The organism is Stenomitos frigidus ULC18 (assembly GCF_003003795.1).
In the GTDB taxonomy this organism is placed as follows: domain Bacteria; phylum Cyanobacteriota; class Cyanobacteriia; order Leptolyngbyales; family Leptolyngbyaceae; genus Stenomitos; species Stenomitos frigidus_A.
In genome coordinates this window covers 1-49,108 of the sequence record NZ_PVWK01000118.1, presented here as the reverse complement: position 1 = coordinate 49,108, position 49,108 = coordinate 1, and the positions used below count along the sequence as shown (strand labels likewise).

Sequence of the window (49,108 nt, the reverse complement as noted above, 5' to 3'; positions counted from 1 at the left end):
TCGCCTGGCAAAACTGTCCAACTCTCGAGGACCTGCGCCAACTGCTCTCCTCAAAACTCGATGCGATCTCCTCTGAAACGATTGCGTCGTTGACCGCCTACAATTTCATTCTCGAAGCCCTATTTGGCGCAGCTTCATATTAAAACGGTATGAGCAACACGAGCGGTTTCTTCAGGCACTGGAGGGATCGATTGGGGTTGAAGCGACATGGCAATGGCTCCTCGTTTTGAAGCTCTTTTATTCATGCTCGCTAAACCCAGCACCCAGGTCCAACCAGTTCAGTTTTTCTACAGATTTCACTGGTGCCTCTCCCCTTGTTGCCAATGAGCATCGGTGACATTGTCCTTGTGGTGTTAAGCAATGTTTCGCCAACGGTATCCTAAAGGGGGGGACTTAAGCCCACGACTACTAGGATGATGAAAGAGGGATAGTGACTATGAGTCTCCTTTACATCTGTGCGATACTCTCCATGATTCCCAGGGCTTGTAAGTACTACCCCACTTGTTGTTCTACAGAGCACCACTGTTAAACAACAAACAGACTTCAAAGCTGAATTAGCAGGCTTTGTAGATTGACAGGTTTTGTAGCGTGGTTACGAGCCCAGATCCCAATCAGGTCGGGGGGTCTGGGCAGAAGATGAAGTGCGGTTAGCGCTCCAACCGATTGTCAGAGGGCTGGGCATTCGTGAGTCAACGTCCAATGTCGATGCATTGTCCATCAACCCTTGCTGTGAGACCAGCGTGCTAACGTTTCCTTGTAGAAGTCTATCGACTGTTGGGCAACTACGACTGGTGAAAACCGCGCAGCGCAGGACTCAGCCGCTTGATGACCAAGCTTAGCCGCTAACTCTGGGTCTTTCAGCAGGTGGCGCAACTGCACTGCTAGATCGTCTACATCACCCGTTTGAAACAGTAGTCCAGTCACTTCATCGGTGATAATTTCGGGAATGCCCCCCGCACGTGCCGCCACGATCGGGCAACCTAGGCTCAACGCCTCCAGTGCCGTGTAGGGAAAATTATCGTAACGGGAGGCTACTACCGTAATTTGAGCTCGCCGACGCAATGCTGTTAACGCGGAGGGTGGTTGCTGCCCCAACAGCTCAACCGTTCCTGTTTCAAGCGCTCCAGGCAAGCGATCGCGCACATATTCCTCAAGCTGCCACGTGCGACCCGCTGCATCCGTATAGCCACGATCTGGCCCTAGAAAGACGAGTCGGGTATTGGGACAGTCTTGTAACACTTGAGCGAAGGCATCAATGATGAGATCACCACCTTTGTGACGATCAAAGCGACCGATAAAGCCAATGACATTTGGCTCGCAGGACTGAGCCTGCCAGCGCTGCTCTGGTGGCGTCGGAGCAATGGGACAGGGAATCACAACTGCCTGTTCCAGCGGGAGTTTGTAATATTCACGCGTCTGTTCCAAAACATCCTGCGAATCGGCTGTAATTGAAAATGCGTTAGCGATCGCCGTCCCCTCATCCCGCACCCGGCGCAAGAAATTATCCTGTTGCGACGCTTCTACTTCCCTACCATTGAGAAACCAGGGACCGTGGAGGCGCATCACGATTGGAATAGGCAGACGATTGCGCAAAACTTCAGCCAAGCCAAAGCTTTCTTCAATTTCGAGCAAATCCAAGCCTGGACCAGCCGTTAAGGTTTCAATGCCCCTACATACCCCACGAACAAAACAATCCCTGAAAACCCTTTCTCGGTCTATGCGTGCGACGACAGTATCACTCAAACGGCCTATGATATCACTTGGGCGACGACGGGACGATAGTTCAAGCACGTTCGGACTATCGCTTGTAGCCGAGTGTTCCAGGTGATAGGTCAGGACGTGTGGCTGGTGGCCGAGTTCACGCATGCCTTTGGAGATCGCTGCGACGTAGGTGATAATCCCATTGGCAAACGTTTCGGTTGGCCAGCCTGGGGTAAAATAGCCGACAGAAAGTTCATCACTGTTACGCTTTTGTGGAGATACAGGCGCAGTGCTTCTGTAGTTAAATGGACGTTCTTGCATATGCTTGACAGGGGTTTAAATCGAAATTTTTTCAAATTGATTTTTTTGAAAGCGACGATCGCTCAAGTATCCGTGATCAAGCGCCAGCACCAAAGCTACCAAACGGTGAACCAGAGCCTATGCTAATACGAATCGCAATCACTAAGCCTAAAAGAGCTAAAAATAAGGCTGTCATCGATAGATCTTGTCGCAGTGCCAGGAGCTTTTCGCGCCAAAGCCCATACATCACTACAACCCAAATGGGAACATTGCTGACAGCAACCGCTAAAACTGCCCCCACTTCGTGCAGGGGAGAGTGAAAGCCAAAAGGAATACCAATGGCATAGCAGAGGAAGCTTAGGAACGAGCCAAACGTCCAGTAGTTTGGTTTTCCCAGTGCCCACAAGCCTTGATCGATAGTTTGGATCAACACCAAAGGCCACATCCCTATGGCTAGCATCGGAAACATCCAGCTTGCTGCCGTATAGCGATCGTCATACAAAGAGCTGATGATTAAATCTCCTAACCCGACGATGAGGGCATTAGCGACTGCTAATGCAATCAACATGGGTCGACGGTGCTCAACAATCTTGGCACGAAATTCTGATCGGGGGAGATCAACAAATTTTGAGTACGCGGGGTAAATCACCTTGGTAGCCACTGCGAAGACGATAGAGCGTGGAACCTCGGCCAATGTAAGGGCGATACCATAAACTCCCAGTTGTTGCAGTGTGAAAAGTTTCCCAAGAATCAATCGATCAGTCGAAGACGATAGGAAAAAAATAGCTGTAGAAAGAAAAATCCATTTACCAAACGAAAGCAATTCTTTGACCGCACTAGGGTCCCAGGTAAAACGGTTACGTATTTCCCCATTGAGCCGATGGCTCAGAATTGTCTGAATTACTGATGCAACCAGACCGCCAGCAATCAGTGATAGCACTGATGGACTGAGCCAAGCCCAAACTAATGTCACGATCAGCGCTATTAGCTGCCCACCCAACTCAAACAAAGTAATGTACTTCAGGGCTAAGTGGCGATTCAGCGTTGAGAGAGCCGTTGAACCAAAGCCCCCAATTAAGGTACTGACTCCGACTAAAGGGATCAGCCATAAGAGCCGTGGCTCATGGTAAAACTGGGCAGACGGATAAGCAATACCGAGACAACATAACCATAGGACTACTCCCCGCAGAACCTGTAACGTCCAGGCTGTGTTGAGAAAAGTCGGATCGTCTCCACGCTTACTTTGAATGATGCTAGCGTTCAGGCCCAAATCAGAGAACAAGTGTAACCCGGCAATCAGGATACCGACCAACGCCATCAAGCCAAACAGTTCGGGAAAGAGTAGCCGTGTAAGTATAAGGTTGCTACCGAAACGCAAAATTTGACTGCTTCCATAGCCGAAGATCGTCCAAACTGCACCTCGAATGGCTAGCTTCTTAACGGATGGAGTACTGGTGGATGACATGAATACCTATGCTTGTGGTTCAACGGACATGAGGCTATGGGTGACTGACTGGGGTCGTTTGCCTAAGGTTGACACGCTTTAAGGGTTCAACAGCTTGGTCTTGCGGTAATTGTTCAATATTGAGCCGAAACAGGGCCGCTAATTTGCTGGCTTCGATCGTTGCGCTATGACAACTTGCAACCCGTTCAGCACCAATATTCCCCATTTCCTCTAGTTTTTCGACAGGTGTTTGAAGTGCTTTTTGCATAGCGATGACGAGATCTTCAACAGAACCAGGAGGAACCAACCAGCCACAGGCTTCGGGCTCAATTAGTTCTGGAATGCCAGCTACATAGGTGCTAATGACGGGACGCCCCAGAGCCAGTGCTTCCATGATCACGACTGGTAAACCTTCGGCAAAACTAGGAAGTACGAGTGCCCGAGCTGCCAGGATCGCCTGACGTACCTGGGTGCCACTAGCCCAGCCCGTAATTTTTACCCGATCGTGCAAAGCCAGGTGCTTGATTAAGATTTCGAGTTCGCCCCGTAAAGGTCCATCCCCGACGAGAACCAGTTTGAAGGCCACGCCCTGCTGCATCAACTGACTGGCCGCTTCAAGTAACAGCAGTTGCCCCTTTTCAGCGCAAAGACGACCAACGCAAACCAAACTGGGCTCTGAAGCGGGAGCTAAAGGAGCGGGGGCGGACGCAAGAAACTCAGAATCCACCCCACAGTGAACAAGATGGATTTTTGACCAGTCTGTTAATGGGCACCAGCGATAGAGTTGGCTTCTCCCAAAGTTACTGATCGCGACAACGAAGGCAGCTCGTGCGACTTTTTGGACTAGCGAGATGGCTTTAACTTTGTCAAACTCTTCTGGCCCATGCACCGTAAAGCTGTAAGGTGGCCCACCCAACGCATTGCAGAGCAGCGCTACAGTCGTGGAATTGGTGCCAAAATGAGCGTGAACATGAGCAATGTTAGCTTGATCAAACCAGCCTAAGAGGACACAGGCTTCAGCTAAGTAAGCGAGGTGATGGAGTAGCCCCCGCTCAGCTGCCCGGCTTAGCGTTAGAGTCAGCCCTAACGTTTGCAGAAAGCGAACTGGACGGGTGCTGGCAACCCGGAACAAACTCGTCAGCAAGCCAATGCCCCCAACACCGAGTACGAATCGAGTCCGGCTTAGCTCTTGCTGATCAGCTGGATCGATCAACTCAGCGCTACAGGAACGGATGGAAAACCGCTCGACTTGCAGACCATGTGCTTCAACAGCAGCAATTTCTCGCCGAATAAAACTATGGCTGACTTTAGGATATTGGTTAATCAGGTACGCGATCGTTTGCGGCATTTGGAACTGGAGCACCGTTCAGGGCAAGAGGGTAAATCTAATATGAATGAATGGTTCGCGAACCGGGTTGATCGAGCAGTGCCTTTACTAATTCTTATTTGTTAATTCTGAATTATCCAAGCAGGAGTGAAGATTAAATGAACTTCGCTGAAATACTCTACGAAACTACGCACAATCGTGTTTAAGCAAACAGTTGCCTACTGAGCCTGGCCTACTACTACCTCATACAACAGGCTTTAACCGGAACAGTAACATTCCCTCGCATGCCTGAATTTCGTTACGGAACGCCGATCGGCACCAACGCATTTTCCGGCAAATAGCTGCGGTAGCGCCCGCCATCTGATAGCACCAGCGCTAATTGCAGCGACCAGTCGGGCTGAATTTGCAAATCGGCCCAAGGCACAGCTAACTCTACACAAGTATCCAAACCAATCTGAGCGCGCGTCATGCGTGATTGCCAACGACAGTCTGCTTCGGCTTCTTGGAACCAGAGCGTCTTAGTGAACAAATTAACGCCTAAATGGTGATGGAACAGATAGTTGAGTGGTGCTTCGTCAGGCAATTCCACTAGCGGTACGGGGCTATTATGCATTGTCTGGTTTGGGTAAAACCAAAGTAGATTTAGTTCTGGCGGGAAGTCAGTGCCCGGTTTAGCGCCAGCCTTAAAGTCCAGCCGCAGGTAAAAGTTCAGGTGATCAACCCCATACCAAAGGCGCTGAATGGCACTACTGCGATGCATGGTGCCTCGTGCCCCGCCAATCTCAATCCGGCCTGCCTTGTCCCAATCTTGTTCATCGCCACGTCCGTCAATAAACGGATGGATGAAGCTTTGGGGCGCATGATCGCCACTACCTGTGTGTGCTTCTAGGGGACGATGCACACTGTCAGGCACTGGTTCATTCAACGCTTGATAGATGGCCGCGACATGTTCTCGAAACAGTTGATCGAAAATGGCGTCCTGGTTCGACGAGTGTCCTTCGCCAAACCACCAGAACCAGTCTGAACCTTCAGCGGCGTAGAGCGCTTCCCACACAGCTGGGTTAGCCTCTTCGGTTGCTTCAGGATGGTTCGCCAGAACCTGTCGCGCTTCTGTGAGTAGATTCCAGGCACGATTTTTAGCCGGATCGCCAATCCAGGTTGTGAAGTTGCCATCAACCCACGAGCCGCTGTGCAGCTGGGCGGCAGGGATGGTTTCAGTGGGCGGGAACTCGTCCAAAAATTCGGAAACTGTCACGAGTTTAATGTCGGACGTATGGCTGAGGGTTTCATAGAGCGATCGCAAAAACGGCATGCCATCTTGCGGGTAGTATTCCCAGCAGTTTTCGCCATCCAGTGCGATCGTTACTAGCCAGGGATCATCCAGAGCGGTGCTGCCGCTTGTTTGGTGGGCTTTCAGTGAACGCGCGATCGCTTCCATGTGACCGATTAAATCGCTGGCCGCCTGTTTGGGTTCCATCGTGCCGTAGGTGAAGCCAATGAGATCCGACAGTCGGTGATCGCGGAAGACGATCGACAGATCGCCAGCCGCTGTCTCCAAGCGATAGGGGCGATACAGCAGGTGCGGTTCAGACACATTGCCCGATCCATCCCGATGGAAGAAATGCTTGATACTCCAGCCCAGCACTGCTTCATCTGAACAAAGCCACTGAAAGCCTTCCTTGGCGATCGGGTTGAGCACCGCCGGACTGACGGATTGTTCTGAAGGCCACAAGCCACGGGGCGATCGACCGAAGCGCTCCAAATACATTGCCCAGGCTTTCTGCAAGTGACGTGGTATATCTTCTGCCCACTGAAAGCGCTGCTGTGGCAATATCATGTTGGGTACTGCCACCCGCCCAGCATCGGTATCTGCTAGCAGCGGCAAGATGGGATGAGTGTAGGGCGACGTGATGACTTCTAACTGCCCGCTATCCTGCATTCGGCGATGTTGCGGCAGAATGCGGCTGAGAATCTCTCGTTGTTTGGCATAAATACGCTGGCGATCGGCCAAGGTAAACCCTTTACCTTGCTCTAGCCAGCGAGCGATTTCTGGATCATCCCAAAAGAGCGGATCAATCCAGGCGAGATTGTGCCATGCGAGTAAATCGCTAAAGTCTTGTAAAGACCAGTTCTCCAGGCACCAGGCTCGTCCTTGATCTTGCCGTTGGTAATAAAGCTCGGCGTAACGGGCGTGAGGATCAATGAGCGTGTGGTGATTGCCGTCAAAGAAATGCTCAACGACAAACTCTTTTTGCTCTGGTTGCAGTTGCTCTGTAGGCAACAGCGCTGCTGTTAGATAGGGATCAAAAGCAGTGCCAGCGACATAATCCTCAATTTGTAGGATCAATGACGGCACTAAATTAACCGTTTGATGCAGCTTGGGGTACTGTTCGAGCAGCAGCACCAGGTCAAGGTAGTCTTTTGTGCCATGTAAACGAACCCACGGCAAGCGATACTGCCCAGCCAGCAACGTTTTGTGTTCAACTCGGCTTTTGTAGAGGGGCTGATGCTGGTGCCAGACGAACGCAACGTAAAGGGGATGGGGCATAACAAAGTTATGAGTTTTAAGTGATGAGTTTTGAGTTACGAGTCAATTCAAAACTTAAAGCTCATAACTCATAGCTTTTACATAACTTGCTCAATTTCGGCAATTTCAGGGATGAATTCGCGCAGGCGGCGCTCAATGCCCATTCTCAACGTCATGGCAGAACTAGGGCAAGAGCCACACGCACCTTGCAGGCGTAGTTTGACGATCGGACCATCAATTTCCACTAGCTCGACATTGCCTCCATCTGCCATCAGGTAAGGGCGCATTTCATCCAAGACTGTTTCGACATTCACTGTAGTCAGTTCTAACGTTTGAGACATAATTCACCTGTTTGATTCTGCTGCTTGATGATCTAGTTTGATCCTAGCGGGAATTGGTTAAGGAGTGCGGGATGAAAAGACAGCCTCCGCGTAACGATTCATCCCTTAGACCCATTCCTGCTGCGTTTATACGGCGACAGGTTCCAACAATTTAATGTGGGAGAAGCCATACTCCGTCACGATCAATGCACCTTGTTGATCTTCTTTAATGACGCGACGAGTCAGGATGTAATATTTGCCAATTTTCTCGTAGGTGTCTTCAGACTGGCTGGAGCCCTTCAGTTCACCCGTTTTCGCATCGTGGTAAACGGAGTCGTAACGCTCAGCAAGGTAGCCTTCGCCCGTGCCGATCGTGCTGAATGTGTTGATCGTGACGACGACACCATGAATGTGGCGATGCACCAGGGAAACTTCATTGTTACGAACTTTGTAGCCATCGCCCATCGCCTTGCCACTGACTGAAATCGCGATCGCTCCCGTTTCATCGGTTTCGCCCAGTTCAAAGACATTCTTACCGTGGGTTTCTTCAAACGGCTTGCGAACGCGGTGAACCGCAATTTCCCACACCTGACCTTTGATGAGTTCGTTGGCTTTCTCATCTGAGACATCAGTAATCTCATAGGTGAGATCGTGGTCAATGTGAGCTTTGCCTGTGTAGAGCTGGTCGCCCTGCTTAACAGTAATGTCGGTGCTATAGCCGGGAAAACTGGAGTCCCAGGTGTAGCGATTTTCGTAGGCAGCCCGGAATAACTCACGAGCGGACAGTGTTTCTGTCATGCAATTCTCCTTGCTTCGACATCCACTCTCTAGTGTAGGAGTTTTAGGGGCGATGTTGTTGCGTGGACCGAATTAGAGCTTTGGAAGTAGAGATTGGGGAGGAGGGAGCATGGGATGAGAGGATGGGAGTAGTGCAGAGGACGTTTTGAGGTTTGCATTGCTATTGACTGCTGACGTCTGGATTCTGATCCCTCACCCCTCACCCCTTACCTCTCACCCACTATGCCCTTTGTTTATCAGCGGACGGTTCGGTTTAGCGATACGGATGCGGCTGGAGTTGTTTACTTTGCGAATGTCTTAAGCATTTGCCATGAGGCGTATGAGGCTTCCCTTGCCGCAACTGGGATTGATGTGAAGGTCTTTTTTGGGGGTGTTGCGGTGGCGATACCGATCGCTCATACCAGCGGCAATTTTTTTCGTCCCATGGCGTGTGGCGATCGCCTGGAGATTCATCTGATCCCAAAATTATTGCAAGACAGTGAGTTTGAGATAGCTTACGAGGTGTTTTTGGAAAATCAGCTTGAGCGATCTGTGAGCAATGCTTCTACACGCCACGTTTGCATTGATCCCGCGACCCGCAAGCGTCGATCGCTGCCAGCAGAGGTCAGTCAATGGTTGCTGCAGTGGACAACCAGGCTTTAGCGATCGCCTCTACATGTGGTCGATTCACTTTGCCTTGAGCATTGCGGGGCAGCTGGTCAACCGTAATCCAGTGTTTAGGACACTTGAACTTGCTCAGTTTATCGTTTAACGCAGCCTGGATCGTGACGGTTGGGGTCGCAGCATTGATGGGGACATAAACGGCTGTGATGGCTTGCCCCCATTGGCGATCGCTGACCCCAATCACGCAGATATCTTGCACGAGAGCCGTCGATCGAATCGCTGCTTCGACCTCCGCAGGAAACACATTCTCGCCACCTGTGATGATTTTGTCGCTTTGCCGTCCGACGATGTGCAGGTAGCCGTTGGTGTCGAGGTAACCGAGATCGTCGGGTTGGAAGCTTGGGGGTGGGGGGGGGGTGGCTTCGACGGGAGCGCTCAGCCGAACGGTATGGTGTGTGAGGGATAGGGGGGGGAAGTAGCCCCAAGATAGTGATGCTGCCTGGATAGTGACGTTGCCAATTTGGTCAGCCTTGAGAATTTCGCCGGAGGTGTCTCGAATGGTGATTTGGGCGTGAGGTAAAACCTGTCCAGAGTTTGTATACCCATTGAGAAAGTCGTCTGGTTTGAGGGTCGCAATTTGGGACGCAGTTTCGGTCATGCCATAGGTGGGAGCAAGTCGGATGCGATGGTTACGAGCGCGATCGAGTAAGTCTGACCAGGCTGGTGCGCCGCCAAGTAGGACGGTGTGGAAACGGGATAACCAGGTAGGAGAGTTTTGAGTAGCTCTTCGTGCCAACAAGCTAGAGAGCTTTGAGTTTTGACTTCTGGTGCCTACCTTCTGACTCTTAACTTCTGACTCCCGATCATCCCCTAATCCGTCATGATTCAGCAGTCGCTGAAGCTGCGTAGGCACTAGGGATAGAAAAAACGTTTCGGGGTCGATGAGACCACGATCGCCTGCTTCAACTGCTTTGAACGGCAATATGACTAAGTGACCGCCTGTAGTGAACGATCGCAGAAACTGCATCAACCCGCTGACGTGGTAGAGCGGCAAGACACAAAACGAATTGATTTGATCGACTCCGAAATACTCACGAAAACCCTGAACAGAGGCCATCAATGTTTCCCAGGTATGAATGACAAAGCGGATTTTGCCTGATGTGCCGCCAGTGGGGATCAGGATATGGGGTGTCGGGTGTCGGGTGTCGGGTGTCGGGTGTCGGGTGTCGGGTCTTTTGAGTTCAGAACAAGCGGCGGCTCCCCCTGCTCCCCTCTCCCCTCTCCCTGCTGCTGCTTCTCCCCAAAGCAAATCTGGCTGCATTAACTTCCACACTTGATGCCATTCAGCGTCTACCCAGTCGGGGTTGGCGAGAACAATGTTGCAGTTGCCAACATAGGCAGCGACAAAGTAAACAAGAAACGCCAGGGGATCGCGTTCTGCTAGGAGGATGGTGAGGGGTGTATCGCTGTTAGGGCGCGATCGCAACTCCCCCAAGAGGCGCTCTACCAAAGCAAAAAACTCCTGACTGTCGTAGCCAACGAGCCAATCATCTCCAGATCGTTGCCTGAGGTGGGTTAAAAGGTCTGCCATAGCTGTTCAAAGTCGGTGGTGGCGGCATCATCAAACCAGTGCGTGGTACCGTAGCCCATTGCCCGATCGGGATTGCCTAATGTCTCCGCCAGTCGTAGCCCTGCTTGTCGCCCGATCGCAGTTTCCAGTGCTGACGAAAAAACGGCATCGATCGCGCAAGTCTGACAAAACTGGCGCAGACGGAAAGGTGAACCGACGATCGCGGGCTTGATCACAAAAATGCCTCGCCAACCATTGTCATAGCAAGCTTTTAGCTGGTCGAGCCTTGCTACAGATTCATCCAGGGCGATCGACGTGCGATAGTGCTGGCTCAAGTCCTGCATGGCTTGAAACTGCGCTATGGCTAACGGTTGCTCGATATATTCGATCGTTACCGGTACGTCTGGATTCGCCGTGATGGTATCGCACTGTTGTAGCCATGCAGCTGCGTCATCAGTGCTAAGTCCAGCATTGGCGTCTAAACGTAATTTTGCTGTTGTAGGCAGGTTTCGAGTCAGGATATGAAGGATCTCAAGCTCAATGGCGATCGCCTCAACCCCAATTTTCCACTTAAAGGTGCGAAACCCTTGTTCCCAAAGTGGCCTCCAGGTGTGTAGCGCGGCTTCTCCTGCTGGTAGGAGGGCGCTGTAGGTAAGAGAACGGGAGTGGGGAGTGTTTAATGAGGAATCTTGATTCCCTGTGTTTTGCTGCTTAAGCCATTCCGTAGGGCGACTGAACTGAGATGCGATCGCTTCCCAAGCTGATTCAAAGGCAAATTGACAGCAGGGTAGTCTGTCAGGAATCGAGAGAATGCGATCGTTGGAAAGCTCTGATGGCAGTTGCTGGCAAAATTCCAGGGCTTGCTCGATCGTTTCGGAGCCAAACCAGGGAATAGGTGCTATTTCGCCCCAACCGACGTTTCCGGCTTCATCAGTCAACCGCAGAATGATGCCATCTCGCACGGCCCAGGCACCATGATTGGTTTGGAGTGCTTGCTTGAAGTGCCGTCGGTAGGGGCGAAATTGCCACTGGTAGAGCATTTAAGCTGGCAGGACGGTTCCCAGACCCAGAAGTTGCGGGAGAACGAAGCCAAGACCCAGAAAGATGCCGCTCCAGAAGTGCATCGCGACGGCAATAAACTTGCAATTACTCACCTTTTCGGGCTTGTTGTGGGTTGCACCGACGTGTTTACAGAGTTTGAAGGCGATCGGCAAACTGGCAAACACCAGTAGCGTCGTTACCGGAAAAACGCCCAGCCACACGCATACTGCCGTCAACGCAAAAATGCTACCCGTCAGCCAGGGCAGCAGTTGAGCCGCACGCTGAGTACCGAGACGGACGATCGGCGATCGTTTGCCTACTGCCGCATCATCCGCTTCCTGGTGAAAGTGGGAACAAAACAGAATCAGGCTGGTGGACATGCCCACGATCGTAGAAGCCGCAAAGTTTGTGCCCGACCACGCTTGAGTTTGGCTGTAGTAAGCGGCTGCAAATGCCAGTGGCCCAAACGCGAAGAAACAGAGGATCTCACCCCATCCCTGGTAGCTGAGACGGAAGGGTGGCCCCTGATAGATATAGCCCAGGATGCAGCACAGGAGGATAATGCCGACAACGGTCAAATCTTTTTGCATCGCTGCGATCGCGCCGATGCCAAAGAGCCCCGTGGCAAGGCATAAATTCCCCAGCCAAAAAATCAGTGACTTGTTGTGCGTCAAGTGCACTAGCGAGTGGGATTTGTGGATGTCGACGCCCGTTTCTGAGTCGAACACATCATTTGCCAGATTTTCCCAGGCGAGGATAAGAATGGCAGCAAAGACGAAAATCGCGAAGATACCCGTCTGCAAGGTTTTAGTTTCGGCAACGGCGATCGCGGTACCCACTACAATTGGCATAATTGCCACACTGTACATCGGTGGTTTAATCGCTGCCAGCCACAGCTTTTTTTGCGTTCCTGGAGTTTTTGCCAAAACATTCGCTGAGGCACCAGCCGCTTTTGTTGTCATTTTTCAAGCGTTGAAAATTACATTCGGTTCTGAGAAGCTTACTCATTCTACGATCCAGTGGATCGAGCACCGATTTTCACCGTCCAGACTTCAAATTTCGCAACATTTCAGCAAGGGGTTAAGGAGTGTAGATTGCTTCCGTTCTGCGGTCGGTTGAGATGTCAGAATCAAGAAGTCGTCCGTCAGGAGCCAGGAGTCAGAAGTCAGGAGTCAGAAGTCAGTTTCATCCCTTAACCCTCCTCCTTTATCCCTATAGCCTTTCCATGACCGTTACACCTCGTCGCACTCATCTGTTTCAAAATCGTAGAGAACTACACCAATTTTTACGTCCTTATAAACAGGTTGCACAGGAGAAAAAACAGTCACAGATTGTTAGCATTTCTGTAGAGGTTAATGCTATTGATCCACTCGTTTTTTTACAGGCATTTGCAAAAGCCAATCAGCTTAGTTTTTATATTGAAAAGCGAGAATTTGGACAAGAAATTTATCCTGAGAATGGCATTGCGATCGCAGCGATCGGTGCTGTTTCGCAATTAACGGTGAGTGGTGAAACCCGCTTCGCAGCGGCCAAGCAATTTGTGCAATCGACGCTTGCCAAGACGACCGTCTGTGGCAATGCCCATCTGCCCTTGGCTGGGCCACATTTTTTCTGTAGCTTTACCTTTTTTGAGCATTCTGAGCCGCAATCGTCGTTTCCGGCTGCTACCGTCTTTTTACCGCAGTGGCAGGTTGCTTGTGATCAACAGTCTCATGGAGAACAGCGCTGCCTGGTGGTTGCCAATGTGATGCTACATGCAACTACAAAGCTCGAAACAACCGTTGATGAGTTGTATCAGACATGGGAAAAAATACAGTCAATTCACCACACTTTGCTGATGCCTGCGATCGATCAGCGAGAATTGCTAAAAGTTTGTGATGTCGTCGCAACTCAGCACTTTAAGCAGTCGGTGCGATCGGCGTTGGCATCGATTCAGCAAGAGACCTTCAACAAAATTGTGTTAGCTCACGCGGTGGATGTGGTGTCGCCGCTCCCCTTCGATCGTGTTGCGTCCCTGCATAAGCTCCGCCAACTGTATCCAGGCTGCTACGTTGTTTCAACCAGCAATGGCAGAGGGCAACAGTTCATCAGTGCAAGTCCAGAACGCTTGGTGAGCTTGCGAAACGGTCATCTAGAAACGGATGCGCTAGCCGGTTCAGCCCCGCGCGGGCAAACCACCTGTGACGATGCCAGACTGGCAAATCGACTGCTGACTAGCGCGAAGGAACTGCACGAACATCGGGTTGTCAGTCAGTTTATTCATCAACAGTTGGCTCAATTGGGCTTAAAGCCGCAGTATTCACCGCTGCGTCTCTTGCAGTTGTCAAACATTCAGCATCTGCAAACACCCATTTGTGCCGCCGTTACACCCGGCATTCACCTCTTAGACGTTGTAGCCGCACTCCATCCCACACCAGCCGTGGCTGGGATGCCTCGCGAAATTGCCTGTCACCAGATCCGCCACTACGAAACCTTTGAGCGATTGCTCTACGCGGCCCCGATCGGCTGGGTCGATCACAACGGAAACGGTGAGTTTGCGGTAGGCATTCGCTCCGCATTAATTGATGGACGCCGTGCCAGACTTTACGCAGGTGCAGGTATTGTGGCAGGATCAGACCCCGATCGGGAATTGGCAGAGGTGCAGTTAAAGCTCCAGGCGTTGTTGCAAGCACTTGTGTAAGACAGAGACGTGGGGAAATGTTGGATTTGTACTAATGCTCACGCCTCACGGCCCACCCCCGCCAAAGACTAGACTGAAGTAAGACGCGATCGCCCCTAACGACCATGACTTCTTTCGCTGAACTGCCAAACTCGGCTACGAAACTGCCTGACCATACCCAACTGCCAGAGTCGGACGGTACGTTTGTAAAAAATTTTCAGGAGCATCCGCAAAGCCTTTTGCTTACCGACTCCATTACGTCAAAGCTAGACGCACTGCATCCCGACGCACAATACTGCATTGGTCGAGATAGCGGTATCTATTGGCGCATCACGGAGCCACCGGAACGAGGAGCCGAATCGCCTAACTGGTTTTATGTGCCTAACGTGCCACCAACTTTAAACGGTACGTTTCGGCGATCGTATGTACTCTGGCAAGAATATATTGCGCCCTTAATTGTGCTGGAATTTGTTTCTGAAAGCGGTCCCGAAGAGCGTGGCAGAACGCCGTGGACAGGCAAATTTTGGATCTACGAGCAGGTGATTCGTCCTGCATTTTACGGCATTTATGAAGTGACAAAAGCCAAGGTTGAGGTTTATCACCTGGTCGAAAGGCATTACCATCTGCTGCCTGCGAACGATCGTGGACATTACCCAATCACTCAGATGAGTGTAGAACTAGGCATCTGGCAGGGGCAATACCTTAATCTAGAGTTGCCCTGGCTGCGCTGGTGGGATGATCAAGGCAACTTGCTGCTGAACGGGCAAGAGAAGGCCGCCCTGGTAGACGCGCGCACAGACCAGGCAGAGCGTCAACTAGCACAGGCAGAAAACCAACTAGAAAAGGCGGAAACCCAACTAGAGCAAGAACGTCAGCGGGCAGAACGGTTAGCGGCATTGCTGAGAGCGCAGGGGATTGACCCGGACGTATGATGCGATCGCGACTGGTTGATCAATCTCAGTGTTTGTATGCCCATTGATTTTACGAATACGAATCTGGTCTGGACTTCGATCTTGGCAGAAACACTATATCGCTTGGGTCTAACAACCGCGATCGTCTGTCCCGGTTCGCGATCGGCTCCATTGGCGATCGCGTTTGCCAATCATCCCCACATCGAAGCCATTCCCGTACTGGATGAGCGATCGGCTTCCTTTTTTGCGTTAGGCATTGCTCGTCAAAGCCATCGTCCTGTGGTGTTGCTTTGCACCTCTGGCACCGCAGGCGCAAACTTTTATCCGGCTGTGATCGAAGCGAAAGAAAGTGGCGTGCCGCTGATCATTTTGACGGCCGATCGTCCACCAGAGCTACGAGATTGTAATGCGGGACAGGCGATCGACCAGCACAAGCTCTATGGCTCCTTTCCCAACTGGCAGACCGAACTGGCGATTCCCGCGGTCGAACAATCAATGCTCGCATATCTGCGACAAACCATCATGCACGCCTGGGGAAAAGCCCTTTACCCCGTTCCCGGAGTCGTTCACCTCAACCTTCCCTTCCGCGAACCTCTCGCTCCGATACCTCAACCACAGGCCCAGGCGATCGCTGCTAGTTTTGACACCGAAGCTTTTTTTGCGTCTGTGATGCCGTTAGTAGCGGTCAGCGGTCAGCGGTCAGCAGTAGCGGTCAGCGGTCAACGGTCAGCGGTCAGCAAACCGTCTCCCATTGACCTCGCGCCTCGTGGCCTCATTCTTGCTGGCGGGGCACAACCGCAATCACCAGAAGACTACTGTTGTGCGATCGCTCACCTTTCCAAAACCCTTGGTTATCCTGTTCTGGCTGAGGGTCTTTCGCCTCTGCGAAATTATGCTGTTCTCAATCCCAATCTGATTACGACCTACGATTTGATCTTGCGTAATTCGGTGCTGGCAGAAAAATTGGTGCCTGAAACGGTGATTCGTGTGGGAGAGATGCCGACCAGTAAACAACTCCGCACCTGGTTAGAAAAGACACAGCCCCGACAGTGGGTGATTGATCCTGATGGGCGCAACCTCGATCCACTACACGGCAACACAACGCATCTGCGAATGTCGATCGCGGCCTTCCTCGAAACGCTTCCACAGCCTGCCGAAACACCAAACGCCTATCGCCATTTGTGGTGCGCTATCGAAGCGAAAGTGAGACAGACTCTAGACCAAACAATGTGCGAAACCGACACTCTTTTTGAGGGTAAAGCTGCCTGGTTGCTGTCTCAAGTGTTGCCCAAACGCACGCCGTTGTTTATCAACAGCAGTATGCCGGTTCGTGATGTCGAATACTTTTGGGCACCTGGAGATTCGAGAGTGCAACCGTTCTTCAATCGAGGTGCAAATGGCATTGATGGGACGCTTTCCACAGCGTTGGGAATCGCCCATCGGCAGCAAAGTAGCATCATGCTGACAGGTGATCTAGCGCTACTGCATGATACAAACGGCTTTTTGCTGCGCAATCATTTCGCTGGACATCTGACGATCGTTCTCATCAATAACAATGGTGGCGGGATCTTTGAAATGTTGCCGATCGCCCCCTTTGATCCACCCTTTGAAGCCTTCTTTGCCACACCACAAGCGATTGATTTTGCCAAGCTCTGCGCCACTTACGATGTGGCATATGAGCACGTTACGAACTGGCAGCAGCTAGAACAACGCCTCAATCCATTGCCTACAAAAGGCATTCGAGTGTTGGAGCTTCGCACCGATCGTAAAGCCGATGCCCAGTGGCGACAGCAGCATTTGGGTGCGTTTGCCGCTAATATCAGCATCTAATGGTCAGTTTTCAGGATTCAGCCATCAGACCAACTCAAAACTCAAACCTTCCTCATGCAAATTGATTGGCAAAGCGTCAAAACCTACGAAGACATCCTCTATCACAAAGCCGATGGGATTGCCAAAATCACCATCAACCGTCCCCATAAACGCAATGCGTTCCGTCCTAAAACGGTGTTTGAGCTTTATGATGCGTTTGCGAATGCTCGCGAAGATACCCGGATTGGAGTCATTTTGCTGACGGGAGCGGGGCCACATACGGATGGCAAGTATGCCTTTTGTGCGGGTGGCGACCAGAGTGTGCGCGGTCATGCAGGCTACGTTGGCGAAGACGGTGTGCCACGCCTGAATGTGCTGGATTTGCAGCGGTTGATGCGATCGATGCCCAAAGTGATTATTGCACTGGTTGCAGGGTATGCGATCGGGGGTGGTCACGTGCTCCACATTCTTTGCGATCTCACCATTGCAGCGGATAACGCGGTTTTTGGGCAGACAGGCCCTAAAGTGGGCAGCTTTGACGGCGGGTTTGGTGCCAGCTATCTATCACGCATTGTCGGGCAGAAAAAGGCACGCGAAATTTGGTACCTCTGTCGCCAATATTCAGCCACGCAAGCGCTAGAAATGGGTTTGGTTAACTGTGTGGTGCCAGTGGAGCAGCTTGAGGCAGAGGGCATTCAATGGGCACAAGAAATTTTAGAGAAAAGCCCGATCGCCATTCGCTGTTTGAAAGCTGCCTTCAACGCCGACTGCGATGGTCAGGCTGGCTTACAAGAATTGGCTGGCAATGCCACGCTACTCTACTACATGAGTGAGGAAGGTGCAGAAGGCAAACAGGCATTCCTAGAAAAACGATCACCCGATTTTCGTCAATATCCGTGGTTACCGTAAGCAGCACCGCTCACAAGGCTGACTCGTTATTTTTTAGTCAGCCCTTTCACTTCGCGCACATAAGGTGTGGTTGAGACTAGACACTCGGCGACCAGTCCTGAGCGATCGACGTCGTTTTTGGCCCACTGCCAGGTGCTTTTGCGATCAGTCACTTCTGTAAACGTGCCATCAATCTTGAGCTGCTCCTGCGTGGCATCAATATAAACGCCATTATCACGGAAGGAGAGCGTGCTCACCGTGATCTGCTGATAACCAGACGGCTTGGTGGGAGCGTTGACCAATTTAATACAAAAACGCCCATTCATACTACTAATTTCGCGGTAAGACTGGTTGAACAGCGAGACGATAGCAGCATATCGTCCGATGCGAGGAAGGCGTTGGTAAAAGTTATTTTTAATGCTAAAAGTATTGGGCGATGGAACCGGTGGCAATGATGGTGATGGGGTTGTTTTAGACCATGTTCCAGCCCATAGTTCATCCCATCGCTGGGGCGTCGTTAGGTACGGTGACACCACTTGATAAAGGGTAATACCTGCAAGCCCGATGGCCAGCGTGACGAGACTCGCTGCAACTGCCTGCAAAACTTTGCTGGGTAAAACCTTATTGGACTGTTGCGCCGCAAGGTCAATCGCCGGAGCAATATTTGACTCTAAATGGTTCGGCTCAGCTTTGGCCATAGCAGGCTTTTGCTTACCGGCACGAACTGTGACCGGATCGATCGTTTGCGGCAACAGCATAGCCTCTGGTCGTATCGGTGCATTGACGCTAAGACGAGGCGATTGGGATGGTTGACTGTGGCTCAGATTGACCTGTGGCAGGCGATTGTACAAATACTGAAACAGTTCCGCTACCGTTGCATCCGGTTTACGACCCTTCACCTGCAACCCTTCTAGCAGCACATGGGCAAAGGCACCCAGCTGGACTGCCTCAAGTTCTTGCGCTGTCTCACCAAAAGCCGTGGAGAAGAGGGTAATAACACCATTAGGGTCAGTACCAAAACCCTGCCCAAACTTCTGATCTTCAGTACGACAAGCATCTAAAAATAAAACGATCTGCTCAGTGCCACTACGGCTCAGGCAGTCTGCTAGCGCATCCATTGTAATGGCCGTTGTTTCTGCCGCTTCCGGTTCGACATCGCTGGGCAGCAGATAATCGGCATTGGCATACTGCAACCCATACCCACTGAAGAAAAACCAGAGCGTATCGCCCTGCTTGAGAAAGGGGGCCGCAAACCGCAGCTCAAGAAATCGCCGTAGATTGGCAACCGTTGGCTGCGTGGAAATAGAGACGCCTTCCAGCACAATTTCGGGAGCATGATCAGAAAAGTAATAAACCTGATCAAAGCCAGCATCGTTCAAAAGAAACGCTCGGATTGCTTTGGCATCGCGTTCTGCAAAACGAAGAGGTTGCAGACGCTTGTACTGATCGATGCCAACCACGATCGCCCACTTCTTTGCCATCTCTCTTCCAATCCATAGGGTACTGCACAAGTATCAAGTGAGACCTTTGACCTGCTGCAATCGTCCTTTCATCGCTTTGGCAAAGTGGTCTAACCCGGTTAAGGTCAGATCAAACCAAAGCACTGACTCGTTTTAGCACGCCAAATCCACTAAAAAACCAATGCACCCTACGTATCACATATGTATGAGTTAGTACATAACTCATTCACATGCCATCAGTTTTCAAAGTTCACTGCGGAAATCCGGATATTTTTAGCAGTCAAGCTAATATATTGTGCCGGCAGTCTAAAGGAAGCTTGGTGCTTTAAAAAGCACCGTCCCTAGCCACGATCGCTCAAGCACTGTTATAGCTCAATCATCTTACAAGCGACAATCATTGGAGACGCAAGCCGCAGGGTACAGCGGTTGGTAGGTGCGATCGCGCTTGCCAAAGAGAGTGTAGCGGTTGTCGCGGATTTGCGCATAGGCACGATCGCCCGTCCACTTGACTCCTGGCAAGGCGCGGTAGGCCGAGACGAAGACATGACCCAGCGGCAGCAAGCGGCCAATTTCTTCTGCAGCATCACTGCCTTGCCAGCGTTGCTCTGGGGCTGCCGCGTTGATTAAAAGCATGCCCTGCTCACAATCTTGAGGCGTAATACCAAACTGGCTTAGCGCTGGCTTGTCTTGCATGGGGATGTACTGAAACTGCTCGCCCTTGTCTAAACGCTCTAAAAGCTGAACCAACGTTGCGCAAAGATTGCAGTTGCCGTCGTAAATAACGTAGTAAGTCATAGCTTAGATAAGAATGCAGGAGTCAATAGCTAGGAGTTAACGGTCAGTGGTGAGTAGTCAGTAGCTAGTGGTCAGCAGTCAGTGGTCAGCAGTGAGAACTTAACTGATCCCCACTTCCTACTCCCCATTTCCTTCTTCCTCTTATGTTAACGGTGTTTTCAGCTACAGTCCGGACGACAGCCGCGATCGACAATGAAGGATTAATCCCGACTGTTCGATGCCCGATCGGCATTTTCAAGCATGAAACCGCACATTATTGTTTGTGGTTTGGGTTCAACTGGGTACAAAATTCTCTGTTTACTCAGGCAACAGGGAGCACATGTTGTGGGGATTCACAACCGCCCGCTTGCCAACGAGAAAGAACAGATTATCGTTGGCGATGCTCAATCTGCTGCAACTCTGATGCAAGCGGGTATTCGAGACGCCCAAACGCTGGTGTTGACGGATAGCGACGATGGCTTAAATTTGGCTGTTTTAATGCAAGCGCGGGTGCTTAATCCCCGTATTCGCATTATCAATCGGCTCTTCAACACTAGCCTTGGCGATCGTCTCGACACGACCTTGCCTGATCACATCAGCATGAGTGTGGCGTCTCTGGCAGCGCCCATTTTTGTTTTCGCAGCACTGGGTAATGCGGCGATCGGGCAACTGCGTCTCTTCAAACAAACCTGGCCGATTCATGAAGAGTACATTGAGGACGCTCATCCCTGGCTGGGAAGAAAGCTGAGTAACCTGTGGGAAGACCGCGATCGCATGTTGATCTATTACTTGCCCGTGGATAGCAAGGTGGATTTAGTTTCGGCGATCAGCCGCGGTTACTGTCTTCAAGCGGGCGATCGGCTCATTATTGGTACCAGGCCAAGCGTGCGTACGGCTCAGCATTCGCTCATGCGAAAAATCGCGAGATTGGCGCTGGGGCTGAAATATCTGCGGGAACACAGTCGGGCACTGCTAGCTGGCGCGCTGTTGCTGCTGGTAATGATTCTAATTAGCACGGCGACCTACACCTCGTCTGTCCTGCACATCAATCCGATTGACGCGCTCTATTTCTCCGTTGGGATTATCACTGGCGCTGGCGGCAATGACATTGGGTTGGAACGGGCTCCCGACGATCTAAAGCTCTTCACCGTGATCACCATGCTGGTAGGCGCGGCCATCATTGGTATTTCCTACGCACTGCTGAATGATTTTGTCCTGGGCACCCGGTTCGATCGCTTTTGGGACGCTGCCCGTGTGCCCCGTCGCCATCATTTCGTCGTTTGTGGGCTGGGTGGTGTGGGGGTACAAATTGTTAGCCACCTCCATAGCTGTGGGCATGAAGTAGTGGTCATTGAACAAGACCCCAACTGCCGCTTTCTCAGCACGGTACGGGCGATGAAAATTCCCGTCATTCAAGGGGATGCAACCATGCCCGCGACTCTAAAAGCCGCGAATTTTGAGCAAGCTCAGTCACTACTAGCGGTGACTAGCAATGATACGGTGAATCTAGAAATTTCCTTGAATGCCAAAAGTCTCAACCCAAAGACTTCAGTGATTGTGCGCTACCAAGATCCAGAGTTTGCCTGGATGGCGCAATTGGTGTTTGAGTTTGACGCCGTGTTCAGCCCTGCGGAACTGGTCGCTCCAGCGTTTGCGGCGGCTGCCTTGGGCGGACGTATTCTCGGCAATGGCATGACCGCTGATAGCCTCTGGGTCGCGTTGGCAACGTTAATTACGGCTGGGCATCCGTTTTGTGGCAAGCGTGTACAGGATGCTGCGATCGCTGCTGATTTTGTACCGCTTTACATGGAAACCCATAGTCAAACCATTCACGGTTGGGATTTACTCAACGTCTGCCTGAGCGCTGGCGATGTGTTGTACCTGACGATGCCAGCCAGTCGCTTAGAACAACTCTGGCGATCGCCCTCGACGATGACGCGATCGGCGTAAAGCCTACATTTCTACTGTCGCTGATAGCGCATACCGGGTTGTTGGGAGACTAAGCCCATGAGTTCAAGCTGCAGCAGTGCACTGGAAACAGACCCTGCCTGAAGTTGAGTTTGCTGCACGATGAAATCAAAGGGTAAGGCTTCAGCCTCGTTTTCCTGAGAGAAATTCGTCAGAATTTGTAGGACTTTCTCTAATTCGGGTTCCAGGTTGAGCGGGAGTTGAGTTTGCTGGGTTGGTGTGGGTGGTACAAGTTGCGGCAGGCTGCCCAACATTTCGAGTAGGTTTGCTTCGCTGAGAATGACTTGCGCACCTTTGTTGAGAAGCTGGAGGCAGCCGCTCGCCTTGGGATTATCCAAACTACCCGGCAACACATAGACATCGCGACCATAGTCATTCGCCATGTGTGCCGTAATGAGTGCGCCCGATCGCATGGGGGCTTCCATCACGATCGTGGCACGGCTGAGCCCAGCAATGATGCGATTGCGGCGAGGAAAATGAGTACGATCGGGCTGCGTCCCAGCAGGGTACTCGCTCAGCAAGAGACCATGCTCAATCACCTGCTGATGTAAATGACGATTTGACCAGGGATACACGACATCAACACCCGTGCCCAAAACCGCCAGAGTACGACCGTTCAAGCTGATACAACTGCGATGTACTTCTGTATCAATGCCTTCTGCGAGCCCAGAAACAACGGTGAAACCGCTCTGTGCCAGCGTTGTCGTCAAGCGGCGAGTCCAGCGCCTACCATAGTCAGAGGGATCGCGAGTGCCGACGATCGCCACCGTTGGCGTTGTACCCTGATTTTCCAGCAAGTCAACGGTGCCTCGATAATACAGTAGCGAGGGTGGGTCAGGCGTCTCCAGCAACAGGCGAGGATAGGCAGCATCGGCAGGTGTCCAAAAGTTGGGATTCTCGCGCTCATGTTGTTCTAAGAGTGCTGCTGGCTCAAGCTTTTGCCGCTCTGCCACAATTGTGTCTGCCGTTTGAGTGCCAACGCCTTCCACCTCCACCAACGCCGAAGTGCTGGCTTCCCATGCGGTGACCAAAGAGCCAAAGTGCTTCTGCAATCGCCTGAGCAAAACGGGACCAATGCCACTAAGCTGTGACCAGGCAAACCAAAAAGCACGTTCTTCTACCAATGTTCTCTCCTCGCGTGATACCATTCCCTGACGGAATTTGAAGGCTGAAACTACTAAACCTCAATCATCCTGGACGTGATGATGTGATCATTCCAGTTTTTCCAGCGACCCCTGTCAAAGCAAGGTACAGTTTTGTGAAGACGGCACTATCGATCATCCGTTATACTCTCTGCCATGGGTTTTCAACACGTTTCCACGCTTGAGGCTCACATTGAGTGATCGGCGATCGCTGGTAGCAGTCATTATGGACAATTTGGTGATCAAAATTGCAGATTTTTCGCTCGACTTTCCGGCGATTCAGCACATTCGGTCTGTTGTTTTCCAGATTGAGCAGGGCGTTGCCGCTGAACTGGAGTTTGATGGTCACGATGGGGCAGCCGATCACCTGTTAGCGTATCTGGATGGTCAACCAGTCGGTACGGCGAGAATCCGCAAGCTTGACCACAACACGGCTAAAGTTGAGCGCGTTGCCGTGCTTAAATCAGCACGAGGGTTTGGTATTGGCAAACGCATCATGATCGAAGCGCTAGCCTTTTTAAGGAAAGCACACGTTGCTGAAGTCTGCATTCACGCTCAAGAGGCTGTACGAGATTTTTACCAGCGACTAGGGTTTAAGCCAGAGGGCGAAATTTTTTTTGAGGCGGGGATTCCCCATGTCAAGATGAAAAAGCTGTTAACGAGCCAGACTGGACGGTGATCGAAAGCAAACGGCGACCATGGGTGAGGGGTTTGCCTGTTTTAGGGTCAATTTGGCTAGTAGGGGCGATCGGCGATCGGCTCTGGTTCACGCTAGACCACAGCATTCCAAACTGGGATCAAGCCGACTATTTAACGGGTGTGCTGAACTATTGGCAGGCTTTACAGACGCCCCAGTGGTTCTCAGGCGATTGGTGGACGCATTTATGGCAGTTGTCCTCTAAGATTCCACCCCTTGTCTACATCACCACAGCCCCCTTTATTGGTCTGTTTGGTGCTGGCGCTGATCAAAGTACACTGGTCAACCTTTTCTTCAGCGCCCTCTTACTCGGCTCGGTTTACACCATTGGCGTCTGTCTTTTCACCCTTCCAGTGGCCTGTTGGGCCGCAGGGCTGTGCTTGCTCATGCCTGGCTTGTATCGAGTGCGACTCGACTTTTTGCTCGATTTTCCACTCACATCGCTGGTAACGCTATGTTTTACCTGTTTGACGGTATGGAGGGAAACGGGGAAAGGGGAAAGGCTAAAGGATGAAGGCTTAAGGCGAAAGGAACCGCCAAATTTTACCCTTTATCCCTTAGCGTTCAGCCTTTCAGACTGGTTGCTAGCCACCGCGATCGGCATCACCCTCGGTCTAGCGCTGATGGTCAAGCAACCAGCACTCTTGTTCCTAGTTGTGCCGCTGGTGTGGGCGGGAATCGAAACAATCTGGCAGCACTCCTGGATACGGCTCTTACAGTTGGTGCTGGCAGTCTGCCTATCCACCCTCATCTGGGTGCCCTGGTATCGCACTAATTGGCTACTGATGCTGTCAGCAACCAAGCGAGCAACCATCGATTCGGCGATCGCGGAACATGACCCCTCCCTGCTGTCTCTCGATGCCTGGACGTACTACCTCAAAGTACTGCCTGAAATGATCTCGCTGCCGCTGTTGGTGCTGCCGCTAGTTGGCTTTTTATTTTTTTGGCGACGCTCGCGCGTGAGCAGTCAATGTCTGGGCGAAGCCGACTTTGGGCCGAAGACAAAAAACTATCGGCAGCAGGTCTACGGTGCGTCACGTGCAGCGCTTATCTGGTTGTTTGTTTACTGCATCGGTGGCTATTTGCTGTCGTCACTGAATGTCAACAAAGACGATCGCTATGTGGTGCCTTATTTGCCGATCGTGGCGCTGCTGCTGGCATACGGCCTGACGCTCTTGCCCAGGCGCTGGAAACTCTTGCAGTGGGGGACGATCGGACTCGCGCTTGTGCTGATGTTCAACAACCTGGTAGCGCTACCCCTTGGTAGTACTCCAACCCAAAAATCCTTCAGCCAGCACTTTGCGTACACTGGCGAGGGCTATCCCCATGCCCAAGTCATTGCCTCGGTCATCCAGGCGCAACCCTACCTGCGATCGACCATTGGCGTATTGCCTTCCACTGGACAGATTAACCAGCACAATATCAACTACTACGGCAATCTGCAGAATTTTCGCGTCTACGGACGTCAGGTTGGCACGCGCAAGTCGCAGGTGGAGCAAGATGCCCGCTCAGTCTCCTGGTTTCTGACCAAAACGAATGATCAGGGCTCCATTCGTCAGCAAGAAGCGCAAGCCGCGCTGGTCAAAACGGTGGAACAGGGCACCGATTTTACACTACACAAAACCTGGGCGTTGCCCGATCGCAGCACGTTAAAACTTTTTCGCCGTAGCATTCCACTGTTAGAGGTGGCACCTGTTGTTGGGAGTGGGCAATTAGCGATCAGCGGTCAGCGGTCAGCGGTTAGCAGTCAAAACTCAAAACTGTTTTATACTCCCCCCATCACTCTCGATCAGGTGATTGTGCCTGATCGAGTGCCGCCTGGACAGCCAATTCCAGTGACCTATCGTTGGTCGGGTGATTGGCAGTCGTTACAGTCGGGTTTGGTCCTCCTCACTTGGCACAAGCAGGGACAGCCTGCAGGGCGCTGGGTGCATGACCACGGCATTGGCATGGGCTTGTTGCATCCCAAAGTGCTGCCTGGAAGCAAGGCATCTCGCTTTCAGGTGGTGGAGCGTTTGGCCATGTTGCCGCCTCAAGACGCTGCTGCTGGAACGTATACGCTGGAGGCGACCTACCTCGATCGACAGACTGGCAAAACGGCTGCGATCGCCACGCCATCGGTAAGTCTGCGGCTTGATGCTAAGGCGACCGCCAACCCTGCACCGGAATTAGATCTCGCGACGCAGTTACGCACGTTATCGACAGCGTTGCCCAAAGGTGGCAAGGACTTAACGGCCGCCTTCGACCAGATTGGGCGCATCAATCAATATGACCCCACGCAAGACTATGCTGACCAGGTAAGGCAGGCGACGGCCTATCGTCTAGCGCAAGAACCGAAGAATCGTGAGTTTGCTTACACGCTGGTGCTAGCCAATGTACTGAAGCGCCGAGTGGGTGATGCGATCGCCTCGCTTCAGCAAGTCGTGCAGCTTGATGCTCAAAACCCTTATGCATACGGCTATCTTGCGTTTATCAATCTCTACGATTTTCGTGCGCAAGCGGCGCAAGCAGCGCTTCGTAGTGGGTTCAAGCTGAATGCAAAGCTACCGGAGCTCTATGCACTGAGTGGTGTAGCGGCTTTGATGCAAGGCAAGCCTATACAGGCTTGGCAGCAGTTCCAGCAATTTGAACGCTTGGAAAAGCAAACAAATTAGTGTCTACAAACGCTTTAGCGCTGCTGTGGTTCATGCTATGACTACGGGACCAGCACCGAAAGGGCTTTAGGAATGACGCGGAAGCAAGCTGGAGTGCTGGTCGTAATTTCACCATCGGTATTGATGGAGTGGCTTCGATGCGTTTTTACCTCAATTGCCTGACTCGATAGCGATCGCACGAATGACCAGGAACTATGGGTACCAGAGTGCATATTGGGTAGTAGTGCGATCATTTGCCACCAGTGCTCAATTTCAAGGCTGTAGAGATCAAGCCGCTGGTCGTCGATCGCGGCATCGGCGGCTACGGTCATACCACCGCCATAGTGGCGCCCATTGCCGATCGCAATTTGTACTATTCTGACCTGTAGCGGTTCACCGTTGGCATGAATCTCGGCACTGAATGGAACCGATCTTAGTAAACCCTGACAGGCGGCGATCGCATAGGCAAGTACGCCCCACCGTCGCTTCACCTCGCGGCTAAGCTGCTGCGTAATCTTAACGCTAAACCCCAAACTGGCGACGTTAAAAAAATGCTTCCCGTTGACCCAACCTAGATCGATGCGCTCCGATCGCCCGTTCTTAATGACTTCGCAGGCATCCGACAGAGCGGTTGGAATACCAAGGGTACGAGCAAGGTCGTTTGCGGTGCCTAACGGCAAGATACCCAGCGGTAGTTGAGTGTCAAGCAAGCCATCGATCGCCGCGTTGAGCGTCCCATCTCCTCCGCCAATGATCACCAGATCAACCTGCTTTGCGTAGCGTCGAATGATCTCCGAGAGGCTATGGGGGCTGTGGCTCGGTGGTTCAATCAAAGCAAAACCAGCCTCTCGAAGCTGAGCGATCGCGCGGGACCGATCAGCCTGACCGCGGCGAGCATGACGATTCACTAGCAGTAAAGCACGGGTCTGCATCAGTCTGTTCTAGCGCCAAAGCTTGTTTTCAATGTCTCGAAGCTGCCGTTCGAGGCGATCGATGCGGCCACGTAGCTCATCCACTTCTGATTGCCGGGGCACACCGACATCTTGCATGATGTTGCGAATCTGCCGTTGCACCTGCGACTCAAAGTTACCCTGTTCTGACTTCAGCGTCTGCATCAGGTCATCAACAACGTCCTTGGCTTGCTCTGGGTCAAGCTTGCCATCTCTTACCAGCTGCTCGCTCACTTCTTTAACCTTATCTGCAACTAAGGACGTGGTGCCAACGCCAAGCATCAACAGTTGCGAGAGCCAATTATTATTATCCATGCTGGTTTTCCTAAAGGGTTGTTGTAGCGGATGCAGGCGCGAAAGGGGAGTCTTCAAAGTACACCCTTATTCTGTCAAATTTGCGGCCTTTTCTGTGCAGTGGGGTGCCCGCCAACAAACAGTTAGTTGATCATGTGGTTGCAGAAGCGTGGTTGCATTCTTCAGCGCTCAACGCTAGAGTACGCTTGCCTTCTCTATCATCTCACGCTACTTCTATGGTCATCGAGTGGTTAAAAGTTCGGGTTGCGCCAACACTGCGCGAAAAATACATTCAGAAGGATGAAGAAATTTGGACGGCTGCTCTATCCAAGTATCCTGGCTATCTTGGCAAACAGGTTTGGCTTGATTCCAACAGCCCAGACATTGTGGTACTCGTCATTCATTGGGCAAGCCGTGAAGCCTGGAAAAGCGTGCCTGCCAAAGACCTGGAAGCGACTGAAAAGCGCTTTGCCCAACAGCTGGGACAAGATACCTACAAAATTATTGAAGCGGGTGAATACCAGGTGCGCAAATTTCCTCAGAAGTAATCATAGTGTGAGAGACTCATCACCCAGGTAGATGACCAGACTGGATGAGTCCTCACAAACGTATCAAGCGTAAGCTAGAGTCATTGAAATTGCACACAGTCAACGTAACGTTCTGATCTTGTTGCCTATCCTTTACGGAATCGTCTGCAAACTGTGTGAATGAAACAAAAAGCTTGGTTCAGTGTCAGTGCTACGGCTCGTTCCAATAGGTGCCTAGCGCCTTCTAGATTTTGCTAAAGTGAGCAGTCTTTTGCTCTGGCTTCAGCCCCTTTTGGGGCTGTTTTTTTGACCACCGTCAATCAAGCGCAACTTGAAACTGGTGACTAGCTGTGTGCCTGTCAAAAAGCAATAAGGCACACAGCATTCAAGCTGATGTAGCAACCGTGCGATCGCCCCACACACAAAGACGATCGCACGTTTTTAGGTCTTTCTCAGAAGATCGGCAAAGGTTGAGAGTTTCTATGCCATTGAGCGATTAATTCCAAAGAAAAGACCGAGGCGATTTCCAGCAAACAGATTACCCACTACTTTTCCGTCTCCTTAAGGATGCGAGGTTTTGCGTCCCTACAGGGGGTAAAACTTTCTCAGGCGTCTTTTTAGTAGGGGCTGTTAGAAAGACTTTTACCGCCTCCAGAACCACGACTATCCTCACGCGGCTTCGCTTTATTGACTTTCAACTCGCGCCCGAGCCATTCAGCACCATCAAGCTCAGAAATCGCCAGGTCTTCTTTCGATTCGTCCTTCATCTCAACGAAGGCAAACCCTCGCTTTCTACCTGTCTCGCGGTCTGTAGGAAGGCTAATGCGACTGACCTCGCCGTATTCTGCGAATACTTCTCGTAGGTCATCTTCAGTAGCCTGGAAGGACAGGTTACCAACGTAAATAGTCACGCTTCTCTCCAACCCAGTTTTGAGGGACACATCCAATGGCGATGAAAGTAGCAAAAAAGCCTTTCTACTCTGTTCAAAACCAATTGGGACATTTGGGAATTATGATAGCAGAATTTTTGGGAAGGAGCATAGTTCTAGCAAAATGTCTACAGTTTTAGTGAAATGTCTACAGGTGCAGTCGACGTTGTGTCAAGGGATGTGGGCGGTTGAAAAAGTGTGGGCTCCTGCCACCTGTCTTTCAGCTACCTCTAGTCCACGATCGCGCCAACGCGTATGATGAAAGGAAGCCGAATGTCGGGTGTGGTTGCAACAGAGGAAAGTCAAGGTATGGATACGCGAGCCTTTAAGCGATCGCTGAACAGTTCAGAGAATTATCACCGGAAAGGGTTTGGGCACGAAGCTGATGTCTCAGACCAGATGCAATCGGAATATCAGAGCAGCCTAGTGCAGCAAATCCGTGCCAACAACTTCACCATTCAGCGGGGAGCAGTCACCATTCGGTTGGCGGAGGCCTTTGGCTTTTGCTGGGGGGTTGAACGGGCAGTCGCGATGGCCTACGAAACACGGCAGCATTTTCCGACGGAACGCATCTGGATTACGAATGAAATTATCCATAATCCTTCGGTCAATCAGCGACTGCGAGAGATGAATGTAAAGTTCATTGGTGTCATTGATGGCGACAAGGATTTTTCGGGGGTCGATCGAGGCGACGTGGTCATCTTGCCAGCGTTTGGAGCCAGCGTGCAAGAGATGCAGTTTTTGAATGAGCGGGGCTGCACGATCGTGGATACCACATGCCCCTGGGTCTCGAAAGTCTGGACGACTGTCGAAAAGCATAAAAAGGTAGACTACACCTCTATCATCCACGGCAAATACAACCACGAAGAGACGGTTGCAACTAGCTCCTTTGCAGGCAAATACCTGATTGTGCTAAATATGGCGGAAGCGGAGTATGTGGCGAACTATATTCTCAACGGTGGCGATCGCGATGAGTTTATGACGAAGTTTGATCACGCTCATTCAGCTGGCTTTGATCCCGATCGTGATCTAGACCGAGTTGGCATTGCAAACCAAACCACCATGCTGAAAGGCGAAACCGAGCAACTGGGCAAACTGTTTGAACGCACGATGATGCGAAAATACGGTCCTGATCAGCTCAATCAGCATTTCCTCAGCTTCAATACGATTTGCGATGCCACGCAAGAGCGTCAGGATGCCATGTTTGAACTAGTTGAAGAAAAGCTGGACTTAATGATGGTAATTGGCGGCTACAACTCATCCAATACCACTCACTTGCAGGAAATTGCGATCGAGCGCGGCATCCCTTCCTACCACATTGACAGTGCCGATCGCATTGGTCCCGGTAACCGGATTGAGCACAAGCCTTTGAAGCGTGATTTGGAAGTGGCGGCAAATTGGTTGCCCAGCGGTCCTGTTGTTGTGGGAATCACGTCAGGAGCATCAACACCGGACAAAATCGTTGAGGATGTTTTAGAAAAAATCTTTGCGCTGAAGGCAACAGTTACAGTCGCAAAGTAGGGGCGTACGGCCGTACGCCCCTACCAGGTAGGTTTTTCCGTCTACACAGAAACAATGTACGGTGAATTAATCGCGGCGGCTCGTCCTGCCTGGACTAACCCCTGATAGACGATCGCCACTACTTCGGCGCGGGTTGCTTCACGGGTCGCATTCAGTTGCCGGACGTTGGGAAAGTTGACGATAATTTTAGCTTTCGTCGCGGTAGCCACTTCATCCTGAGCGTTCTGTGGCACCGTGTTGCGATCGTCGTAAGCATTGAGCAGACTCATATCGCCTACAGGTAAGCCTAAACCGCTAACCAGCGATAACCAAACCTGAAGCCGTAAGACATTTTGGTTCGGCTTGAAGGTGCTATCGGGAAAGCCCGAAATAAAGCCACCCTGATACGCCTGGTCGATCGCAGGTTTTGCCCAAAAGTTGGCGGGAATGTCCGCAAAATTCGTGGCGGCGCGTTTAGCTGGAGGATTGAAGGCTTTGGCAATAATGGCGGCATACTGTGCCCGGTTCATAGTCAAATCGGGCTTGAAGCTGCCATCCTCAAACCCGCTAATCAGGTTTTGGTTCGCCAAGCCGATAATGAAATCGGCTGCCCAATGGCCTTGAATATCGGTGAAGAGAGGCAATGGCGCATCGGGTGCAACGATGAATGCAGACGCGATCGCGGGTGCCCGGTTTAAGGCGACAAGCGATTGGTAGATGATGGCGACCACTTCAGCTCGTGTGGCATCTCGCATGGGCTCTAGTTGCCGGATGTTGGGATGGTTGACCACAATACGGCGCTGGGTCGCGATCGCCACATTCTCGGTGGCGAAGCTGGGAATCTGGGCACGATCGCTGTACACCTTCAGCACATCCAAAACACCTCCTGTAAGACCGAGGCCGCTAATCAATGAGACAATCAACTGGACGCGAGTCAGGTTTTGATTCGGACGAAACGTATTGTCTGGAAAGCCTGAAATAAAGCCCATCTGGTTGGCTTTAGTAATCAGATCGGCAGCCCAAAAGCTCTGCGGCACGTCACTAAAGTTTTTGGCAGACTGCTTGGCCGGTAAATCAAAGGTCTTTGCGATCACCGCAGCATACTGAGCGCGGGTAATCGGTGCTTCAGGTTTAAACGTGCCGTCTGGGAAACCGCTGATAAAGCCTCGGCTCACTAATCCTTGAATAAAGGATTCTGCCCAATGCCCCGTTGTGTCGTTAAATCCGGTTGGATTTGAGCGCGTTGGCGTGGGGGTTGGCGTGGGTGCAGGCGTTGGGGCTGGAGTGCCTGATGGAGACGGTGCAGGCGTCGGGATTTCGTTGCCCACAAAGTCGATCGCGCCTTGCACTTTCGTTGGGTCAACTTGGTTGCCCACTGAGATTAATGTAAGGATCGTGCCGTTTTGAATATCGAACTGTCCGTTTTGCCGAAAAATATTGCCACCTGGAGCCTGACTGCTACCTAGATCGGGTAATGCTGTTTCAGTCACAACCAGGCCGGTTTCGGTATTATTTTGAACAATATTGCCGCGCAGTACAGCTTTCGATTGCTTGTTAATGACAATACCAGCGCGATTTTCAGAGATTTGGTTTTCAACCAAAAGCGGCGCAGCACTATCCCCTACAGCGATGCCAAAGCCGGTTTGTCGACACACGTTTTGTCGCCATTCGCCTTTAGAGTTGCGCGTAATCGAAAACCCGCTGGCAGAGTTTTGAATCGCCACGTTGCCCGTCACTAAAGGATTGGCGGTGCCCGTAGCAAAAACGCCCTCGCGTTTGCAGTTGGTAAACGTGTTGTTGGCGATCGTGGGATTGCTAGACTCCACCCACACACCTGTGCCGCGAATCTCTGGGTTCGTTACTGTTACACCTTTCAGTTGAGCATTATTGGCCAGTTGAAACGTGACATTCTGGTTCGCAAACGTGGGACTAGGAAAAATACCGCTACCAGAGATTAAAATGCCGCTGCCCTTATTGGCTTCACTGCCAACAACGGCCACGCCAGAAGGGATTTTGATAGGAAAGGTCTCACCGCTAGCCGCGCTGTAAGTGCCTGCCACCAGTTGAATGGCTGTACCTGCTTGAGCCGCCTGAAGCGCGCGGCTGATCGTTTTGAAGGGAGCTGCTTGCGTTCCGTTACCGCTATCGTTACCAGTTGCCGGATTGACAAAGAGCGTCTTTGAAGTCGCTTGCACCATAATGGTTCCTCATTCTCAGATGATTATTGCCTTCAATTGAGCGTTCGATCATTCCGTGTTGCATTCGTTGATATTTACTGTGTCTAACCCCAAGCACCATCATTGGGCTAGCCAGCGCTCACTTAGTGTTTCCGTTGGAAACACGCTCTACAATACCCCTTAAAATGGTTACTACTCGTAGCTCATTTACTGGCCAATGCAGCCGTTTTTGCATGTTAGGTTGATGATGGCTACTACAACAGGAATGTTCGCTCATGCTGGCAGTCGTTTTGGTCTGCAATGTCGTGCTTGGGTTGCTCTGTTGCTATGGAGCCTGGCAGCTTTGGCGGTTTAAACGTCGTTTGGGAAGAGCCGCTGACGCGCTTTTAGCTTGCGATCGCGCTGTCCATCGTGTCCTTGACCGTGCACCCGATGCGATCTACAAAAAACACGCTGGTATCCACCGCTTGCGGGAGCAATATCAGGGTTTGGAACCTCAGTTGCAACGAGCTCAGCAGGCTCTAGCACTGCTGAGTCTAGGCCAGACATTGTGGCAACGCCGTACCTTCATCGTTGTACCGCGATCGCGATCGACGCGCAGAATGCCATAACCTTCCCCACTCCCTACTCTTTAAAACCCGCTACAATTCCAGGCAACCAATCGTCGGGGTAATGTTGGGGTAGATTAGAAGGTGTCAGTAAAGCCAGTGCTTCAAGTACATCGTTTTAGGGGTCGTTTCCCGATGATGACTGGCATGAATTGAGGGGTGAGTCGTAGTTTAAGAGGGAATGAGACGATGTCAAATAACCGCTCTGGCTCCTTTCTGGGAGGGCTGTTGGTGGGAACTGCGATCGGTACACTTACTGGCATTCTCTTAGCGCCGCGTACTGGACGCGAAACTCGGCAGTTTCTGAAAAAATCAGCCGATGCACTACCCGAGCTTGCAGAAGATTTATCGAGTAGTGTGCAGCTTCAAGCTGACCGTCTGTCAGAATCGGCTTTGCGAAACTGGGATGGAACCCTTGTGCGCTTGCGAGAAGCGATTGCGGCAGGTCTTGAAGCAACCCAACAAGAGCATCAGGCTTTAGAAACGGCTGAGACCGGACGATCACCTGAGCTTGATGCTCCTGCTCACGATAACTTGCTGTAGGCATACCTGTGACTGATCCGTTGTTCTGGCTAGTATTGTCGTTGCTGTTCGTCACGATCAGTCTGACGATCGTGCTGGTCGTGGCGATCCCCACTCTGAGAGAGCTTTCCCGCGCCGCTCGTAGCGCTGAAAAGCTGTTTGATACGCTGCGGAGCGAGTTCCCGCCTACGTTGCAGGCAATTCGGCTCACCGGCTTAGAAATCAGTGATTTGACAGACGATGTCAGTGAAGGCGTACAGAGTGCAGGTCAGGTGGTCAAACAGGTAGACCAAAGCTTGAGTGGCGTACGCCAACAAGCCCAGCGTGTGCAGTACAGTACTCGCAGCGTAGTCGTTGGCATTAAGGCTGCCTGGAGGACGTTTACACGATCGTCACGATCGACCTCCCAACGGCGCAGTTCCGGTCGTTTACCCATTCCCCGACCCGACCCTGAGTTTAATACTGCCGTCTATGACAGTGAACGATATGACAGCGAAGGTCTTCGCGATACGCTACCAGAAACCACGCGCAACGCTCGACGCGCAACGTCTCAAGACGAGACGCTGACCCGCCAACCGGCTCGAGCACATGACGCTAGTGACTTACAGGCCAGCGATCCCCGTGCCAGTGAAAATGGGCTACCAGCGCCTTCCCCCCATCCGGTTGAACGGTCGCGATCGACCCTTCCCACCCAATCGAACCCCAGTACGGCAACGCCTGACCCACCCAACCGCTACCCTGGAGCCGAAACAGCTGACCGTCGAGATTAATGCTGCTGTGGGTACTAAACTACACGCTCATAGCCGTCTAGTCTCTCTGCAAAATCGCTAGGATGAAGCAGTCGCCTCCAACTTATGACTAACGCCAGTTATGTCCGAGCCAACTCCAGCTTTGGGTTCGCCTCAAAAGCCCAGCCAGTTTAGTCAAGAGCTTGACGAAGCGATTCTCGGCTTCGAAGACATTCAAGCAGAACTGAACTATCGGCAGGCTCAAAGTGCGTTGCATGAACTGGTCGAGAACCTGGATTTAACTCTTCAAGAACGTCGTGGTCTAGAGCCAGAAATTGGCGGACTAGAAGCTCTATTGGACAAGCTCGATCGACAGGTGGTTCACATTGCTGTTTTTGGCATGGTTGGACGCGGCAAGTCGTCGTTGCTGAATGCATTGCTAGGCGATCAGGTCTTCGAGACGGGTCCCATTCATGGTGTGACTCGTACTTCCCAAACTGCAAGCTGGAACATCAGGCGCGAAGCCATTGCGGGGAGCGATCGTCCCATCCTGCGCGTCGCCTTACCCAGCGTGGGCGAATCCCACATCGAACTCATTGATACTCCCGGCATTGATGAAGTGGATGGTGAGGCGCGAGAAGCACTGGCGCAGCAGGTAGCTAAGCAAGCAGACCTGATTCTCTTTCTCATTGCAGGCGACATGACCAAGGTGGAGTACCAGGCATTATCGGAACTGCGCAATGCCAGTAAGCCGATCCTGCTAGTGTTTAACAAGATCGACCAGTATCCTGACGCCGATCGCCTTGCCATTTATCACAAAATCAGAGACGAGCGCGTACGGGAACTGCTTTCACCCGACGAAATTGTGATGGCAGCAGCATCACCCTTGCAGGCAAAAGCAGTGCGCCGTCCAGATGGCCGTGTAGCGGCTCAGTTAAGCACTGGCACACCCCAAATCGACGAGCTCAAACTCAAAATCTTAGAAATTCTTTATCGCGAAGGCAAAGCCCTTGTGGCTCTCAACACGATGCTGTTTGCCGACGATGTGAACGATCGCCTGATCGAGCGCAAGATGGTGATCCGCAATCAGAGTGCCGATCGCGTGATCTGGAACGGCGTGATCACAAAAGCAGTGGCGATCGCGGTAAATCCCATTGTGGTCGTTGATCTGCTCAGCAGCGCTGCGATCGATGTCGCCCTGATCCTCTCTCTCTCCAAACTGTACGGCATCAACATGACTCAGCATGGTGCTATCAGCCTGCTGCAAAAGATTGCGCTGGCGATGGGTGGCATAACGGCGAGTGAACTGCTGGCAAACCTGGGGCTCGGTTCGCTCAAAAGCCTGCTCGGTCTAGCGGCACCGGCAACAGGCGGTGTCTCGCTAGGTGCGTATGTGTCTGTCGCGCTGACTCAAGCTGGCGTTGCGGGAGTTTCAACCTATGCGATCGGGCAAGTGACGAAAGCCTATCTCGCCAACGGTGCCTCCTGGGGCGATGACGGCCCCAAAGCGGTAGTTACCCGCATTCTTGCCTCCCTCGACGAAACCTCTATCCTGAACCGTATTAAAGACGAACTCCGTGCCAAACTCGATTTGAGTCGGCGTCAGATGAATTCTAAAAAGGGTTAATCCAGCAATGCTTCCTTTGGCGACGCTTTAAGGACTCGTCAAAGGTTCTGAAGCCTGGATAACCGCGATCGCCACTCTAGCGCCACAAACGTAGACAAGCTAACCGCGATCGCCGCTGATTGATTTCTAGGCGTCTTTTTGATGCGTCACCTCAATCACCGTATGGACATTCCCACGCGGTAAAAAATCGCCTTTGATTTTGACTTCCAGGGGATCGCAGGCAGCAACAAAGTCATCCAGGATCTGGTTGACCGATTCTTCGTGGGAGATATAGCGATCGCGGTAGCTATTGATATACAGCTTGATGGCTTTCAGTTCCACGACTCGCTGATTGGGCACGTAGGATAAATAGATCGTCGCGAAATCTGGATACCCAGAAAAGGGACATTTGCAGGTAAACTCCGGCAACGTGATGTGTATGTCATACCGTCGCCCGATTCTGGGATTGGGAAAGGTAATGAGTTCACCCTGCGCGATGTGTCGCTCACCGTACTTAGGCTCAGACGTCTGAGCCTGGGTCTCAAATTCAGCGGTCGAGAAGGGTTGCGTTTCGGGGTGGATCATGGTCATGCGTGGAATTGTTTGCAGATTTTCGCGAACTTCTTGGCAAATTTTGCTTCGATTGTTCTAATTGCGGCTATTCTGAGCGTAGCTTATCGACTCTAGCGTTCAGACGTAGACCTATGACATCTAGAATAAACGCCAAACAGCCTCCACGAAAGGCTCAATCAGCCAGTGTTCCGAAAATTCCAGCCAATCCCCATTCACCGTCAGTGCCGATCTCGCTGTATCGGGAAGTCGCCACGGAACTCAAAGCGACTCAAAGCAAAATAGAGTCACTGACCCTCCAAAATCAGCAGTTAACGCAGCAGAATCAGCAACTGCGGGTAGAGATTGAGCGGGTTGTACAGTCTGCTTTACAGCTTCGCCAAACCGCTGATGCCCATTTGCCTGCAACCCAATTCCCCGCGAACCAATTGGCTGGGGCGTCCACAGCTACACAGGGCTTAGAACTCCACTTTCAACCGCCTGTAGCGGCTTCTGGCACGATCGCTCCAGAAAAACCTGAGCCATCCACCCCAAAATCGCTTTTCACCGAGCAAGAAGGCAAGCTACGACAGCCAGCCTCTAAAGAACGAAGTGCAGAAATGGGTGGTTGGTGGTTAGCGATCGTCATTTGTTTCATTATTGTCACTGCCTTTGGTACGGGATTTTTCATCGTTCGCCCATTGCTGCCCTCACGGTGAAACCCAGATGACGTAGGTCGATCGACTGATTTGTAGCAAGTTGATCAAGCAAACTTCTGACAAAGAATGACAAGGCATTGCGAGAAATTGTATCGTTGTCTACAAAACGGACGCTTTTGACGGTGATAGAAAGTGTCTTGCTAGATAATTGACCGCGTCAATAAAATAAGGAGTGTGGGAATTGAAAAAGGTTGAAGCAATCATTCGTCCATTTAAGCTCGACGAAGTTAAAATCGCGCTTGTCAATGCTGGCATTGTCGGTATGACTGTATCTGAAGTCCGCGGCTTTGGCCGTCAAAAGGGGCAAACGGAGCGCTACCGGGGCTCTGAGTATACCGTTGAGTTTTTGCAAAAACTTAAAGTTGAAATCGTGGTCGAAGATGATCAGGTTGACATGGTGGTAGAAAAAATTATTGTCGCAGCCCGTACCGGAGAAATCGGGGATGGCAAAATTTTCATTACTCCAGTGGATCAAATTGTTCGAATTCGCACAGGAGAGAAGAACTTAGAAGCGATTTAAGCTTTGTTTGCGTACAGACAGGAGTAAAGGACAGCCCCTGCTTGCTTGCACGCGTGCAAGCAAGCAGGGGCTGCTTGAATGAGACCAGCTTTTCAGCCCTCCGTTTCTAACCCACAGGGTTTTTAGCGCTTTCAGTGGCTGCATGAACATACGTCACGGCATTGGGCGTAATCATTTGTACGATTTGCTCGATCGCCTGTCGTTCTGTTAGCGTCCATTGTCTGGGGCGCCCAAAAACACAGGGCTGTAAGACGCCCCAAAGCTCTCCGTCTTGGCATAAGTGAGCATGGATCAACGCCCGATGTCCAAAGCTTCTACGCTCAAACTCTTGGCTTAAAATGGTTGGACTGGCAGTTTCGACATCCTCAACGAAGATCGAAGGCTCTGTCCGCAGTGCCGCAGCAAACAAGGGATCTTCATCAGGCAAAGAGATTGGCTCCAGTTTCCAAGCTTTGTCATACACGGTAGGAATATCGGCGTGACGAATCCAGTAGAAGGGCACTCTGCCCAACCGCGTTTTCGGCTCCCGCAAGTAAAGAAAGCAGCGATCGCACTCTAAAAACTTCCCCACTGCTGGCATAAGCGCATCAAAAAGCTGCTCAGGCGTTGGTGAGTCTGCAAGCAGATCGGCAATGTCAGGCGGTACGCGATCGGGCATAAAGTTGCTTAAAGTTAGGTGAAATGGGATTGGAGCATTTTAACTTAGAGGGCTGTAGACGGTCAGCTTAAGGGATTTTCCTGCATTGCTTCAGGGCTTTCCTTGACAAACGTCCATTCGAGCCGTTTGCGCGGTCCATGCTTCAGCGCTTCCACCAGGCTCTCGTTGTCATCAAACGTCACTTGCGACAGCGATGTTGCCTCGACAGTGACTGTGAAGCGATCCTCCTCAAAGCACCACGGCGTGACGGTTACCAGACCGCTACTATGTTGGATGACGTCATACCGCTGCCCATCCGGTCCTTTGCTAATTTCCAGTGCCCGTTCGTCCATTGGTAGCTTATGCTGGCAGAGAATGAGTGATAGACGATCGCACCACTGCATGAAGGCATACGCACTAGCCGCATCGTCTTCAGATGCCTCTACTTCTTTGAGCCAGCGCTTTTGATACTCCAATTGTTCATCTAAAAACGCATCGGCTTCAGCAGACGTGCCGCGCTTACCGGCATTGAGATGGGTTTGGTGCATCGAATTTAAAAGTGCTACCCAGTGCCCTCTATACAGAGCCTGCTCGATATGTTTTCGTAAGGGATCATAGGACTTACCCTCATCCATCAGAAAGTCTTTCGGCGTCCCTGCTTCGGTGAGGTTATCGCTTTCCCACTCTTTGGCTAAATCATCGTGGTGCGAGATTGCTGCGATCGTTTCATACAGTCGGGGTGGTGCATCTTTGCGTCGCCAATGTCCAGCAATTTGCGCGGCAAGTAAGGCGTGGGCACGATGGTAAATAATCTGCCAACCGTTTTGGGTCGGGTGAACAATCACGGTACAAGTCTCCTGAATGTCGCTGACAGTGGGCTGGACGTAAGTGCTGCTCTTCTGAGCAGCAGAATATAGCTACAACAGGAACAACCCTTTGCGGCGTGTTGGAAGCAGAGTCATTTTTGTCGCTGGCGATCTGGGATCGCTAAGACTCAACTGAGACGTACTTGCATCGATGCGTGTCTACTGAGTAGCAAAGGCAACCGCTAGTGATCAGATAATGAACAAAATTGATGGATTGCTCACTATGAACAAAATAGCGGAGTCGTCAGTTTGTCCTCTCTATCCGACGACTGAATAAGGGTTTGAACCGTATTGATCCATTGCTTTTGTTGTCTGCCAATTTTCAAGAAGGAGCGGCAGACACTACGACCTCACTGATTGACTGACAAATCTTTTGATCCTGGCGGTTGTTTGCGCAGCGTTCCCGAAGGGTAAGCGTCTACAACCGCCAGCACAGGCGTTTTGCCAGTCAATCAGATGACCCCGTTATAGTTGCTGTCACTGTGATGTGTTCAGCGTTTGGATGGTAAGCATTTGAGGCGGTGTGGCATCCGGTGGATACAGGAAATCGACTTGCACTAAACGTCGATCGCCCGGAGGCATGGTGAGAGTTGCCAATGGTACGCCTAATTGACCGCGTCGTTGTACCAGATGCCAATACTGGGTGCGAGGAAGACCACGATCGTCGTTGTACCGAATGCGCACAGTGCCGCGGAAAAACACATTGGCATACGGTGGTTGCCGGAACTGTAACCCTGGTTTGCTTAATGTGTCTTCTTTCAGCGGTGTTTGCACCAGCACCTGTACCGTTTGCGGTGCCTCTGTGGTGTTGATGAGGGGCAGGGTGAGTTGATACTCAATGCCGTAATTGCCATGAGCTTGATACGCAGTGCCGGGATAGCGAGTGAGCAGTGTTGCACTTTGGTTTTGTCCCGTGCCCATTTTGCCAGCCAGAAGCGTACTCAAGCCATAGGAATACGCCTCTCCACGCTTTGGAATTGCCAGCAAGCGGCTATCTGGATCAGTGACTTGAGTGCGCCACTGGGAACCTTGCGCGACGGCTGCCACGCGACCATAAATTTCTGACCCTGTGGGACGATCAGGTGGACTAGGAGCACCTTCACGCGGTCCCGCCAAGTCGCCTGTTTCTAGCAACGCCACCCACTCTTCGTGGGTGGGTGCCCGTTCGCTGCCGTCTGGGTTTTGCTTGGCAAACATCGCCAGATTTGCCATGTAAACGGCACCATTGCTGTAGAGCCTTGCCAGCGTCGATCGCCCATTCAGCGGCGGAGTCAACGGTCGCACCGGAATCGGCAGGTTCATTAACAGACGGCTCTGCTTCGGCGGAATTACCAGGCGATCGACCCAACCTTCTTGCCGTCGCCCTCGCAAGATGTCATTCATCGCGCGATCGCCCGGACCTGAATAAAGCTTGCCCAATGTATTATCAAGGTGCGCCGGTAGATCAATGAACTCGGCATCTGGCTGGCTGAGATAACTGGCGGCTTGCAGGACATCCACGGTCACTGGTTGATCGCCAGGATTGTAAACGATCACGCCTAAGTAGAGGGAGCGTAAATCGTTAGGGGTCTCGATCGCCCGCGCAATGTGGTGCGAGAACAAATCGAATCGCCCCTGAAACGGAAAATTGAGATGCACACCCGGCACTCGCTTGCCCTGTGGCGGGAACGTCGAGAGCAAAATGCCCTCAGTCTTCACGACCTCTGGGTTGTTGCTATTGAAGACAGGAACCTGATCTAACCCACCCGGTAAGGGACGTGTCTGTTGAGGGATCACGATTGTCTGCGGCATAACAGGAGTCATGGGCACCGTTTGAGCAAGCAACACGCTGGCAAGGAAGGAAAGCATAAATTGCCTGAACCTGGCTAGTAATACAAACAGAAACCGGGTTTCTTAACGGAAAAATGCCGTTTGAGCATTCAAGCCACGTCCAGAAACCCGGTTTCTTTCAAAAGTGTGTCGCTACTACGCTAAAAACTGTTCTTAAAGTTTCGCGGCCCCTGGTAGCCAGATTGATTGGCCAAATCCTGCAATGGCTCTTGTCCAGAGTAAAACTTACCGTTGATCTCCCAGGTAGGGAAGCCGAATGGTCGTCCTAACTGTTTTTCAGCTTTGGCGGCTACATCTTGACAGGCAGCAGTTTGAGAATTCTTGCCGTCTGGAGCACACTCAACAAAGGGTAGATCATTCAGTGCTGCGACGCCAAAGAGTTTCTTCTGCTCATAGCAGTGGGGGCACCAGTAAGCGCTATACATTTTTGCGCCCGTTTGCTTCAGATGGCGAGCGAGCTGAATTTCTGACTCACCTGACGTATCAGTCACTGTAAAAAAGACTTGACCGCTGCCAGACGCAACGTTGTAAGCACCAGCAACGGCTTTGCCTATGGGAGCATAAAGCGCCAGCGTGCCGACCAGTGTAATCATCCCAACGATAACGCCAGTGAAGAAGAGCTGCCCAACATCGTCCCAGGTGCGACCTAGAAGCGTGAGCACAAACAAGCTGAGCGCAAAGATCGCTGATGCCACACAGTAATAACAGATGCCTTGTGGCCCATTGGGTATCACGAACTTGGTGATCATGATGCTCATCAGATAACCGCTGAAGATCAACATGGCGGTTGATCCGGCAAACAGCAGAAACCAGGTCCAGTTTTCTAGGTTCGATCGCAGCTCTTTCTGCTGATCGCCCTGAACCGCTAAGGGCGCAAGCGCAAAGATTGCCATACTGATGTATGCCAGTAAGCCAAACACCGCTAACGGCAGACCAAAGGCTGTTGCATACGCGCTGGAGAGTACTTGCTCACAGCCACCTGAAGGACAAGCCGTTTCCCCATTGGTGAGCTTGGTGATTGTCAAGTAAGCGGTATTGAGCGCGCCTAGAACAGCAATCCCGCCGATCAGTGGGCGCGACCAACGATGCAGCCAAGGAGCAGTGCGACGACGACTGACAAGACTCTTAGACATAAGCAATCCTCAAAACCCAGCAGTTCCCCTGGAAGTCAGAACGTTACCTTCTCATTTTGCCTTATGTGCCTTCTGATGTGATCGCAAGTTTTTGGGCAAAGGGTTAGAGGGGCGGGGGAAGCAGGGGGAGACGGGGAAAAAGTTTTGAGTTCTGAGTAGCACTGAGTCTTTTGGACTCGCTTCGCGTTTCTTGTATGCCAAAGGCTTTACGTGCCGCTCCGCTAGAGGGTTTTAAGTTGATTCTGACTACTGATGATTGACCACTGACCACACTTTTAGCCTTCATCCTTCATCCTTTAGCCTTCATCCCTCATCCTTCATAGTGCCGTGGTGTGTAAACCCAAACGCTACCGTTCGATCGCTCAATGATGCGGGTCTGACTGGAGCCAATGAGAATGACCGTTCGCATATCGGCATCGCTCGGTGAGAGATCTGCAAGGACTTTTACCTGTACCGATTGACCCGATCGCCCTAAATTACGTGCCAAGACGATCGGCGTTTCGGGCGATCGCCACTGCCTTAAAATTTCCTTTGCCTTGTCTAACTGCCACGTCCGCTGCTTAGAAACGGGGTTGTAGAATGCCATCGCAAAATCAGCTTGAGCTGCTGCGGCAATGCGTTGTTCAATCACTGACCACGGCTTGAGAATGTCAGACAGGGAAATGGCGCAGAAGTCATGTCCCAAGGGGGCACCGATCGCCGCTGCTGCCGCTTGCATGGCTGAGATGCCGGGTGCGACGTGAAGCTCAAGCTGCTGCCAGGCTGGGTTTGCTTCATGATCGATGACTTCAAACACAGCGGCTGCCATTGCATAAATGCCGGGATCACCAGAGGAAACGACCACAACCGATCGTCCTTCAGCAGCAAGATCCAGGGCTTGACGGGCGCGATCGATCTCTACACGATTATCGGACTCGTGCCGTTTTCCCTGAGCAAAGGTGCCGACTAAATCTAAATAAGTCTTGTAGCCAACTAAATCCGTAGCAGCTTGCAGAAGCGTCTTGACTTCTGGCGACATCCACTCAGCGGCTCCGGGGCCTGTGCCCACGATCGCCAGCTTACCCTGAACCGCAATGGGCTGATAGACCAAATGGGTGGCACTGCCTGCAATGGCTCGATCAGTCACTTCGATCGTATGGGTGCCATCGGACGTAAACGGTAGGTTGCTCTGACGCAGCCAGTGCGCCTCACCAAGCAGTTTGACCGTCGCTCCAGAGAGTAAATCGGACGTGAAGGCCTTTGCGTGTTCGGGGTTGGTCAACCGATAGCCAAGTGGCGGTGCTTCCAAAACCACATTGAAGCGCAGTTGTCCGGTTGCTGTGATGGCGGGCTTGGTATGCAGAGCGTGGGCGATCGTGGTTGCCAAGTCATTCGCACCCGTCAAGCCGCCCAAAAGCGGCACTACCGCGCTCCCATCGTCTGCAACAGCAATCACAGGTGGTTCGGCTCGCTTATCGGTCAGCAGCGTTGCCAGCGATCGAATCAGAATCCCAGACGCGCAGATACCAATGACAGGTGTGCCGCTACTGAACAGTTCTCGCACCGTATCGCCAAATTTGGCATAGGACACATCCATAGATTGCGTGCGTCCAGCTAACCCATAGATCGTCGCGGCTGGCAATGCTGCTTGAATCTGCTGCGCGATAGCCACACTGGTTTCGCCGAGAATCACAATTGCGGGTGACTTCATTGCGGTTGGCGATCGCTAGCTTGCCTTGTTTTGTCCCGCTGATCCTCAAGCTGTTGAACAAAGACTTGATGTGCTTCAGTATCAATGCCTGTTTGCAGGACTGCTAATACCGATCGCATATCGCCCTGCAACATGGCCTCCACGTTCAGCCACAACCCTGGAAACACCTGACTGTGAATAACGCCTTGTTCATCTGGCGCTAAGGAAACATAGTCACCATCCTGCAACTGAAACCAATCAATTTTCTGGTCATACACCTGCCAGACAATGTATTCCTGCACGCCACTCCGCCGATAGGCACGTTTTTTGTCGCCTAGATCGATCGCAGCACTGCTAGCAGCGATTTCTGCTACTAATTCGGTTGCGCCTTCCAAGTAGCCATCGTCACTGAGTGTTGAGTGCCCACCGCTTTCCTGACTAATTAGCAAGACGCCATCTGGTTGCGGCTCATTGTCTACATCCAGACGCATTGTTGGCTCAATGCCCATTTGCGCTCCTGGTGTGGCGGTTTTGTATGTCCACAGCCAGCCAATGAGATCACCGTGCGGTTCAGCATGGGGCGTAAAACGTAGTGGCGATGCCATGTAGACGACTCCTTCAATTAATTCGGCTTTTCTCAGATTGGGCATGGCATGATAACGACGCTCAAATTCGGGGCGCGTCAAGCGATCGCCGTTCTCCAATGGAGGCAGCGCCAATCCTTTAAGCTGAGAAGCAGTGGTTTGAGACAAAGAAGACGTCATGGCAACAGTCCCGATCGCGGGGTCAGAAGTGATTCTATTATCGATAATTGCACTGTTCAATAATTTTACTGCGGTCGTGTTTCGCTAGGGACGAGAATCAGCGCCCAGTAGGGAACATCAGCCGGATCAAGATCTGCGATCGGACGAATCTGCTGGTTTGGCATGGTTGCCCGTTCAATGTACAGCGCCCGTGATAGCAAGCCCAGTTCATCCAGAATGGTGCGGACTTTGGCGAAGTGTCTGCCCAGCTTGATGATGATGGCAGCATCGGCAACGGCGAGTCGATCGCGCAAGGTGTCTTCATCCAGCGTGGCAGGCATAATGCTCAGCACATCATTACGGTAGGTGAGGGGTGCGCCCAGCATTGCGGCACTGGCAAAGGTTGAAGAAATCCCTGGCACCACTTCGGTATCAAAGCGATCGGCAAGTCGATTGAAGATGTACATAAACGACCCGTACAGCATCGGATCGCCTTCACAAAGGACAGCAACATCGCGTCCCCCGGCCAAATGCTGCGCAATCGTTTCAGCCGCAGTGTCGTAGTAAGGCTGTGACGATCGCTCCACGCTAAACGGCAATGGCATCGGAACTTCAAGCTGCTCTGGGCGAATGAAATCTGCCACGATCGCCCGTGCCAGCACTTTGCCACTTTCCATTGTGGGATAGGCAATGACCGGTACTGACGTCAAAATGCGATGCGCCTTGAGCGTCAACAGCTCCGGGTCGCCAGGCCCAATGCCCAAACCGTAGAGCTTTCCGGGTGTTGGGTGTTGGATGTTGGGGGTCGGGTGGCCTTGCCCACTCCCCACTCCCCACTCCCCACTCCCCATTGTTGCGTCTGTCATAATTCAGTCTCCTTTGCTAACGCATTCACGGCTGCGGCTGCCATTGCACTACCACCCCGACGACCGTGAATGGTCAGAAAGGGGACACCCCTGCTGTTGGCTGCGAGGGCAGCTTTGGATTCGGCTGCACCCACAAACCCGACTGGAAAGCCCAAAATCAGCGCTGGTTTGGGTGCGCCTTCGTCCAGCAATTCCAGCAAACGAAATAAAGCGGTGGGCGCATTGCCGATCGCCACCACTGCGCCCTCTAGATGCGATCGCCACAGGTCCAGTGCTGCTGCCGATCGCGTGTTCTGGATTTTTTGAGCGATCGTGGGCACTTGCGGATCGTTGAGCGTACAAATGACGGCATTGTCTGCAGGCAAGCGTTTGCGAGTGACTCCATTGGCCACCATTTGAGCATCACACAAAATCGGCGCGCCGTTGATGAGCGCCGATCGTCCAGCATCCACCGCATCAGTGGAATATGCCAAATCATGCACAATATCGGTCATACCACAGGCATGAATCAGCCGTACTGCAACAGTTTCTAACGCTGCAGGTAGTATTGCCAAATTTGTCTCTGCTCGAATAATGGCAAAGGACTGTTGGTAAATTTCGTTGCCATCGCGAATGTAATCAATCATGCGTACGTTCAGTTGTCATGTTTAGTTGTAATGGCTAGCATTTCGTTACCGCCTTTTTGTAATTCGTAAGGCACTTTTTTGATGGCTAAAAAGTATCCTTGCTCACCTAAAGTTTGTAGAATCGGATCGAGGTAGGGCGATCGCTGGCGCATCAAGGTTAGCAACGGGAAAATGCGCACTTCTCGACTGACTCTCAGCAGCTCCTGAATTGACTCTAGATGAAATGAGTAGTCGAGTTGTTCCGAATATAAAAATAAAAAGTGTGAACAAACGGCAAGATCATAGGCTTGATCGGGCAACGTCAAATGTGGTAAGGCATCAATGCGATATCGTCCGTCTGCTTTGCCAGCGCCATAATCATTCAGGAATGTCTGAATCGCATGAACTCGGTTTTGACGCAGGTCATCAGGCGATTGATGATACATCCAAACCCAATCATTTGGCGATGTCCTGACTTGCTCAATGATGTCATCAACTACAGCATTAAAGCGAGACAAGATTTCAGCACCGCTGAATTGATAAAGGGGATCGATTGAAGTCGCGGTATAGCCTAATTTCGTCGCCTCAGCATTGAAACTAGCGGGGCCATCACCCACACCGAGAATGCGTTTGGTTAAGTCAGCATCCGTCAGGTTAAACATTTTGATGTATTCATCCAGCGATCGCCCAAAGGGTACGACCGTCTCTAGCTTCATTGCCATTAGTTTTGTTGTCTAGCCCCTATTAAGTGGCGATCTGAGGCAATCAACATCTGCTTTAATTCAGCGATCTTGTATCGATTGACGAAGCTTTTAAAGGTCTCATGCGACTGCGATTGTTCTTGATAAACCCGTAGCATTTGTTCAATCAAAGCAGGTAAATGCGCAGGACGATAGTTTTGATAGAGCGATCGACCAAATTTTGAGCCATCATCTCCGACATAAACGTGATAGCTTGCCTCGCCTTCTTGCGCAACGCCAAGCAGTGCAATGTCGCTGGCATGGTGTTGAGCGCAAGACTTTTCACAACCGCTAAAGTGGATGTTAACCGGGTAGCTCAACACGATAGTTTGTTCTAAATGAGCCGCTAATGCTAGTGCATCTGCTTGCGTATTGGTGGCAGATGATTGGCAGCCTGTTGTGCCGGAACAAGCCACGATCGCGCCATGAGGATGTGTCGCTGAACTATGCAATCCCAACTGCTCAATTTTCTGCTGTACCACTGCTATTTGTGCAGTCGGAAGATCAGAAAGAAGAACATTCTGCCACGGTGTTAGCCGCAGCATACTACTGCCGTATTGTGATGCTAATGTTGCCAATCCGCGTAATTGTATTGTTTCTAAGCGACCCAGGGGAAGGATACAGCCAATATAAGAGCGATCAGACTGACGTTGAGAATGTATCCCTAAATGGTTGTACGCATCCGAAAATGAGTTGCCATCGATCTTTTCATTTTGCCGGAGCGATTTTGTTCCATCTCGCAGGGGTAAAAACGAAAGACGCTGTACTACTGCTTGCAAATAGGTTGCCAAACCCCAGTCATGTAAAAGATTCCTTAAACGCGGTTTTCGCTGGCTGCTATTGCCGAGCTTTTGCATCGTATAATCACGATAAACCTCTGTCATTGCTATTAGCAATTGCAGACTTTCTTCTGGTTGAATGACAACGCCTGTATCACAGGGTGATGCGCCACGATCGCCCAAACTTAAATGGAGACGAAAGTAAATCGCGTCTGTGATCGCGACTGCAACCAGACTGATATCGTTGGGCCGATCGCGTACCGAAACCGCTTCACCACCGTCAAAGCACACGCTGAATTTGGGTGATAGCACCGCAAAATCGGGGCGAGTCGTAAGATAACGGTTCCAGGCAGCAACAAACGGGCGTGTATCCAGCAACTGTTGCCGATCGATGCCTGCTGTGGGGCTGCACATGATGTTGCGAAGTGCGTCAATAGCAGCAACCGGAGATGCCAATCCGACGGCTTGTAGGCGGGCTAAGTGGTCTGCATCAATGGTCGACTGAAGTCCACGGATTTGCACATTGGCGCGATTCGTCACTTCGACATAGCCGCCCCCCAATTGATCAGCGAGGTCAGCGATCGCCTCACACTGAGTAACTGTCAGCAGTCCACCCGGCACTCTCAGGCGCGAAAGTAACCCATCGTTTGCGGCTGACGGCTGAAACAAGCCCGGACAGATCGCAAATTGCGATGACACACATTCTAACGACAAAACTTCCACTCCTTCCCCGTGCGACGCAGGGAGTAGACGACGGTATCCCGCAGATACCACCCAGTCGGCATTCTGACTTGAAAGCATGCAAAACGCTTTATCACAGTTGCGGCACAGTACCGGAATCACACCGGACTTTCCCGACTCTAGGCTTCAGTAACTTAGCATGAGAAAGCGGTCGAAAGGTTGGATGCCATTTTTCGTAACTTGTTGGTAAGTAGGTGCGTGGAATTAAATATAAGATGGGCGTAGCGATTGTCTTGAAAGTCAAGGGGAATGAAGCAAATCTTTTGTGCTCCAAATACTCATGACAAAGTAACGGCAC

Annotated in this window: 43 protein-coding genes and 1 riboswitch; of the genes, 16 read left to right on the top strand and 27 right to left on the bottom strand. The window is 51.6% G+C overall.

Translation table 11 applies throughout. The features are described from left to right. Nucleotides 1-717: 717 nt before the first annotated feature. The 6 genes from C7B82_RS21580 to C7B82_RS21555 form a co-directional block, all read right to left on the bottom strand. Nucleotides 718-2,022: a glycosyltransferase family 4 protein gene (locus tag C7B82_RS21580; protein WP_106258485.1), complete on the bottom strand. Its 1,305-nt coding sequence runs from the start codon at nt 2,020-2,022 to the stop codon at nt 718-720. Between the two features lie 76 nt (nt 2,023-2,098). Then, the gene (locus C7B82_RS21575; RefSeq protein WP_106258483.1) at nt 2,099-3,466 is read right to left on the bottom strand and encodes an oligosaccharide flippase family protein; all 1,368 of its coding nucleotides are present in this window, start codon (nt 3,464-3,466) and stop codon (nt 2,099-2,101) included. A gap of 34 nt (nt 3,467-3,500) precedes the next feature. Then, on the bottom strand, nt 3,501-4,808 hold the full coding sequence (locus C7B82_RS21570; RefSeq protein ID WP_245940033.1) for a glycosyltransferase: 1,308 nt from the start codon (nt 4,806-4,808) through the stop codon (nt 3,501-3,503). Nucleotides 4,809-5,070: 262 nt separating this feature from the next. Next, the gene (locus C7B82_RS21565; protein WP_106258479.1) at nt 5,071-7,320 is read right to left on the bottom strand and encodes a glycoside hydrolase family 57 protein; all 2,250 of its coding nucleotides are present in this window, start codon (nt 7,318-7,320) and stop codon (nt 5,071-5,073) included. Nucleotides 7,321-7,397: 77 nt separating this feature from the next. Then, nucleotides 7,398-7,640, bottom strand: coding sequence for a NifU family protein (locus C7B82_RS21560; RefSeq protein ID WP_106258478.1), 243 nt, complete (start codon nt 7,638-7,640; stop codon nt 7,398-7,400). A 126-nt stretch (nt 7,641-7,766) separates the two neighbouring features. Next, complete coding sequence (locus C7B82_RS21555) at nt 7,767-8,417, bottom strand: DUF3386 domain-containing protein (RefSeq protein ID WP_106258476.1); 651 nt, start codon at nt 8,415-8,417, stop codon at nt 7,767-7,769. Between the two features lie 222 nt (nt 8,418-8,639). Here C7B82_RS21555 and C7B82_RS21550 point away from each other — a divergent pair, with 222 nt between their 5' ends. After that, complete coding sequence (locus C7B82_RS21550) at nt 8,640-9,059, top strand: acyl-CoA thioesterase (RefSeq protein ID WP_106258475.1); 420 nt, start codon at nt 8,640-8,642, stop codon at nt 9,057-9,059. Here the strand turns inward: C7B82_RS21550 and C7B82_RS21545 are convergent. The 3 genes from C7B82_RS21545 to menA are packed head-to-tail and all read right to left on the bottom strand — an operon-like array spanning nt 9,022 to nt 12,593. Beyond that, nucleotides 9,022-10,611, bottom strand: coding sequence for a 2-succinylbenzoate--CoA ligase (locus tag C7B82_RS21545; RefSeq protein WP_106258473.1), 1,590 nt, complete (start codon nt 10,609-10,611; stop codon nt 9,022-9,024). The genes C7B82_RS21550 and C7B82_RS21545 overlap by 38 nt on opposite strands. Continuing rightward, entirely contained in the window at nt 10,596-11,630 is a 1,035-nt protein-coding gene (locus tag C7B82_RS21540) for an o-succinylbenzoate synthase (RefSeq protein ID WP_106258471.1), read from the bottom strand. The genes C7B82_RS21545 and C7B82_RS21540 overlap by 16 nt, the downstream gene beginning before the upstream one ends. Continuing rightward, nucleotides 11,631-12,593 carry a 2-carboxy-1,4-naphthoquinone phytyltransferase gene (menA, locus tag C7B82_RS21535; protein ID WP_106258470.1) on the bottom strand — a complete coding sequence of 321 codons (963 nt, stop codon included), beginning with the start codon at nt 12,591-12,593 and terminating at the stop codon, nt 11,631-11,633. 158 nt (nt 12,594-12,751) lie between these two features. On the opposite strand from menA, the gene C7B82_RS21530 reads away from it, so the two are divergent. The 4 genes from C7B82_RS21530 (at nt 12,752) to menB (ending at nt 17,919) form a co-directional block, all read left to right on the top strand. Continuing rightward, on the top strand, nt 12,752-14,311 hold the full coding sequence (locus tag C7B82_RS21530) for an isochorismate synthase (RefSeq protein ID WP_245940032.1): 1,560 nt from the start codon (nt 12,752-12,754) through the stop codon (nt 14,309-14,311). A 104-nt stretch (nt 14,312-14,415) separates the two neighbouring features. Next, a complete protein-coding gene (locus tag C7B82_RS21525; protein ID WP_106258466.1) occupies nt 14,416-15,222 on the top strand; it encodes a Uma2 family endonuclease in 807 nt (268 codons plus the stop codon). A gap of 36 nt (nt 15,223-15,258) precedes the next feature. Continuing rightward, the gene (menD, locus tag C7B82_RS21520) at nt 15,259-17,031 is read left to right on the top strand and encodes a 2-succinyl-5-enolpyruvyl-6-hydroxy-3-cyclohexene-1-carboxylic-acid synthase (RefSeq protein ID WP_106258465.1); all 1,773 of its coding nucleotides are present in this window, start codon (nt 15,259-15,261) and stop codon (nt 17,029-17,031) included. A gap of 54 nt (nt 17,032-17,085) precedes the next feature. Beyond that, a complete protein-coding gene (gene menB / locus C7B82_RS21515; RefSeq protein WP_106258463.1) occupies nt 17,086-17,919 on the top strand; it encodes a 1,4-dihydroxy-2-naphthoyl-CoA synthase in 834 nt (277 codons plus the stop codon). 26 nt (nt 17,920-17,945) lie between these two features. On the opposite strand, the gene C7B82_RS21510 is transcribed toward menB, so the two are convergent. Together C7B82_RS21510 and C7B82_RS21505 are read right to left on the bottom strand one after the other, a co-directional pair. Further along, nucleotides 17,946-19,379 carry a caspase family protein gene (locus C7B82_RS21510; RefSeq protein ID WP_106258462.1) on the bottom strand — a complete coding sequence of 478 codons (1,434 nt, stop codon included), beginning with the start codon at nt 19,377-19,379 and terminating at the stop codon, nt 17,946-17,948. A 360-nt stretch (nt 19,380-19,739) separates the two neighbouring features. Continuing rightward, nucleotides 19,740-20,153, bottom strand: coding sequence for a thiol-disulfide oxidoreductase DCC family protein (locus tag C7B82_RS21505; RefSeq protein ID WP_106258460.1), 414 nt, complete (start codon nt 20,151-20,153; stop codon nt 19,740-19,742). Nucleotides 20,154-20,393: 240 nt separating this feature from the next. Here C7B82_RS21505 and C7B82_RS21500 point away from each other — a divergent pair, with 240 nt between their 5' ends. Continuing rightward, complete coding sequence (locus C7B82_RS21500) at nt 20,394-22,082, top strand: potassium channel family protein (RefSeq protein ID WP_106258459.1); 1,689 nt, start codon at nt 20,394-20,396, stop codon at nt 22,080-22,082. Between the two features lie 11 nt (nt 22,083-22,093). Here the strand turns inward: C7B82_RS21500 and dprA are convergent, their stop codons facing one another. Further along, complete coding sequence (gene dprA, locus C7B82_RS21495) at nt 22,094-23,224, bottom strand: DNA-processing protein DprA (RefSeq protein WP_106258496.1); 1,131 nt, start codon at nt 23,222-23,224, stop codon at nt 22,094-22,096. 199 nt (nt 23,225-23,423) lie between these two features. Between dprA and C7B82_RS21490 the strand changes: the two genes are divergently transcribed. Both C7B82_RS21490 and C7B82_RS21485 read left to right on the top strand, forming a co-directional pair. Beyond that, nucleotides 23,424-23,921, top strand: a complete 498-nt coding sequence (locus C7B82_RS21490; RefSeq protein ID WP_245940031.1) for a GNAT family N-acetyltransferase — start codon at nt 23,424-23,426, stop codon at nt 23,919-23,921. A gap of 32 nt (nt 23,922-23,953) precedes the next feature. Continuing rightward, nucleotides 23,954-26,593 carry a phospholipid carrier-dependent glycosyltransferase gene (locus tag C7B82_RS21485; protein WP_422632145.1) on the top strand — a complete coding sequence of 880 codons (2,640 nt, stop codon included), beginning with the start codon at nt 23,954-23,956 and terminating at the stop codon, nt 26,591-26,593. 41 nt (nt 26,594-26,634) lie between these two features. On the opposite strand, the gene C7B82_RS21480 is transcribed toward C7B82_RS21485, so the two are convergent. Both C7B82_RS21480 and C7B82_RS21475 read right to left on the bottom strand, forming a co-directional pair. Continuing rightward, complete coding sequence (locus tag C7B82_RS21480; protein ID WP_106258456.1) at nt 26,635-27,504, bottom strand: lipid kinase; 870 nt, start codon at nt 27,502-27,504, stop codon at nt 26,635-26,637. 9 nt (nt 27,505-27,513) lie between these two features. Further along, the gene (locus tag C7B82_RS21475; RefSeq protein ID WP_106258454.1) at nt 27,514-27,837 is read right to left on the bottom strand and encodes a phasin family protein; all 324 of its coding nucleotides are present in this window, start codon (nt 27,835-27,837) and stop codon (nt 27,514-27,516) included. Between the two features lie 215 nt (nt 27,838-28,052). On the opposite strand from C7B82_RS21475, the gene C7B82_RS21470 reads away from it, so the two are divergent. Then, nucleotides 28,053-28,364, top strand: coding sequence for a TIGR03792 family protein (locus C7B82_RS21470; protein ID WP_106258453.1), 312 nt, complete (start codon nt 28,053-28,055; stop codon nt 28,362-28,364). Nucleotides 28,365-28,960: 596 nt separating this feature from the next. On the opposite strand, the gene C7B82_RS21465 is transcribed toward C7B82_RS21470, so the two are convergent. Next, on the bottom strand, nt 28,961-29,254 hold the full coding sequence (locus tag C7B82_RS21465) for an RNA recognition motif domain-containing protein (protein WP_106258493.1): 294 nt from the start codon (nt 29,252-29,254) through the stop codon (nt 28,961-28,963). A gap of 276 nt (nt 29,255-29,530) precedes the next feature. Between C7B82_RS21465 and C7B82_RS21460 the strand changes: the two genes are divergently transcribed. Then, a complete protein-coding gene (locus C7B82_RS21460) occupies nt 29,531-30,793 on the top strand; it encodes a 4-hydroxy-3-methylbut-2-enyl diphosphate reductase (RefSeq protein WP_425443648.1) in 1,263 nt (420 codons plus the stop codon). A gap of 41 nt (nt 30,794-30,834) precedes the next feature. Here the strand turns inward: C7B82_RS21460 and C7B82_RS34385 are convergent, their stop codons facing one another. Continuing rightward, nucleotides 30,835-32,970: an S-layer homology domain-containing protein gene (locus C7B82_RS34385; RefSeq protein WP_106258451.1), complete on the bottom strand. Its 2,136-nt coding sequence runs from the start codon at nt 32,968-32,970 to the stop codon at nt 30,835-30,837. A gap of 254 nt (nt 32,971-33,224) precedes the next feature. On the opposite strand from C7B82_RS34385, the gene C7B82_RS21450 reads away from it, so the two are divergent. From C7B82_RS21450 to C7B82_RS21435, 4 genes are all read left to right on the top strand, one after another. After that, nucleotides 33,225-33,560 carry a hypothetical protein gene (locus C7B82_RS21450; protein ID WP_106258449.1) on the top strand — a complete coding sequence of 112 codons (336 nt, stop codon included), beginning with the start codon at nt 33,225-33,227 and terminating at the stop codon, nt 33,558-33,560. Between the two features lie 186 nt (nt 33,561-33,746). Further along, nucleotides 33,747-34,100 (top strand): YtxH domain-containing protein, encoded by a 354-nt coding sequence (locus C7B82_RS21445; RefSeq protein ID WP_106258448.1) that lies wholly within the window; start codon nt 33,747-33,749, stop codon nt 34,098-34,100. 8 nt (nt 34,101-34,108) lie between these two features. After that, nucleotides 34,109-34,849 (top strand): hypothetical protein, encoded by a 741-nt coding sequence (locus C7B82_RS35250; protein ID WP_219904622.1) that lies wholly within the window; start codon nt 34,109-34,111, stop codon nt 34,847-34,849. Between the two features lie 100 nt (nt 34,850-34,949). Continuing rightward, nucleotides 34,950-36,434, top strand: coding sequence for a GTP-binding protein (locus C7B82_RS21435; RefSeq protein WP_106258446.1), 1,485 nt, complete (start codon nt 34,950-34,952; stop codon nt 36,432-36,434). A 126-nt stretch (nt 36,435-36,560) separates the two neighbouring features. On the opposite strand, the gene queF is transcribed toward C7B82_RS21435, so the two are convergent. Then, complete coding sequence (queF, locus tag C7B82_RS21430) at nt 36,561-37,004, bottom strand: preQ(1) synthase (protein WP_245940030.1); 444 nt, start codon at nt 37,002-37,004, stop codon at nt 36,561-36,563. Between the two features lie 113 nt (nt 37,005-37,117). Between queF and C7B82_RS21425 the strand changes: the two genes are divergently transcribed. Together C7B82_RS21425 and C7B82_RS21420 are read left to right on the top strand one after the other, a co-directional pair. Then, the gene (locus tag C7B82_RS21425) at nt 37,118-37,681 is read left to right on the top strand and encodes a hypothetical protein (RefSeq protein WP_106258444.1); all 564 of its coding nucleotides are present in this window, start codon (nt 37,118-37,120) and stop codon (nt 37,679-37,681) included. A 172-nt stretch (nt 37,682-37,853) separates the two neighbouring features. After that, entirely contained in the window at nt 37,854-38,201 is a 348-nt protein-coding gene (locus C7B82_RS21420) for a P-II family nitrogen regulator (protein ID WP_425443647.1), read from the top strand. Between the two features lie 106 nt (nt 38,202-38,307). Here C7B82_RS21420 and C7B82_RS21415 read toward each other — a convergent pair whose 3' ends face one another. The 10 genes from C7B82_RS21415 to cobG form a co-directional block, all read right to left on the bottom strand. Further along, nucleotides 38,308-38,859 carry a GAF domain-containing protein gene (locus C7B82_RS21415; RefSeq protein ID WP_106258442.1) on the bottom strand — a complete coding sequence of 184 codons (552 nt, stop codon included), beginning with the start codon at nt 38,857-38,859 and terminating at the stop codon, nt 38,308-38,310. Between the two features lie 62 nt (nt 38,860-38,921). Beyond that, nucleotides 38,922-39,683, bottom strand: coding sequence for a DUF3891 family protein (locus tag C7B82_RS21410; RefSeq protein ID WP_106258441.1), 762 nt, complete (start codon nt 39,681-39,683; stop codon nt 38,922-38,924). Between the two features lie 498 nt (nt 39,684-40,181). Next, a complete protein-coding gene (locus C7B82_RS21405; RefSeq protein WP_106258439.1) occupies nt 40,182-41,552 on the bottom strand; it encodes a DUF3370 domain-containing protein in 1,371 nt (456 codons plus the stop codon). A gap of 122 nt (nt 41,553-41,674) precedes the next feature. Continuing rightward, entirely contained in the window at nt 41,675-42,667 is a 993-nt protein-coding gene (locus C7B82_RS21400) for a vitamin K epoxide reductase family protein (RefSeq protein ID WP_106258437.1), read from the bottom strand. Nucleotides 42,668-42,977: 310 nt separating this feature from the next. Next, a complete protein-coding gene (gene cobJ / locus C7B82_RS21395; protein WP_106258436.1) occupies nt 42,978-44,357 on the bottom strand; it encodes a precorrin-3B C(17)-methyltransferase in 1,380 nt (459 codons plus the stop codon). Further along, nucleotides 44,354-45,100 (bottom strand): Uma2 family endonuclease, encoded by a 747-nt coding sequence (locus tag C7B82_RS21390; RefSeq protein WP_106258434.1) that lies wholly within the window; start codon nt 45,098-45,100, stop codon nt 44,354-44,356. The genes cobJ and C7B82_RS21390 overlap by 4 nt, the downstream gene beginning before the upstream one ends. Nucleotides 45,101-45,165: 65 nt before the next feature. After that, nucleotides 45,166-45,945, bottom strand: coding sequence for a precorrin-2 C(20)-methyltransferase (locus tag C7B82_RS21385; protein WP_245940029.1), 780 nt, complete (start codon nt 45,943-45,945; stop codon nt 45,166-45,168). After that, on the bottom strand, nt 45,942-46,571 hold the full coding sequence (locus C7B82_RS21380) for a precorrin-8X methylmutase (RefSeq protein WP_106258433.1): 630 nt from the start codon (nt 46,569-46,571) through the stop codon (nt 45,942-45,944). The genes C7B82_RS21385 and C7B82_RS21380 overlap by 4 nt, the downstream gene beginning before the upstream one ends. Before the next feature lie 8 nt (nt 46,572-46,579). Further along, entirely contained in the window at nt 46,580-47,266 is a 687-nt protein-coding gene (locus C7B82_RS21375) for an SAM-dependent methyltransferase (protein ID WP_245940028.1), read from the bottom strand. Nucleotides 47,267-47,271: 5 nt separating this feature from the next. Beyond that, nucleotides 47,272-48,870 carry a precorrin-3B synthase gene (gene cobG / locus C7B82_RS21370; protein ID WP_181357603.1) on the bottom strand — a complete coding sequence of 533 codons (1,599 nt, stop codon included), beginning with the start codon at nt 48,868-48,870 and terminating at the stop codon, nt 47,272-47,274. Next, nucleotides 48,841-48,936, bottom strand: a riboswitch (adenosylcobalamin-variant (AdoCbl-variant) riboswitch). It overlaps the preceding gene by 30 nt. Nucleotides 48,937-49,108: the final 172 nt, after the last annotated feature.

What these genes read in the sequence shown, in the direction of transcription:
- C7B82_RS21580 (WP_106258485.1), bottom strand. Translation starts at nt 2,022, where the DNA reads ATGCAAGAACGTCCATTTAACTACAGAAGCACTGCGCCTGTATCTCCA.
- C7B82_RS21575 (WP_106258483.1), bottom strand. Translation starts at nt 3,466, where the DNA reads ATGTCATCCACCAGTACTCCATCCGTTAAGAAGCTAGCCATTCGAGGT.
- C7B82_RS21565 (WP_106258479.1), bottom strand. Translation starts at nt 7,320, where the DNA reads ATGCCCCATCCCCTTTACGTTGCGTTCGTCTGGCACCAGCATCAGCCC.
- C7B82_RS21560 (WP_106258478.1), bottom strand. Translation starts at nt 7,640, where the DNA reads ATGTCTCAAACGTTAGAACTGACTACAGTGAATGTCGAAACAGTCTTG.
- C7B82_RS21555 (WP_106258476.1), bottom strand. Translation starts at nt 8,417, where the DNA reads ATGACAGAAACACTGTCCGCTCGTGAGTTATTCCGGGCTGCCTACGAA.
- C7B82_RS21550 (WP_106258475.1), top strand. Translation starts at nt 8,640, where the DNA reads ATGCCCTTTGTTTATCAGCGGACGGTTCGGTTTAGCGATACGGATGCG.
- C7B82_RS21545 (WP_106258473.1), bottom strand. Translation starts at nt 10,611, where the DNA reads ATGGCAGACCTTTTAACCCACCTCAGGCAACGATCTGGAGATGATTGG.
- C7B82_RS21540 (WP_106258471.1), bottom strand. Translation starts at nt 11,630, where the DNA reads ATGCTCTACCAGTGGCAATTTCGCCCCTACCGACGGCACTTCAAGCAA.
- menA (WP_106258470.1), bottom strand. Translation starts at nt 12,593, where the DNA reads ATGACAACAAAAGCGGCTGGTGCCTCAGCGAATGTTTTGGCAAAAACT.
- C7B82_RS21530 (WP_245940032.1), top strand. Translation starts at nt 12,752, where the DNA reads ATGTCAGAATCAAGAAGTCGTCCGTCAGGAGCCAGGAGTCAGAAGTCA.
- C7B82_RS21525 (WP_106258466.1), top strand. Translation starts at nt 14,416, where the DNA reads ATGACTTCTTTCGCTGAACTGCCAAACTCGGCTACGAAACTGCCTGAC.
- menD (WP_106258465.1), top strand. Translation starts at nt 15,259, where the DNA reads ATGCCCATTGATTTTACGAATACGAATCTGGTCTGGACTTCGATCTTG.
- menB (WP_106258463.1), top strand. Translation starts at nt 17,086, where the DNA reads ATGCAAATTGATTGGCAAAGCGTCAAAACCTACGAAGACATCCTCTAT.
- C7B82_RS21510 (WP_106258462.1), bottom strand. Translation starts at nt 19,379, where the DNA reads ATGGCAAAGAAGTGGGCGATCGTGGTTGGCATCGATCAGTACAAGCGT.
- C7B82_RS21505 (WP_106258460.1), bottom strand. Translation starts at nt 20,153, where the DNA reads ATGACTTACTACGTTATTTACGACGGCAACTGCAATCTTTGCGCAACG.
- C7B82_RS21500 (WP_106258459.1), top strand. Translation starts at nt 20,394, where the DNA reads ATGAAACCGCACATTATTGTTTGTGGTTTGGGTTCAACTGGGTACAAA.
- C7B82_RS21480 (WP_106258456.1), bottom strand. Translation starts at nt 27,504, where the DNA reads ATGCAGACCCGTGCTTTACTGCTAGTGAATCGTCATGCTCGCCGCGGT.
- C7B82_RS21475 (WP_106258454.1), bottom strand. Translation starts at nt 27,837, where the DNA reads ATGGATAATAATAATTGGCTCTCGCAACTGTTGATGCTTGGCGTTGGC.
- C7B82_RS21470 (WP_106258453.1), top strand. Translation starts at nt 28,053, where the DNA reads ATGGTCATCGAGTGGTTAAAAGTTCGGGTTGCGCCAACACTGCGCGAA.
- C7B82_RS21460 (WP_425443648.1), top strand. Translation starts at nt 29,531, where the DNA reads ATGAAAGGAAGCCGAATGTCGGGTGTGGTTGCAACAGAGGAAAGTCAA.
- C7B82_RS34385 (WP_106258451.1), bottom strand. Translation starts at nt 32,970, where the DNA reads ATGGTGCAAGCGACTTCAAAGACGCTCTTTGTCAATCCGGCAACTGGT.
- C7B82_RS21450 (WP_106258449.1), top strand. Translation starts at nt 33,225, where the DNA reads ATGCTGGCAGTCGTTTTGGTCTGCAATGTCGTGCTTGGGTTGCTCTGT.
- C7B82_RS21445 (WP_106258448.1), top strand. Translation starts at nt 33,747, where the DNA reads ATGTCAAATAACCGCTCTGGCTCCTTTCTGGGAGGGCTGTTGGTGGGA.
- C7B82_RS21435 (WP_106258446.1), top strand. Translation starts at nt 34,950, where the DNA reads ATGTCCGAGCCAACTCCAGCTTTGGGTTCGCCTCAAAAGCCCAGCCAG.
- queF (WP_245940030.1), bottom strand. Translation starts at nt 37,004, where the DNA reads ATGACCATGATCCACCCCGAAACGCAACCCTTCTCGACCGCTGAATTT.
- C7B82_RS21425 (WP_106258444.1), top strand. Translation starts at nt 37,118, where the DNA reads ATGACATCTAGAATAAACGCCAAACAGCCTCCACGAAAGGCTCAATCA.
- C7B82_RS21415 (WP_106258442.1), bottom strand. Translation starts at nt 38,859, where the DNA reads ATGCCCGATCGCGTACCGCCTGACATTGCCGATCTGCTTGCAGACTCA.
- C7B82_RS21405 (WP_106258439.1), bottom strand. Translation starts at nt 41,552, where the DNA reads ATGCTTTCCTTCCTTGCCAGCGTGTTGCTTGCTCAAACGGTGCCCATG.
- C7B82_RS21400 (WP_106258437.1), bottom strand. Translation starts at nt 42,667, where the DNA reads ATGTCTAAGAGTCTTGTCAGTCGTCGTCGCACTGCTCCTTGGCTGCAT.
- cobJ (WP_106258436.1), bottom strand. Translation starts at nt 44,357, where the DNA reads ATGAAGTCACCCGCAATTGTGATTCTCGGCGAAACCAGTGTGGCTATC.
- C7B82_RS21390 (WP_106258434.1), bottom strand. Translation starts at nt 45,100, where the DNA reads ATGACGTCTTCTTTGTCTCAAACCACTGCTTCTCAGCTTAAAGGATTG.
- C7B82_RS21385 (WP_245940029.1), bottom strand. Translation starts at nt 45,945, where the DNA reads ATGACAGACGCAACAATGGGGAGTGGGGAGTGGGGAGTGGGGAGTGGG.
- C7B82_RS21380 (WP_106258433.1), bottom strand. Translation starts at nt 46,571, where the DNA reads ATGATTGATTACATTCGCGATGGCAACGAAATTTACCAACAGTCCTTT.
- C7B82_RS21375 (WP_245940028.1), bottom strand. Translation starts at nt 47,266, where the DNA reads ATGAAGCTAGAGACGGTCGTACCCTTTGGGCGATCGCTGGATGAATAC.
- cobG (WP_181357603.1), bottom strand. Translation starts at nt 48,870, where the DNA reads ATGCTTTCAAGTCAGAATGCCGACTGGGTGGTATCTGCGGGATACCGT.